Raw genomic sequence first — 57,671 nt, 5'->3', positions numbered from 1 at the left:
GTACCAAAATTGATGCTTCTGTTTGGAAAGGGATTTGGAAAATGGCAGTAGAGGGATATTCCTATACTGCATTTATGATTTTCATCTGTGCTGTTTTAATGCCTGTCTCTTTTGCAATTTTAGTCATTATGTTGCAGATTTCTAAATTACTCAAAATTAAGCCTCGTAATGTCTTATTATTTGTGGGTTATATTAAGCCTTGGGTGATGTTCGACGTCTATTTAGTTGCACTGGCTGTCACTATGTTTAAAGTGCGTGAATATGCCACATTAGAAGTGGATGTGTATTTAATTGCTTTTGTTTTTACTGCACTTTTAACCACTTTATTATTCATTAAAATTAATTTAGATGATTTATGGCATGATTTTTATCCCGATCAGAAACCGGTTACCAAAAGTGATAAACCGTTAGAGCTTTGTACCGCTTGCGATTACACTTTTTTAAAAGAAGATCAACAATACGATCACCGTCATCGAGCCATTTGCCCACGTTGTGCATCGCTTATTGAAATACCAGAGAGTGTAAAATTACAACGTGTTTGGGCGACATTAGTGGCGGGGATTATCATGCTTTTCCCTGCAAACTTGCTCCCAATATCTGGCGTTTATTTGACAGGAAGTTTGTCACAAGATACCTTGATGTCGGGTGTAATGTCATTTATAAGCATGGGCAGCTATTTTGTTGCTTTCGTGGTATTCTTCGCCAGTATTTTTGTGCCCGTAAGCAAAATCCTGATTATGTTGTATTTACTGGCAAGCGTGCATTTTAAATGGAGACATTCAATTAAATGGCAAATGCGGCTATTACATATCGTTCACTTTGTAGGACGTTGGTCAATGCTGGATCTTTTTGTGCTAGCCTTGATGATGTCTCTAGTAACACGCGGACAGATTATTAATTTTACTGTAGGCCCTGCGGCATTTTATTTCGGTGCAGCAGTGTTTTTAACTATGATTTCAACTTCTCAGTTTGATAGTCGATTAATTTGGAAAATTTATGACAGAAAACAATAAACCAGAATCTCAATCTATTGATGAGCAATCTAACAATGTAGAAGCGTTATTACGTAAGAATAAACGCATCTCACCGTTTTGGTTGTTACCTTTTATCGCATTATGTATTGGTGCCATTTTATTTTTCCAAATTGTACAAGAACGAGGAAAGACTATTACGATCACGTTCTCTAATGGGGCAGGGCTCGTTGCAGATAAAACCCCTATTCGCTATCAAGGTTTGCAAATTGGTGTCGTGAAGAAGGTTAACTTTACCGACAATATGCAAAAAGTGAAAGTTGAGGCAAATATTTATTCTGAAGCAACAGAAGTGTTAAAAGAGAATACCAAGTTCTGGCTTGTTCAGCCAAGTGTGTCTCTTGCAGGTATTTCAGGCTTAGATTCTTTGGTTTCAGGAAATTATATTACCCTACAACCAGGTGATGGTGATTCAGAAGATGAATTTATTGCAGAAGAGCAAGGCCCTATTGCACAAGTCAATCCTGGGGATTTATTAATTCATTTAATTTCAGATGATTTAGGATCAATTTCGATTGGTGCTTCTGTGTATTTCAAAAAAATGCCAGTCGGGAAAATTTATGATTACCGATTTAATAAAGACAATAAAGTTGAAATTGATGTAGTAATTGATAAAGCCTTCGCGCATTTTGTGAAGAAAGATTCACGTTTCTGGAATATTAGCGGTATTAACGCCAATATTAATTCATCTGGTATGAATGTGTCGGTTGAAAGTTTAAATGCGGTGGTGCAAGGTGCCGTATCATTCGACTCGCCATCAGATAGCCCGCAAGCGGTGACTAACAGCAACTATATCCTTTATTCTAATTTGCAAGCGGCTAAACGCGGGATTGAAGTTGAGGTGACTCTACCTGTTTCTGCTGGGTTACAAGCAGGACAAACTTCTGTTTATTATGGTGATGAGCAAGTTGGTTTGCTTTCGTCTTTAAGAACCGTCGAAAACAATGAAGATATTTTACAAGGGACATTATTAATTGAGCCAAGCCAGGCAAATCTCTTAAAAACCAATACACATATTGTATTAAAAAATCGTAAGTTAGATTTAGGCGATATTGCTAACCCACAGAAATTCTTCCGTGGTGATTATTTCGAAATTATTCCAGGAAGTGGGGAAAGCAAAACGCAATTCGAAGTCATTCGAGAAAATGAGTTATTACTCAAAGCACCAAATACCTTGGTTTTGACCTTAACGGCACCAGAGACTTATGGTATCGCGGAAGGACAATCGGTGTTTTATAACAATATTGCCATTGGGCAAATTGTGAAACAGCACTTGAATGTTGATGGTGTCAAATTTGAAGTGGCGATTGCATCAGAATATCGCAATCTTATTCATGAAAACACCCAGTTTGTCGCTGCCTCTAATTTTGATGTGAGTTTGGGTATTGATGGCTTACGTTTTGAATCTGCAACACCATCAAAATGGTTGCAAGGTGGCGTGCGTGTCTTAGCGAAAAAAGGAAGTGGCGCACCGCATTCTACCTATCCACTTTATAAGGATATTAGCAGTGCAGAAACAGGCGTTACGGGCAACTTAGTGAATCCAACGATTGTGTTACATTCCACTAATTTGCCAAGTATTAGCAAAGGTTCTGTGGTGCTTTATCGTCAGTTTGAAGTGGGTAAAATTATTAACGTAAGACCGAAAGCTAATAATTTTGATATTGATGTGTATATTTATCCGGCTTATCAAGATCTTCTGACAGATAAAAGCGTATTCTGGGTTGAAAGTGCGGCACAGATTGATATTACGCCGAAAGGCATTAGTATCCAGGCTTCACCGGTTGCGCGATCATTAAAAGGCGCAATTAGTTTTGATAATACGGGTTCAGGCAAAAATAAAACACTTTATCCAAGTGAATTGAGAGCTAAATCAGCGGGGCAAGTGATTACGTTAATAACAGATGATGCAACGGCTTTAAGTAAAGGAATGAGTTTGCGTTATCTTGGTATGAATGTTGGTGAAGTTGAGCAGATTGCCCTTGATCAAAAAACAAATCGTATCACAGCAAAAGCATTAATTAACCCAAGTTATATGGGGATGATTGCAAAAGAAGGTACGGTATTTAAAGTGATTTCCCCACAAATCTCAGCGGGTGGAATTGAAAATTTAGATAGCCTTTTACAGCCTTACATTGATATTGAATTAGGTAAAGGTCCATCAAAAACACAGTTTAATTTAGCGCAAACCGCACAACCTCGAAATAAATACAGTAATGGCGTGCCATTTATTTTGGAAACCAGTGATGCGATGAATTTAACGGAAGGATCACCTGTGCTTTATCGAGGTGTTGAAGTGGGAACCGTTCGTAAGTTTGAATTGAATTCTTTAGGTGATCGTGTATTGGTGCATATTGCGATTACACCGAAATATCAACATTTGGTACGTAAAAATTCAGAGTTCTGGGTTTCATCAGGTTATGATTTCAACCTTGGTTGGAAAGGGGCTGAATTTAATACCGGTAGTGTACAGCAATTGTTGAAAGGGGGCATTTCGTTCTCGACTCCATCGGGTACGATCGTTCAACCGCAAGCAACGGCAAATCAGCGCTTTATGTTGCAAGTGAAGAAACCAGCTGAAGCACCAACTTGGAATTCGGGTGCTTTACCGGCAAATCAATAAAACATAAAAAGAAATAACCGCACTTTTGAATAATCAAAGTGCGGTTATTTTTTTAGGTATTTTGAATAGTGTTATAGGTGTTATTGTCCCATATTTTTGACTGATTTTAAAAAGCCTTTGGCTGAAGTATAGACTTCATCTTTGCCCTGAGCATGTAAAATCATATCGGACATTTCACGGAACGCACCCTTCCCGCCGCCAAGTGAAAGTATATAATCCACAGCATTTTGCACATAAGGCGCAGAGTCTGCCACAGCAAAAGAAAGGCCACAGGTTGCAAAAGCAGGGAGATCGACGCTGTCATCACCAATATAGGCTGTTTGCTCTGCTGTAACTCCTGCTTGTTTCATGAGTTCCAAACAAGCACTTTCTTTCTCAAGCTTGCCTAAAAAGAACAATTTAATTCTGAGATCACTAATTCGCTTACGTAGAATCGCAGAATCTCTGCCCGATAATACGGCAACTTGAATACCTGCATCCATCAACATTTTGACACCAAGACCATCACGCACATGGAAACTTTTAATTGCTTCACCATTCGCATCGTAATGGAGTAGCCCGTCAGTTAATACGCCATCGACATCGGTGATGACCAATTTAATTTTCTTTAATTTTTCGTTAATCATTAGCTTGAGAACTCCACTAAACCCACAACATTATTTTCATCATTGACCACAACAAGAGAGTGAATTTTCTTCTCTTTCATCAAGTCTTCCGCTTTCGCTAAGAATTCATTTTCATGAATAGTTTTCGGTGAAGAGGTCATCAATTCTTTAGCGGTCTTGTTAAGGGTATCAGCACCATTAGCTGTTAATGCTCGACGCACATCACCATCGGTAATAATGCCTTTAAGTTGTTGGTTTTCCATCACTAATGCCACACCCATACGACCTTCATTCATAATGCTTAAGCAATCAGTGAAGCTGGTCTCTGGTGTGGTGATTGGCAGGCGAGTTTGCATTTGATCTTTTACTTTGCATAACAAACGACGACCAAGGCTACCACCTGGATGGAATTTCGCAAAATCAGCCGGTTGGAAATGGCGAGCAGTAATCAATGAAACCGCAAGGGCATCGCCTAAGGCTAAAGTCACTAACGCAGAAGTGGTTGGTGCGAGGTTATTTGGACAGACTTCGCGTTCTACGGTGATATCTAAAACATAATCCGCATGGCGAGCAAGCGTAGAGTTTTTATTGCTGGTTAAAGCAATAATTTTATTGCCGAAGTTTTTCAAACTTGGAATGAGTTTATTTACATCATCGGTTTCACCGCTATAAGAAATCAGCATCACGATGTCGATGGGTTTTAACATACCTAAATCGCCATGAAATGCCTCGGTTGGGTGAAGGAAGAAACTTGGTGTTCCTGTAGAAGCAAAAGTCGCCACCATTTTTTTGCCAATTAGCCCCGATTTACCAATACCACCGATGACCAAACGACCTTCGCAAGCAAGGATAAGATCCACAACTTGAGAAAACTCATCATCCAAGCGTTGGCTTAGTTGTGTGAGCGCTTGGCTTTCAACAGAAAGCGTTTCTCGTGCGATTTGTAAATAATTCATAGGAAATCCTTATGATAAAAGTGCGGTTGAAAATAACCGTGTTTTGCAGGGCTATTCTAACGGAAGTTATTAAAAATAAGAATGAAAATTTGACCGCTCTTTGAATTCCCCCTATACTACGCCGCGAGTTGGTTAGACAATCGCTGGTTTATTGAAGCCCTTAACCGTGTTCGCACGACCTAGTGGGACAAGTAAACGAGAGGAAAGTCCGAGCTACAAAGGGCAGAGTGCCGGATAACGTCCGGGCGGCGTGAGCCGACGACCAGTGCAACAGAGAGCAGACCGCCGTGAAAACGGTAAGGGTGAAAGGGTGTGGTAAGAGCACACCGTGCCGTTGGTAACAACGTGCAGCAAGGTAAACTCCACTCGTAGCAAGACCAAATAGGAACTCAATGGGTGGCCCGTCCAGAGTTCGGGTAGGTTGCTTGAGCGGCAGAGTAATTTGTCGCCTAGAGGAATGATTGTCCACGACAGAACTCGGCTTATCGACCAACTCAACAAATTCATCAAAAATGACCGCACTTTTGTTTTTTCAATTCTAATTTGAACGGAATGAATAAAAGTGCGGTCATTTTCTTTTGTGTTTTACCACAAGCTCATTTGTTCTAAATGGCTTTCTTCCGGTAACGTCACATGTAATCCTACAAGACGAATGGATTTCCCGTGGCTACGTTGCCAAATTTGTTCCAGTAATTGTTGAAAGCTTTCTAACGATAAAGTTAAGCCGGTTTTTTCTAAGGTAGTGACCTGAAAATCTTCAAACTTTAATTTCACCCCAATTTTACGAAATGCGGTTAAGGGGATATTCGGCGCGCTTCGTTCAATACGGCGAATAAGCTCGGCATAGAGATCATCCAACAGAGCTATACCTTGTTCGAGATGACGAATATTTTCGGATAAAGTGCGTTCCACGCCGATAGATTTTCGTTCTCGATGAGCTTGGATTTCACGATCATCAATGCCATGGCTAAAATCCCAAATTCGCTTGCCCATTTTACCGAAGATATTTAACAGAATAGATTGATCGAGTTTTTGCACATCTTCACAAGTTTCTAGCCCCATTTTCAATAAACGTTCAGAAGTGACTTTTCCCACACCCGGGATTTTCTTCAATGGTAGCGTTTTTACAAATTGCTCCACTTCATGAGGTTGAATCACAAATTGCCCATTAGGTTTATTCATATCGGAGGCAATTTTGGCGAGAAATTTAAGGGGGGCCACACCAGCAGAGGCGGTCAGTTTTAATTCATCAAAAATCGCTTGGCGAATTTCTTGTGCGATCCAAGTGGCGGATCCTGAACATTGTGTACAATCCGTAACATCTAAATAAGCCTCATCTAAGGAAAGTGGCTCAATGATAGAAGTATAGCGTTGAAAGATCTGATGAATTTGTGCGGATACCTGTTTATAAAGCGGCATATTAACTGGCACTAAAATCAGATTAGGGCATTTTTTGATAGCTTGTGCCGTCGGCATCGCACTGTGTAGTCCAAATTTTCGAGCTTCATAATTACAGGTGGTAAGCACACCACGTTGTCGAGAACTTCCCCCCACGGCGACAGGTTTGCCCTGTAGCGTTGGATTTTCACGGATTTCAACAGAGGCATAAAAGCAATCCATATCAATGTGAATAATTTTTCGGGTGGAATTCATGCGGTAAGTGCGGTCAAAATTAGGCGTGTTTTTAGTATATCGAAAAGAAAATAACTGTTCAACTATACAGTTATTAAAAAGCCCACATTACGTGGGCTAGATAAGAAAATTAACGATCTGAGAGAACGGTTTTATCACCAAACAGGATGACGCGTTCAATAGGATAAACATCAATTTTTTCTTGTTGGTTCATAAAGACTTTGCGTGCGTCTTCTGCCAATTGAACAAACGGAATTTGTAAATTAATATTGATGGATTTGCCTGGTTGTAATGGAGTTTCTAAATTGATTTGCATATCTTGGCTGTAAATAACTTTACGGTTATTCACATATACGCCCACCCATTGAATGTTTTTGATTGGTTTTTGACCAATGTTAGTGATTTCATGTTTGAATGCACTTAACGCTTGGCCATTTTCATCAACCACCATTTCACGATTACCAATATTGATGGCAAGGTATTTGTCGATGTTATCACTCGCTTTTACCGCTTGTTGTTGGGTTTGTGTTGCTTTTGCGGGTGTTGCTTCTTTTGCAATAACTTGTGTGTTAAATGCTAAACATAATGCACCTAATGAAAGTGCGGTCAGAGATTTTAATGTTTTCATTATTCGATTCCTTATAAAAAAGTGGCAAAATTTTACCCTAACTTCTTAGGTTAATAAATAGCTTCTTTTCCTTTCTTAGATTTTTTGATAAACTGCCGAACAATTTTGGGGCTGATTCTGGATTCGACGGGATTAGCGAAGCCCAAGGTGCACGTCGAGGTGCGGTAGGCCTCGTAAATAAACCGCAAAAAAATAGTCGCAAACGACGAACAATACGCTTTAGCAGCTTAATAACCTGCTCATAGCCTTCGCTCCCCAGCTTCCGCTCGTAAGACGGGGATAAAGCGGAGTCAAACCAAAACGAGATCGTGTGGAAGCCGCTGTTTGAGGATCGAAGCACTAAATTGAATCAAACTAGCTTAAGTTTAGCGTGTCTGTCCGCATGCTTAAGTGAAATTAAAGACGAGACTAAACGTGTAGTACTGAAGGTAGAGTAATTTCGGACGCGGGTTCAACTCCCGCCAGCTCCACCACAAAATAAACCTATCAAGTCCTATGAAAGACTTTAAAGCCTTGAAAATAATGACTTCAAGGCTTTTTTATTGCGCTTTTAACTTCTATCAAACTCTCGAACTTGAGTAGTAAGTTTAATAGTTGGCGCTTATTGATTGGTTAAATTGTTGCATTAGTAAAGTGCTTAGTAATCGGTAAATTATCAGCTAAAGGAGAAAAAATGAATATTTTATTATTAGACGGTGGAAAAGAGTTTGGCCATTCACATGGTGAGTTAAATCACACACTTCACAAAAAAGCGAAAGAAGTTTTGACCGCACTTGGACACAATGTAAAAGAAACCGTGATTGATGCCGGCTATGATGTTGAGGCAGAAATCGAAAAATTCTTGTGGATGGATGCCGTGATTTGGCAAATGCCAGGCTGGTGGATGCATGAACCTTGGACAGTAAAAAAATACATAGACGAAGTATTAACCGTCGGACACGGCAAGCTTTACCACAGTGATGGTCGCCATCGTGTCAATCCAACTGAAGGCTACGGCACAGGCGGCTTGTTACAAGGTAAAAAACACATGCTCTCGCTTACTTGGAATGCGCCGATTGAAGCATTCACCCGTGAAGGCGATTTCTTCGAAGGCAAAGGCGTAGATGCTGTGTACATGCCTTTCCACAAACTCAACGAGTTCATCGGTTTGACCCGTCTGCCGACATTCTTATGTAACGATGTGATTAAAAATCCACAAGTAGAACAATACTTAGCAGACTACCAAGCACATTTGGAAAAAGTATTCGGATAATTACAAAATATGAGTTTAGAAGGTGAGCATTTTGGCCCACCTTTTTTATTTTTATCTAATCAAATTTCCTAACGGGGAGAGGGAAGAGGAATAGACTGAGTTTAGAGCACACAAGCGGTCTAATTTTGAACTGAATTTGCAAAAACACCTAAAAATCTGACCGCACTTTAAAATAAAAAGATCTAAACATCCTCAATTTGAAACTGCTTACGCCAGCGATTAGGTGAAATCTTATGTTTTTTCAAGAAGTGCTGACGCAAGGCAGTATCGCTATGAAATCCACTTTGTTCTGCAATATCAGTAATAGATAAATCTGTGCTTTCCAAAAGCTCTCTTGCTCGTTGTAGTCTTGCTTCAATTAACCATTGATTTAATGACATTCCGGTTGCTTTACGAAAATGTCGGATGAAAGTGCTACGGCTCATTGACAAACGTTCTGCAAGGCTATCAGTCGAATGAAGCGCGGTCAGATTTTCATTTAAATAAGCAAGCAACGCATTGATATTATGATTAGGTGTGGAACGAGAAATAGGACGTTCGATAAATTGTGCTTGTCCGCCTTCACGATGAGGGGGGATAACCAGTATTCGGGCAATATGATTGGCAATTTTTACACCATATAATTTACGGACAATAGAAAGGCAACAATCCATGGAAGCTGCCGTTCCTGCTGAGGTAATCAGTCGATCTTGTTCCAAATAAATGGGATTTAAATCCCATTTCACCTGCGGAAAACGATTAGTAAAATCACTATATCCCAGCCAATGTGTGGTTGCTTTTTTGCCGTTAAGTAGGCCACTGCACGCCAACACATAGGCGCCATAACATAAACCCACTACTGTCGCGCCACGTTGATACGCTTGCCGTAATGCTGTTAATAAAGCCTCACTCGGCATCACTTGAGTATTATGCCATCCAGTCATTACAATAATATCAGCATTCTCCAACCATTCTAAACCTCCATCTAAATGTATGTGAAATAGCGAGTTTGTCAGGTTGTCCGAATCGCTAACGATCTTACACTCAAATAACGGCTTGCCGTTTAAATCCGACATAGAAAAAACGGAATATGCCATCGCAAAATGAATGGGCATCATTTGTTCATACACAATCAAAGCAACTGTGGGTTTATTCATTTTATTTCTCCTACTTTTATATGAGCATAGCACAAAAAAATGACCCGATTATTACGTTTATTGATTTTTTATCTATTTTTGCGCAATTTTGTTCTCACTATAATATGTTTATTCATTCAATAACGTATATAGAAAAGGAAAAACAATGAACTTAAAAACCTTAATTAGCGCTACAGCATTGGCTATTAGCGCAAATACTTTCGCTGTAGATCTTGCTTCTAAAAACACTGATAGCTACCAACATATTCGCAATGCTACTGGTCGCCTGAACTACGCAGGGAAAACTTTTTTAATTGATCCGATGCTTGCTGAAAAAGGACGTTATGCAGGCTTTGAAGGGACATTAAATAGCCATTTGCGTAATCCACTTGTGGAATTGCCGATGAAAGCAGAAGATACTTTCAAAGATGTTGATGCCATTATTTTGACTCATACACATGAAGATCATTGGGATGAAGTTGCACAAAAAATTTTACCTAAATCCATCAAAATTTTTGTGCAGCATGAACGGGATGGCGACTTACTCAAAGCGCAAGGTTTTACTAACATAACCAGTTTATCGCTAGAAAAACCGGTGGAGTTCGAAGGTATTATTTTAAATAAAACCGGCGGTTCTCACGGCACAACGGAAATGTACGCTGTACCACAATTAGCCGAGATTTTAGATGAGGCGATGGGCGTAACATTCCAAGCGAAAGACCATCCAACGGTTTATTTGGTTGGTGACACAGTTTGGACTGCCGAAGTAAACAAAGCCATTAATCGTTATAAACCTGATGTAATGATTATGAACACAGGTGATGCGCGTACCTTAGCTTTTCCGAATGATGGCATTATTATGGGGTTACAAGATGTTGCTCATGCTCGTAACATGCTACCAAATACAAAACTTATCACGGTGCACATGGATGCAGTAAATCATATGTCTGTTTACCGTAAGGATTTACGCCAATTTGTCCAAGCAAATAAGCTTGAAAATGTAGCAATTCCAGAAGATGGTGAAACAGTGAAGTTTTAAAAACAAGTGGTTGAGTTCTTAGGATAATTCACAAAAAACACCTAAAAATTTAACCGCACTTCGTTATATAAAAGCCGTCTGAATTTTCAGACGGCCTTTGATTATAGCCAGGCAAAGTCAGGCTATAAAAACCATACGCTATGCGTATGGAGACAAATAGCTTAAGCGATGAACAGAAAAAAATCCTCGCTATATAATGAACAAGACTGACAACCAAAATTCAACATATAGGAGGATTATTTACCCCTCGTAGCGTGCATCTTGATGCACGACCGAATCACGCACGGAACGTTATTTAACCCTTTCGGGCATTCACGATTTCGTGCAACAAGTTGCACGCTACAATTCTTAAACCGACAGAATGCCCGATTATTCACAGCGACCAAGGTGTATTGTATGGCACGGCGGAATGGGTAAAGATGTTGGAGGGTAAAGCGGTGCAAAGTATGAGTCGCCGAGGAAATTGCTACGATAATGCGGTGATTGAAAGTTTTTTTGCGATACTAAAATCAGAGTGCTTTTACTCTCGGACTTATCATTCAATTGCTGAATTACAGGCTGAAATTGAAGAATATTTAGTGTATTACAACCAAAAACGAATTAAACTTGCTTTCAAAGGGTTGAGCCCGGTGCAATACCGAGCTCAATATTTAAGTTAACTAACCTGTCTAACTTTTGGGGGGCAGATCAAAGTGCGGTCAAAACCACGATTAATAATTTGATTGATTTCCTTTTGAACCCTATTAAACATTCAATATCCTAGCCATTTTTACTAATATGCCTTACAATTTGGCACATAATTTATTACAATGCATTTGTTATGTTACGTCTAAATCTGAGATTTTTATATTTTCTGCTCTGCATAAGCTAAAGTGTAGAATTACAGGCTGCGCCAAGTATTCCAACATTTTTAACTGAAAATGGCTTAACTTATTGCACCCACGCTTCAGGTTTTTCATTTAATCCACAAACTGATGTTACTCGTCGCTTAGTCGAAAGCTATTTTGGCAAAATTTTAGATGAAACCGCTTGACTCACTAAGGAAAGGAAAAATGAACACTCGTCCCTTTTATTTCGGACTTATATTTATTGCGATTATCGCTATACTTGCTAACTATTTAGGAAACACTGATTTTTCCCATCATTATCATATCAGTGCTTTAATTATTGCCATTTTGCTGGGAATGGCAATCGGCAATACCATTTATCCGCAATTTTCAACACAAGTGGAAAAAGGCGTGTTATTTGCGAAAGGCACGCTTCTTCGCACTGGCATTGTGCTGTATGGTTTTCGCCTCACTTTTGGCGATATTGCTGATGTCGGATTAAATGCTGTCGTCACTGATGCAATCATGCTAATTTCAACCTTCTTTTTTACCGCACTTTTAGGCATTCGTTATCTAAAAATGGATAAACAATTGGTTTATCTCACTGGGGCAGGTTGCAGCATTTGCGGTGCAGCAGCAGTGATGGCGGCAGAGCCTGTTACCAAAGCAGAATCCCATAAAGTTTCAGTGGCAATTGCCGTAGTGGTCATTTTCGGGACTCTTGCTATTTTTACTTACCCCTTGTTCTACACGTGGTCACAACATTTAATTAACGCCCATCAATTTGGTATTTATGTTGGTTCTAGTGTACACGAAGTGGCTCAAGTTTATGCGATTGGGGAAAATATTGATCCTATCGTGGCGAATACTGCCGTCATTTCCAAAATGATCCGAGTGATGATGCTTGCACCATTTTTATTAATGCTTTCTTGGTTATTAACACGTAGTAATGGAGTATCAGAAAATACGTCACACAAAATTACAATTCCTTGGTTTGCTGTACTTTTTATTGGCGTTGCGATTTTTAATTCTTTTGATTTATTACCAAAAGAACTTGTAAACTTATTAGTTGAAATCGATTCTTTCTTATTAATTTCAGCGATGGCTGCGCTCGGCTTAACTACACAAGCAAGCGCAATCAAGAAAGCAGGATTAAAACCTCTGATTTTAGGAATACTAATTTATTTATGGCTAGTGGTTGGTGGATTTTTAGTGAATTATGGAATATCAAAATTAATATAAAATTCACTTAAGATTGACCGCACTTTGATCTGCACCCCAAAACCTGGACCCCACGATAGCGCGCGTTTCCTAACGCGTGCCTGAAAATCAATTTCGTTTGATTCAGATTTTTACTATTTTCATGAATAACTTCAATTTGCTTATTTTTTAGATAGATAAAACTACGCGTCAGAAGGGGAGGGCTATCTGGGGAGCCGTTGGTAAAGCCAACGTTCAGAATCCTTTTGATTTTATGACCGCACTTTTTTGTTATTAGAAGAAAATGAAGAACTTAAACAGGTAATCACTTTATCGCCAAATATCACTTTTCCGGTAAACTTTATTCGTGAGCTTGCCTCGGGATTTTGCTAACTCCAAAACCACAATAGATTGTAATGGCACAAGCGAGGACGCTTGCGCTATCAGGGGGACTTCGACGGTGATGGCTTATGTGGTGTTGGTTATCGTGTTTGTGTCACTGTTTGAATACCTGATTACCAAGCCTTTGGAAATTTTGTTTATGCCGTGGAGAAGGTGATGCTCTGTCTTGAAAACGTGCGTTTTGAAATTCTCCGTGACCCCATCGTGCACGATTTCAGTTTGAACCTGCAACATGGCGAAGTGAAAGCTTTGTTCGGGCCGAGCGGCTGTGGCAAGACGACGGTTTTGCGTTTGATTGCGGGCTTGGAAACGCCGAAATCGGGCACGATACGCAATACTTTCCGCAAAACGGGTTTTCTGTTTCAGGAAAACCGCCTGCCGGAAAACTTGACCGCGATGCAGAATATCGCTATTTTTATGGACAAACCCGATGAAGGCGAAATCATCGCGCTGGCGGCGAAAGTCGGGCTGACTGCGGGCGATTTGAACAAATATCCGACCGAATTGTCCGGCGGCATGGCGAAACGGGTAGCATTTTTGCGCCTGCAGCTGTGCGGCTGCGACCTTGCCTTGCTGGACGAGCCGTTCGTCGGTTTGGACCGCGATTTGCGCGATATTTTGGTCGCCATGCTGGTGGAAAAAATCGAGCGGCAGGGCATGGCGTGTATGCTGGTAACGCACGACCGCTTCGAAGTCGCACGCCTGAGCCATGAAATCATGCTGCTTTCCACTAAGGGCATGAACGTGCAAAACGTGATTACCCTGCCTACGCCGCTGTCTGAACGCGATTGGGCTTTTGAAGAAGCCGTGGTGGCAAGAGAGTTTCAGGGGATTCATTATTATGAGTGATAGGAATTTAAATTTCTGACAAACCTTGCGGTTCGTTGCCCTCTCCCTAGCCCTCTCCCACGGGGAAAGGGGATCAGGTTTCTCAAAATCAGAGAGCCGTAGAATTGGGAATCAGATGTCAGGTAAACCTGAAAATGTTCAGGCTCGACAGCCCAATTCCCTCTCCCCGTGGGAGAGGGCTAGGGAGAGGGTAAGCAAGCCGCAGGCTTGCCTCTTTAGCGAAAGATACGAATCTGTTATCCGAACGCGATTCGGTTTTTGAAAAAGCCGTGGTGCCAAGGGGGCAGGGGATTCATTATGAGGTGCTTTATGTTTTCGACTGTGATTACTGCTGCTGTTTTATATATTGCTACAGCAGTAGATTTGTTGGTAATACTATTAATATTTTTTGCTAGAGCAAATACTAGAAAAGAATATCGAGATATTTATATCGGACAATATTTAGGTTCTGTAATTTTAATATTAGTTAGTTTATTTCTAGCTTTTGTTTTGAATTATGTTCCGGAAAAATGGGTGTTGGGTTTATTAGGTTTAATACCGATTTACTTAGGTATTAAAGTTGCTATTTACGACGATTGTGAGGGCGAAAAAAGAGCTAAAAAAGAATTGGATGAAAAAGGGTTGTCAAAATTAGTCGGTATTGTTGCTTTGGTTACAGTTGCTAGTTGTGGTGCAGATAATATTGGACTTTTTGTTCCTTACTTTGTGACTTTAGATCTTGTCGACTTATTAGTTACTCTTCTTGTATTTTTAATATTGATTTTTGTTTTAGTATATACAGCACAAAGATTGGCTAATATTTCAGGTGTTGGTGAAATTGTAGAGAAGTTTAGTCGTTGGATAATGGCTGTTATTTATATTGGTTTAGGGTTATTTATTATTATTGAAAATAATACAATTCAAACAATAATATCAATAATATGAATGATACGGGCATTTGAGTATCTGACAAACCTTCGGCTTGCTTCTTCAATATAAGATACAACCCTGTCCGCCCAATAAATCCATATCCGAAAGCATCTTCATGCAGAATTAAGCCAAACCATGAATAAGTTTTTCACCCACCCCATGCGGCCGTTTTTCGTCGGTGCGGCGGTGCTTGCCATACTCGGCGCGTTGGTGTTTTTCATCAGCTCCGGTGCCGTCATTTTGAAATGAAACCAAATCAAAGCCAATTGAACCGTCATCTACTTGTGTATGGCCATCACGACCGCCGATTGCTGTTGCTGATGTTTTGTAGAAAATTTTCATAATGTTTTCCTCATTTAATATTGGTTAATATGTTTTGGCGTACCGCCGTTGAAAGTGAGTACATTATATTGAACGGCAATATGAAGTGTTATATGATTTATTCAAATTACTTGCCTATTCCTACAAAATCATATTCTCAACTGAAACGATAGAACGCTTATTACAAGTTATTCCACATAACGAACTCTATTCATCACCGATTAAAGGCTTATTTCTTCGCCATTCAGATCAACCATTTTGTTACGAAGGTATTATTCAAGAGCCGAGCATTTGCATCGTGTTAAGCGGAGAACGTGAAGTGCAGTTAGGCGAACAATGCTACCGATTTGATAATCAACATTTTATGTTTTGCCCAGTAAACATACCGATGCGTGGCGAGATTAAATGTGCAGAGCCGCAAAAGCCGTTTTTAGTGATGTCGATGAAAATTGATATTGAAAGCGTTAGCAAGATTTTATTAGCAAATCCAAACCTTGTAGATGATGTCCAACAGGGCGACTAAGGTTTTGCACAATGGCATCTGGATGAATCTCTCAAAAATGCTGTTGAACGTCTATTGCTCTTGCACGAAAATCCAAAAGATATTGAGTTTCTTGCACCGCTTATCCAACAAGAAATTTATTATCGACTCCTTATAGGCGAACAAGGTGGCAAATTTAAAGCCATGGTAAGCAATGGATCGCATACCAAAAAAATCGCCCAAGCCACCCATTATCTGCAACAACATTTTAGTGAAACCATCACTGTGGAAACCTTGGCAAATCTAAGTGGCATGTCATTATCTGGATTTCATAGTCATTTCAAGAAGATAACCAGCCTTTCACCGCTACAATATCAAAAATCATTACGTTTGATGGAAGCCAGACGATTGATCGCACAAGAAGGACGAGGTATTACCGAAGCCGCTTACCAAGTCGGCTACGAATCACCTAGCCAATTCAGCCGTGAATACAAACGGTATTTCGGGCATGCGCCCAAGGGGGATATTAAATAGATGGGGCTTAAAGATAGGTTTAAATACACCTAAAAATTTGACCGCACTTTATGATGAAAAAAGTCTGAAACGTTAATTTCAGACGGTTTTTTATTTACCAAGATTTTGTGAAAGACATTAAAAATGAGATAATTCTTAAACCTTTTAAGAGGAATTATTTATAAAGATATTTGGAGAAAGCATGGAACATAAACTTGAGGATATCATTGCGATTTTTAATCAATGTTTTGAAGAAGAATATAATACGCGATTGGTTAAAGGTGGGGATGAGCCGATTTACATTCCTGCAAATGATGAGGTGCCTTATAACGCGATTTACTTTGCGAGAGGCTTTTACAGCAGTGCATTACATGAAATTGCCCATTGGTTAGTGGCGGGGAAAGAGCGCCGTAAATTAGAAGATTTTGGCTATTGGTATGAGCCGGATGGCCGTTCTGAAGAACGTCAACGTGATTTTGAAAAGGTGGAAGTGAAGCCTCAAGCATTGGAATGGATTTTAGCCACTGCGGCGGGATTTCGTTATTTTGCCAGTGCGGATAATTTGAATGGCAATCCGGGAGATACGCAACCATTTAAGCAAGCGGTATATGAACAAGTAAAAACCTATGCAGAAAAAGGCTTACCAAAACGTGCCGAAACCTTGCGTCATGCCTTGGCTCAATTTTATGGCACAGAAGATCGAATTGATTTAGCGAAATTTGATGTTACTCGCATCTAAAGTGCGGTCATTTTTAGGCAGATTTTGCGTCTGTCAATTTTCCTTAAAATCGGCTAAAATAGGCCGATTTTATTTTTGGCTTTAACTTTATAAAAATATGAAAGATTCTATTATTGCAAAACTTGAAAGTTTAAAAGAACGTTATGAAGAATTAGAGGCATTGCTAGGCGATGCGTCGGTAATTTCGGATCAGGATAAATTCCGTGCGTATTCTAAAGAATATTCACAACTTGAAGATGTGGTGAAATGTTTTAATCGTTGGAATCAGCTTAATTCTAACATTGCTGAAGCGGAGTTGATGTTAGATGATCCTGAAATGAAAGAAATGGCAGAGATGGAAATTGAAGAATCCAAAGCCGAAATTGAAGAAGTGGAGCAACAACTTCAAATTCTTTTATTACCGAAAGATCCAAATGATGAATATAACTGCTATTTAGAAATTCGTGCGGGTACTGGTGGTGATGAAGCGGGTATCTTTGCCGGCGATTTATTCCGTATGTACAGCCGTTATGCTGAAAGTAAACGCTGGCGTGTTGAAATGCTCAGCGCAAATGAAAGCGAGCAGGGCGGTTATAAAGAAGTGATCGTTAAAGTAAGCGGTGATGGCGTGTATGGTCAGTTAAAGTTTGAATCAGGCGGCCACCGTGTACAACGTGTACCAAAAACAGAAAGCCAAGGTCGTATTCATACTTCTGCTTGTACTGTTGCGGTGATGCCTGAATTACCAGAATCAGAAATGCCGGAAATCAATCCTGCAGATTTACGTATTGATACCTACCGTTCATCTGGTGCGGGTGGTCAGCACGTTAATACAACAGACTCTGCGGTACGTATTACCCACATTCCAACAGGTATTGTGGTGGAATGTCAGGATGAGCGTTCACAACATAAAAACAAAGCCAAAGCAATGTCTGTCTTGGCTTCACGTATTGTACAAGCGGAGCAAGAGCGTCAAGCTGCAGAGCAAGCAGATACTCGCCGTAACTTATTAGGTTCAGGCGATCGTTCAGATAAAATTCGTACTTATAACTACCCACAAGGTCGTGTAACCGATCACCGTATCAACTTAACGCTCTATCGTTTAGATGAAGTGATGAACGGCAAAATTGACGAGCTTATTCAACCAATTATTACTGAATATCAAGCGGATCAATTAGCGGCGTTATCTGAGAATAATTAATGACCTATCAACAATGGCTTGCCGATGCTGCGCAAGCCTTAAATCAGGTAAATCCGACAGAGAATGGCAAAGTTGACGCGTTAGTGCTATTGCAACACGCAACGGACAAATCAAGAACGCAAATTTTAGCTTTCGACGAAACGGAAATTGATGAAAAAGTGCGGTTAAAATTGACCGCACTTTTAGATCGTCGTCTAAAAGGCGAACCTATCGCTTATATCCTCGGTGAAAAAGAATTCTGGTCCTTGCCTTTAAATGTGTCTGAAGGAACATTAATTCCTCGCCCCGATACCGAAATTCTCGTAGAAAAAGCATTACAAATTGCGTTAGAAAAACTGGAAGAAAATCCACCGCACTTTCGTATTCTCGATCTAGGTACCGGAACTGGTGCCATTGCGTTGGCGTTGGCTTCTGAGCTTTCTCCTATTTGTCAAAAAAAGCATATTCAATTAGATGTCATCGGTGTTGATTTGATGCCAGAAGTCGTCAAGTTAGCGCAATCCAATGCAGAAAAAAATCAGCTCAAGGTGCAATTTTTGCAGAGTCGTTGGTTTGAAAATGTTGAAGGGCAGTTTGATATTATCGTCAGTAATCCGCCTTATATTGATGAAACCGATGAACATCTTTTCCAAGGTGATGTGCGTTTCGAGCCTCGTTCGGCGTTGGTGGCGGGCGAAAACGGTTTAGCTGATTTACGTCATCTTATTGAGCATGCGCCAGGACATTTAAAAGATAACGGCTATTTATTGTTAGAGCACGGCTGGAAACAGGGTGAAGAAGTGCGGTCAATTTTCTGGCAAAATCATTGGCAAGGGGTTGCAACCATACGGGATTATGGCGACAATGAGCGCGTAACATTGGGATATTGGAAGCGGTAATGAAATACGATCAAAAAGCCTTATATGCTGAACTGACTCATTTTTATTTGAGCATTTGTGAGAAAGAGCAACTTGATGAGCCTCGCTTAAGAGGGCTTGTTGGAAGCTTGGTGCGCAAAGCTCGCCAAGCTATTCCTGAAGAATGGGATGATAAAGCTAAAATTCATCAACTCTTGCAGTTATTTTACGGTGATTGGGGCTTTCATTGCGATGCGGATAATTACTTCTATGCTCGCAATTTATATCTTCCGTATATTTTAGAAGAGCGTGAAGGCATGCCGGTGAGCCTTGGCGCCTTAATACTTTATTTGGCCGCAAGTTTAAAATTGCCGATTTATCCCGTGAATTTCCCGACGCAACTGATTTTACGTGCAGAAGTCGATGGTGAAGTGGCGTTTATTGATCCTTGGAGTGGAAAATACATTTCAGTGGATGAATTGAAAAAACTCTATGAAGGTGCCTTTGGTTTTGGGGCTCAAATTCAACCTGAAGACTTAGCTCGAGCAGATATTCCGATGCTTATCGCACGTTTCCGTCAGCTCGCCAAGAATGCCTTAATTCGTGAAGAACAAAACGATTTGGCGTTTAATTATATCCAATTCTTATTAGCAGGAAGAAAAGATCCTTATGATATTCGCGATCGCGGCTTAGTGTTGGCGCAAATGGGCGCTTATCCTTCAGCTATTGAGGATTTGGAATATTTTGTGGATCAATGTCCGAATGATCCCACTTCTTCTCTGTTAAAAACTCAACTTTTAGAACTGAAAGGCGAAGCATTGAAAGATGCCAAGTCCATCCATTAAAAAGGAAATATTATGCAAAATAAAATTGTAAAAATTGGCAATATTGATGTCGCAAATGACAAACCCTTTGTGCTTTTCGGCGGGATGAACGTGCTTGAAAGTCGCGATATGGCGATGCAAGTTTGCGAAGCTTATGTGAAAGTGACGGAAAAGTTGGGCGTTTCTTATGTTTTTAAGGCATCTTTCGATAAAGCTAACCGTTCTTCAATTCATTCTTACCGTGGTCCAGGCATGGAAGAAGGTTTAAAAATTTTCCAAGAGATAAAAGAAACCTTTGGCGTGAAAGTGATTACTGATGTGCACGAAATCTATCAATGCCAGCCTGTAGCTGATGTGGTGGATGTGATCCAATTGCCGGCATTTTTAGCGCGTCAAACAGATTTAGTCGAAGCGATGGCAAAAACGGGGGCAGTGATTAATGTGAAAAAACCACAATTCTTAAGCCCAGGTCAAATGGGCAATATTGTCGATAAATTTGAAGAATGTGGTAACGATAAAATCATCCTTTGTGATCGCGGTTCAAACTTTGGCTACGATAATTTAGTGGTGGATATGTTAGGCTTCGGCGTGATGAAAAAAGTGTCGAAAGGCAGCCCTGTCATTTTTGACGTGACCCATTCATTACAATGCCGTGATCCGTTTGGTGCCGCTTCAGGTGGTCGTCGTGAACAAGTGACCGAATTAGCGCGTTCGGGCTTAGCAATTGGCATTGCAGGCTTATTCTTAGAAGCGCACCCAAATCCTAATCAAGCAAAATGTGATGGCCCTTCTGCATTGCCACTTTCAGCATTAGAAGGTTTTGTCTCACAGATGAAAGCCATTGATGATTTAGTGAAGTCTTTCCCTGAATTAGATACGTCCATCTAATGGAGAAGTGCGGTTGAAAACAGCGTTGTTTTTGACCGCACTTTTATTCTGTAAAAGGAGATGACAATGAATATCGTATTTTTAGACAGCACGGCAATTCCAAAACATATTCCTATTCCTCGTCCAAGCTTTCCGCATAACTGGGTAGAGTATGAATATACTTCTGCAGAGCAAACTATTGAGCGAGCAAAAGACGCGGATATTATTATCACCAGTAAAGTGATTTTAAGCCGTGAGGTGTTGCAACAATTACCTAAATTAAAATTGATTGCTATCACCGCAACAGGCACCAATAACGTGGATTTAGACGCGGCAAAAGAATTGGGCGTGGCGGTTAAAAATGTGACGGGTTATTCTGCCACGACCGTACCTGAGCATGTGTTGGGCATGATTTTTGCGTTAAAACATAGCTTGGCTGGCTGGCAACGCGATCAAATCACCGGCAAATGGACTGAGAGTAAACAGTTCTGCTACTTTGATTATCCCATTACAGATGTTAAAGGTTCAACGTTAGGTGTGTTTGGAAAAGGCTGTTTAGGTACAGAAGTAGGGCGTTTAGGTGAGCTTTTAGGCATGAAAGTCCTTTATGCTGAACATCGAAATGCCACAACGTGCCGTGAAGGTTACACGCCTTTTGAAGAGGTGCTAAAACAAGCCGATATTCTGACATTGCATTGTGCATTGACTGAAACAACTAAAAATTTAATCAATCAAGAAACCTTGTCACTTTGTAAGAAAGGTGCGTATTTAATCAATACTGGTCGTGGTCCATTGATTGACGAGCAAGCAGTTTGTGACGCATTAAAATCAGGGCAGTTAGGTGGTGCCGCATTAGATGTGTTAGTGAAAGAACCACCAGAGAAAAACAATCCACTGATTGAATTAGCGAAAACGATGCCGAATTTAATTATCACACCTCATATTGCTTGGGCGAGTGATAGTGCGGTAACCACGCTAACGAAAAAAGTGACGCAAAATATCGAAGATTTCGTTCAACAATTAAATCAAAAATAATGAATTTACCTATTTCTTTATATGTCGCCCTGCGATATTGGCGTGCAAAAAGCGCCGATCGTTTTGGGCGACTTGTTGCTAATTTGGCAAGCTTTGGCATCGTACTAGGTGTGATGGCATTGATTATTGTGCTTTCTGTCATGAATGGATTAGAAGGCTATCAAAAACAACAGGTGCTTTCGACAATTCCGCATGCGATTGTTAGCCAAGAAGCGCCTATTTCAGCAGAAAAACCGCTTGAAAATACACCGCACTTTGTGCAAAAAGCTGTGCCAATTAATACGACAAATGTTGTGTTTCAAACAGCAAAAGGCGTGAGTGCAGGACAAGTAATTGGCATTCAGTCTTTTTCAGATGATCCTTTACTGGAAGGTTTCGATCCGAGCCAATTTAATCAACTTTTACCGCAAGGTGAGTTTAAGCTAATTATTGGCGATAATCTGGCGCAAAAATTAGGCTTAGCGGTGGGCGATAAAGTTCGCTTAATGATTACTGAAAATAGCCAATATACGCCATTTGGTCGTGTGCCGATGCAGCGTTTATTTACAGTGAGTGAGATTTACTATGATTATGGCGAAGCGTCAGGTTATGAAGTTTTTGCTAATTTAGCCGATATTGGTCGCCTAATGCGTATTCAACCAGGTGAGGCACAAGGCTATCGTTTATTCCTAGATGATCCTTTCCAAATCACAGAATTGCCAACCTATTTTGAAGAGAGTCATATCAGCGATTGGCGTGTCCAAAAAGGGGAGTTTTTCCAAGCAGTTCGTATGGAAAAAAATATGATGGGCTTGTTGATTAGCTTAATTATTGTTGTTGCGATTTCCAATATCGTGACCTCATTAAGTTTAATGGTGGTGGATAAACAAGGGGAAATTGCCATTTTGCAAACACAAGGTGTCACTAAATCACAAGTGCGTTCGATCTTTATTTATCAGGGGTTATTGGTGGGGCTAGTGGGCACGTTGATTGGTGCTGTACTGGGCGTATTAATTACCTTAAATCTTGGGGCAATTTTAAGTGCGATCAATCCGAACGGTGTTTTCTTGCCGACCTCGATTGAGCCTGTGCAAGTCATTATTGTGATTGCCTTTTCTTTATTGTTATCTTTATTATCAACCATTTATCCAGCTTATCGTGCGGCAAAAACTGAGCCGGCGGAAGCATTACGTTATGAGTAAAATATGAATAACTACTTATTAGAATGCCAAAATATTAATAAATTTTACCAAGAAGGCGAGAACCAGACCCAAGTATTAAAAGGCGTAAGCTTTGCCATGAAACCACAGGAATTAGTGGCGATTGTGGGAAGTTCTGGTTCGGGAAAAAGTACTTTATTACACACCTTAGGCGGCTTAGATCAGCCAAGTAGTGGGGAAGTCTTTATTAAAGGGCAATCATTGCAAAAAGCGTCTGAAAGTGAATTGGCTAAATTACGTAACCAAAATCTAGGGTTTGTGTATCAATTTCACCATTTAATGGCAGATTTTACCGCCTTGGAAAATGTGATGATGCCGATGTTAATTGGTCGTCAGAATAAAACAGAAGCAAAAGATCGTGCTGAAAAAATATTGGGTGCAGTAGGCTTAAGTCATCGCATTACTCATCGTCCATCTGCACTTTCGGGCGGTGAACGTCAACGTGTGGCGATTGCTCGTGCATTAGTGAATAATCCCGCTCTCGTCTTGGCCGATGAACCAACCGGGAACTTGGATCATAAAACCACAGAAAGTATTTTTGAATTAATTCAAACCTTGAATGCGGAGCAAAACATTGCGTTTTTATTGGTTACGCATGATATGTCCTTGGCGCAAAAATTGTCTCGTTGTTTAACTATGCAAGATGGCATTTTGAAGGAAGGTGCATAATGAATACGCCTTTTTTCATTAGTTGGCGTTATCAACGGGGTAAGCAAAAGAATCCGTTGGTGGCGTTAATTTCAAAATTCTCTGCTATCGGTATCGCCCTTGGTGTGGCGGTGTTGATCGTGGGGTTAAGTGCCATGAATGGTTTTGAGCGTGAATTGAATTCACGTATTTTGGCTGTGGTGCCGCATACGGAAATCACCGTTAATCCACATGCCAATGAAGCCACATTAAACCATTGGCAGAACCTTGCGGAACGTCTAAAAACAAACAAAAAAATTACCGCATTTTCACCTTTTGTGAGTTTTACAGCCTTAGTCGAAAATGGCAATAAACTTAAAGTCGTTCAAGTGAAAGGGGTCGATAAACAAGCTGAAGATCAAGTGAGTTCTCTTGGTAAGTTTGTGGAAGGTGATGGCTGGCAGAAATTCGCAGAAGAAGGCGGATTAGTGTTAGGCTCTGGTATTGCCAAAGAGTTAGATGTTAAAGCAGGCGATTGGGTGTCGTTATTAATCTCTCAACCGAATGGCGAAGATCAAATGGCTCAACCTAATCGTGAGCGTGTTCAAGTGACTGCTATTTTACGTTTAGATGGTCAGTTAGACCACAGTTATGCCTTATTAGCATTACCTCAAGCACAAGAGTTAATGGGGTATCAAGAAGATCAAATTACCGGTGTTGAATTAAAAGTGGATGATCCATTCAAAGTACAAGAAATGGATTATTCGATGCTGAATGATTATCCTCAACTGCTTTATATCCAAAACTGGGTGGCAAAATTTGGCTATATGTATCGTGATATTCAGCTTATCCGCACAGTGATGTATATCGCCATGGTGCTTGTTATTGGGGTAGCATGTTTTAATATCGTTTCTACCTTAATTATGGCGGTAAAAGATAAGCAAGGTGATATTGCGATTATGCGAACCCTGGGGGCAAATAATGGCTTTATTAAGCAGATCTTTATTTGGTATGGTTTGCTTGCAGGAATGAAAGGGTGTTTGATTGGTATCGTGTTAGGAGTCGTACTCGCACTGAATCTCACGCCGATTATTCAAGGCATCGAGGCATTACTTGGTAAAAAACTGTTATCAGATGGCATCTATTTCGTTGATTTCTTACCAAGCGAATTACATTGGTTCGATGTTGTATTAGTTCTCGTGGCGGCATTGGTATTGAGTTTACTCGCCAGTCTTTATCCAGCCAGTCGAGCCGCGAAGTTACAACCGGCTCAAGTGTTGAGCAATCACTAATAAAAAATCAGGGATTAAGTATTTAATCCCTGATTTTTTTATTGTTCAACCGTTAATCATTATTGGTTTTCTTTATCTGTTTTTAATAAGCCAGATGAACCTTCAGAATAATCACGCGGTGGCTCTTCAGATTTGCTTTCTGATGAGGCAGTCACCAATTGCTGGGTAAATAAACCTTTGTCGGCTGGTTTATTGCCAAGCAAGGTTTCAGATGAAACGGCATAGTGACGATAGAGTTTTTGATAATCACCAATTAAGGTTTTAAATAATTCAGCACTTTCCGCGAAATGTTTTTCAAGTTGTGCTTGTTTATCGCTTAATTGTGTTTTTACTTCTTTTAGTTCAGCTTCGGTTTGAACTTGTTTTTTGACTGAACCTTTTGTTAAACGTAACAGCAAATAGCCTAAGATTACGCCAACCACAAGCCCAATCACAGCAGCTTGCCATATTTCTGGTATCCATGATTGCATACATTACTCCTTCTTTTGAATTCAGTGTTTAGTGTAAAGGAAAACCGAAAAACTTTCTTTGCGGTTGATCACATTTTGGAAAAGCTGTGTTTACACAGCTGCAATAATAACGATTTCAACTTTCCAATCAGGATCTGCAAGTTTCGCTTCTACTGTTGCTCGGCTTGGTGGATTTTGACTATCGACCCATTCATCCCATGCTTGGTTGAGTTGAGCATAATCTGCCATATCTGCAAGGAAGATTTGCGTGGTAAGAATTTTGCTTTTTTCCGAACCAATTTCTGCCAATAATTTATCGATCAGTGAAAGGACTTCTTTGGTTTGTTCGTAAGCATTTTGCTTAACGGTTTTTTCCGGTACTTGACCAGCAAAATAGGCAGTATTGTTATGAATGACTACTTCAGAAAAGCGTTTGCTTGGTTGAATACGTTGAATCGACATAATGGCTCCTTTTTGATGAAGATAATTCCATTCTAAAGGCGGTTTTAGACTTTGTAAATCAAGAAATTGTGGGATAAAATAACTGAGAATTTTTATCAACTAAAGAGAACTATGAAACTCCTGATTTCGAATCAATATGGCGCCATTGTGATGGCACTATTGCCTTTTGTTTACGGTATGTTATTAGCTTCACCTGTTTGGGCGCATTTCTTTTTGCTGTTAGCTTGGTTCACCATGTATTTGCTGAGTTATCCAATGCTTAGTCTCTTTAAAGGCAAAAATATGGCGGAATATAAAAAGTGGACTATCATCTATGGTGTCGCAGCTTTTTTATTTGCGCTCCCCGCCATTTTTTATAACTGGCAAATTCTTTTCTTTATTGCAGCCATGTTTCCTTTTGTGTTGGTGAGTATCTATTACACCAAGAAAAAAGATGAACGTAACCTTCTCAATGATTTAGCGGGTATTGCGATTTTTGCCCTTGCAGGTATGGGATCCTATTATTTTTCTGACCGCACTTTTGATGAAAAAATCTGGTGGGTAGCATTGTATCCAAGCTTATTTTTTATTGGCACGACGCTTTACGTCAAATCAATGATGCGTGAACGCAAAAATCCGCTTTATCTCAAAGCCTCCATTATTTTCCACGTGCTTTGCGTACTCGGTTGCTTGTTTACCCAACACTATGTCTTGTCACTTGCTTTTGTGCTGGCGTTAATTCGTGCCATTTATTTACCCACCAAGAAACTTTCAGTGAAACAAGTCGGTCTAATAGAATTCGGAACATCCGCCATTTTTTTGATTATTTTATTGATAGCGACATTATAAGATGAAGACATTAGCCAAATTTTTACTCCTCGCCACGTTTACCTTAAGTAGTTCAGCATTTGCGATGAAAACTATTGATTTGGTCGATAAAGCGCAAATGACGGATCAGCAAAAAATGGATCTGGCACAAAAACTGGCAGAGAAACAAGATTGGAAAGCGGTTTTTGAAATTATGTATCCTTTAGCTTTGGAAGGTAATTTACAAGCACAAAGCAATTTAGGGATGCTTTATAATTTAGGCCGTGGAGTGGATGAAAATAAAGAGTTGGCTTATTGGTGGTTTAGCGAAGCTGCTGAACGAGGCAGCATTAAGGCTATCAATAATTTGGCAGTCATGTATTTCAACGGCAACAACTATGTGAAACAAAATACCGCTCAAGCGATTAAATTATTTGAAGCCAGTGCAACAAAAGATCCCGATGCTATGCTTACATTAGGGGAAATTTATACCAATCAGAAAGAATTTACCAAAGCCTTTGAATGGTTTCAAAAAGCCGCGAATGCGGGTAGTAATGAGGGGCGATTCCGTTTAGCTCGTTTGTATGAAGAAGGGATTGGAACACAAGTCAATATTGGCTTGGCCAAATTACTTTATTTGGAAATTATGAATACAGCGAAAAAGGATGAAATCAAAGAAATCGCCAGACAGCGATTACAACGTTTGAGCTTGTATTAAGAAAAAGTGCGGTTAATTTTAACCGCACTTTTTTATTTGACCTCCGCACCTTTCAACCAGCGTCTAACCCAACTGCGGTTTGGCATTAAGTTATGAATCAGCTCTTCACTCATCGGTAAGGGTTCGCCATAAATTAAGGAAGCCAGTGTTTCCCCTAAAAATGGTGCAGAGGTTAATCCTCGAGAGCCTAATGCACCGATTAAATAGAGATTAGAGTAGTTTTCAGCTTGCTCTATTGGCTGTTTACGGCGTCGTAAATTAAACAAATTCTGATATTGTACTTGCTGCGCTGAAAAATGAGGAACAGCGCCCATCATTGGCGTAAGATCTCGTACTGAACAACGCACACCGATTCGAGCAAGATTGCCCGATGTATCCACTTCTTTTGTCCAATCTTCAGGGATATTTTGCTGAATTTTTTGTTGGTTTTCTTGTTGTTCGGTTAGGCTAAATTCACGAGTCGCATTATCACGAACATGACTTGCGCCAATACAATGACTGGCTTTCGCTTGATCGACTGGCGTAAGGTAGCCGTCATAGCACAACACGGTTTTGAGTTTAAGCAAATTTGCGGATGTTGGAATTTGGCTCACTTGGCCGCGAACAGGATAGAGTGGCAGTTTTTGTGTTTGTTCAAAATCAGTAAGTTTATGCCCGTTTGCCAAAACAACTACTTCATGGTTGAACGTTTTATTTTCAGCTGTGGTGATTTGCCAACCATTTTCTGTTTGAGAAAGTGCGGTTACTTTTTGTGATATTTTAATCTGGACACCTTGTTTCTCTAAAAAGGCAAAAGCATGTTGAACTAACTGACGAGGTGCAAGCCAAGCGCCTTGAGGAATAAAACCGCCCCCAAAAGGTAACGGTAAGCCCACTTTTTTGCTTAATTCAGTTTGATTTAAGAACTGATATAAATCAGAAGGCAAATTCAGCGCAGCGATTTTATTTAATTTACTTTCAGCTTTGTCGTTGTAAGCACAAAGCGCAACACCGCAGAATTCGTGTTCAAATTCGATTTTTTGCTGAATTGCCCATTGTAGAAATTGGAGGCCATAGGCAAAAGCATGAATATAAAAACGAATATTACGCTCGTTATCATCGCTCAGTTGCGGATAAAATGCGCCTTGTTTATTGCCAGATGCATTGAGGGCAGTTTGCTCATCTTCGCAATAAATCGTAATTTTGGCGCCGCGTTTAAGCAGGGAGATTGCCGTACAAAGAGAGGCAATCCCACCACCAATAATGGCAATATCTTGCTCGTTTAGATTCGCGGATTGACTATGAAACCAGGGTAATGAAAGTGCGGTCAGTTTTTCATGCGTTTTTTGACCAGAAAGACATTCTCGTTTTTTACCAAAGCCTTTTCGTTTCGTAATATTAAAGCCTGCATTTTCTAAGCCTTTTCTGACCGCACTTGCTGCAGTAAAAGTCGCAAAGGTGCCTTGTGGCTTGGTAAAACGAAACATTTGCTGATAAAGCTGCTCGTTCCACATGTCTGGATTTTTACTTGGCGCAAAACCATCTAAAAACCACGCATCAATTTTATCATTCATATAATCGCCCAGTTGTGGCAGATTTTCAGCTACATCACCAAACCAAAGATCTAACGTGGTTTCATCAAAATGAAAACGATAGCAACCTTGAATGGGATTAAGCCAATGCTGTTGTAAATGCTGAGCAAGATGAGAAAATTGCGGATAGGCTAAATGAGCTTGTTGTAACGCATCAAGTGCCAAAGGGTATTTTTCAAAAGAGATAAAATAAAGGCGTTTTAAAGGCGAATTGGGGTACTTTTGACGAAATTCACCGAATAGCGTGGTCACCGCAAAGAAATTTAATCCTGTGCCAAACCCCGTTTCAGCAATAACAAAATGGGCTTCTTGATAATTAACCCAACGTTCCCACAACTGATTGCCTTCTAAAAACACATAATGGGTTTCCGCTAAACCATCCTGATTAGAAAAATACACATCATCAAATTTATCTGAAACAGGGGTATTCTCTTGGTTAAAATGAATTTTTGCATGCTGAATGGTGAACATGTGTTAGCCCTTTTTTGCCTTATCAAATTCTTTTATAATAGCACGGAAATTTTGAGACGGTTAAAACTTAACTGGTCGAACAAATGAATTATTGCTTGCAATATTTTCATTTCATAGTAAATTGCGTTCAGCTAACGACTGTAAGTTGAACTAAATTTCCCCTAAATCATAAGGAATAAAGAATGAAAAGAGCTGTAATTACTGGTTTTGGTATTATTTCAAGTATCGGTAACAACAAAGAAGAAGTTTTGGCTTCATTAAAAGCCGGTAAATCTGGTATTGAAGTCGTGCCTGAGTTTGTTGAAATGAAAATGCGTAGCCATGTTGCGGGCACAATCAAACTTGATCCAAGCGAGCACATCGATCGTAAAGTATATCGTTTTATGGGTGATGCGGCAGCTTATGCATACCTTTCTATGCGTGAAGCGATTGAAGATTCAGGTTTAACAGAAGATCAAGTTTCAAACGACCGTACAGGTCTTGTAATCGGTGCAGGTACTGGTTCAGCACACAACCAATTGGTGGCTTGTGATGCAGTGCGTGGTCCTCGCGGTGTGAAAGCAATTGGTCCTTACGCAGTAACTAAAACCATGGCTTCAAGCGTATCAGCTTGTTTAGCAACTCCTTACAAAATCCGTGGTGTGAACTACTCAATCAGTTCTGCTTGTGCAACGTCTGCACACTGTATCGGTCACGCAGTAGAATTAATTCAATTAGGTAAACAAGATGTGGTTTTCGCAGGTGGTGCGGAAGAATTATCTTGGGAATGTGCAACTGAATTCGATGCAATGGGTGCAGTTTCAACTAAATACAATGATACCCCAGAAAAAGCGTCTCGTGCTTACGATGCAAACCGTGATGGTTTCGTTATCGCAGGTGGTGGTGCAGTTGTAGTGGTTGAAGAATTAGAACACGCATTAGCACGTGGCGCAAAAATTTACGCTGAAATCGTGGGCTACGGTGCAACCTCTGATGGTTACGACATGGTCGCACCAAGTGGTGAAGGTGCTGAGCGTTGTATGAAACAAGCAATGGCAACTGTGGATACCCCAATTGATTACATCAACGTACACGGTACATCAACACCAGTTGGTGACGTGAAAGAATTAGGTGCGATCAAAAATGTATTTGGTGACAAAATCCCAGCGATTTCTTCAACCAAATCAATGACCGGTCACTCTTTAGGTGCTGCTGGTGCACACGAAGCAATCTATACCTTATTAATGCTACACAATGACTTCATTGCTCCAAGCATTAATATCGAAACATTAGATGAAGCGGCAGAAGGCTGCAATATCGTGACTGAAACAAAAGAAAATGCAGGTTTACAAACTGTGATGTCAAACAGCTTTGGTTTCGGTGGTACAAACGCAACTTTAGTTTTCAGACGTTATAACGGCTAATTAAAAATTCTTAAAATCTAACCGCACTTTGGGGCTTCCAAGTGCGGTTTTTTCTTATCATTGCTTCTTTTTTCCTCGCTCATAAAAGAAAACAACATTTAAAATGTGATCTAGTTCAAATTTTTGAATAAAAGAATAAAATTTTTTCATTTTTATAAAACTCTATACAAAATTTCGATTTTGTTTATTTTTAAATAATAATTTTTATTTAAAACTGTTTTTGTTTTATTTTTTAGATTTTAATGCTTTTAAATTGGTGTTTTTAGCGTTTTGTAACGCTAGACAAGTTGTGTTCTTTCGGTATGATGGTTCCATTGTTTTGACAACGAATCGTAGTAATAAAAGTGCGGTCAGTTTTAGGAGTAAAATATGAAGAAATTATCCGGTGCGGAAATGGTGGTTCAGTCTTTGCGTGACGAAGGCGTTGAGTATTTATTTGGTTATCCAGGCGGTGCCGTATTGGATATTTATGATGCAATCCATACCCTTGGTGGGATTGAACATATTTTAGTCCGTCATGAGCAAGCTGCGGTACATATGGCTGATGGTTATGCGCGTGCGACAGGTAAGGTAGGTTGCGTGTTAGTAACCTCAGGTCCAGGTGCAACCAATGCGATTACGGGTATTTTAACGGCTTATACTGATTCAGTGCCAATGGTGATCATTTCAGGTCAGGTCATGAGTAGCTTAATCGGTCGTGATGCATTCCAAGAATGTGATATGGTGGGGATTTCTCGCCCGGTAGTTAAACACAGCTTTATCGTTAAAAAAGCAGAAGATATTCCAGGTATCTTGAAAAAAGCTTTTTATATTGCTTCAACAGGCCGTCCAGGTCCCGTTGTCGTAGATATTCCAAAAGATACCGTAAACCCAACATTAAAATATCCTTACGAATATCCAAAATCAGTTGAGCTTCGTTCTTATAATCCAACAGTAAATGGTCACAAAGGTCAAATTAAGAAAGCGTTAAAAGCATTATTAGTGGCTAAAAAACCGGTTTTATTCGTCGGTGGTGGTGCAGTTGCTGCAGGCTGTCATGAAGAATTAACACAATTTGCACAACGTTTAAATTTACCGGTAACTTCATCGTTAATGGGTTTGGGTGTATATCCAAGTACCGATAAACAATTCTTAGGTATGCTTGGGATGCACGGAACTTACGAAGCCAATACAGCCATGCATGAAAGTGATTTAATTCTAGGTGTTGGTGTTCGTTTTGATGACCGAACCACTAACAACTTAGATAAATATTGCCCGAATGCAAAAGTGATTCAGATTGATATTGATCCAACTTCTATTTCTAAAAACGTTCCTGTAGCGATTCCAATTGTAGGTAACGCAAAAAATGTATTGGATGAGTTCTTAAGCTTATTAGGTGAAGAAATTGGTTCGCGTCCTCAAAACCAATTAGAAGATTGGTGGAAACAAATTGATGAATGGAAAGCGAAAAAATGCTTGGATTTCGACCGCACTTCAGGCGTAATTAAACCGCAACAAGTGATGGAAGCGGTATATCGTATTACAAAAGGCCAAGCTTATGTGGCATCGGATGTAGGCCAACATCAAATGTTTGCTGCATTACATTATCCATTTGATTTACCGCGTCGTTGGATCAATTCAGGTGGTGCAGGTACCATGGGCTTTGGTTTACCTGCTGCTTTAGGGGTGAAACTTGCGCATCCTGATGCAACTGTAGTTTGCGTAACGGGTGATGGCAGTATTCAAATGAATATCCAAGAGCTTTCAACAGCGACACAATATGGTATTCCTGTTGTGGTGATTTGTTTGAACAACCACTTCTTAGGCATGGTGAAACAATGGCAAGATTTGATTTACTCAGGCCGCCATTCTCAAACTTATATGAATTCTTTACCAGATTTCGTGAAGTTAGCGGAATCTTATGGGCATGTGGGAATTCAAATTTCAACACCAGATGAATTAGAAAGCAAATTACAAGAAGCCTTCAGCATTAAAAATAAATTGGTCTTTGTTGATATTAACGTTGATGAGACCGAACACGTTTACCCAATGCAAGTTCGAGGCGGGGCGATGAATGAGATGATTTTAAGCAAACCACAAGAGGAGAAAGAATAATGCGTAGAATTTTATCTGTTTTATTAGAAAATGAATCCGGTGCATTATCTCGTGTGGTCGGCTTATTTTCCCAACGTGCATTTAACATTGAAAGCTTAACTGTGGCACCAACCGATGATCCAACGCTTTCTCGTATGACGATTGAAGCGGTGGGGGATGAGCAAGTGCTCGAACAAATCGAAAAACAACTTCACAAATTAGTGGATGTGTTTAAAGTTATTAACTTGAGTGAACATGAGCACGTTGAGCGTGAAGTGTTGTTAGTGAAAGTACGTGCAACGGGTTCATCGCGTGATGAGTTAAAACGTTTAGCCGACATCTTCCGTGGGCAGATTGTGGATGTAACAACAAAATCCTACACGATTCAATTAACGGGTACAAAAGACAAATTAGATGCTTTTGTTGAGGCTGTGAAGGAAGAAAGTTCATTACTTGAAATTGTTCGTTCAGGGTTAATCAGTCTTTCTCGTGGTGAGAAGAATATTCTTTAATGATCTCGAAAGTGCGGTTAAAAATGACCGCACTTTTTTATGTAAAAAAGGAAGTCATAATGGACTTCCTTTTTGTTTGTTCTGAATGAATATCAAGCTTCCGATTTATTGGTTAATGCGATATATAAGCAAACTGCAAAGCCGGTAAGTAAAACATAAGGCGTAAAGGCTGCAACACCTGAAGGAGCTGCCGCTAAGCCAAAGTTATGTGCCACAGCTGCGCCCAGTAGCATACCGAGAACAAATAATGCCGAGTCATTGTTACCTTCCCCTATATTGACTAGTTGTTTGCCAGGACAACCACCGCCTAATGCAAAGCAAAGACCGCAAAGCGCCATAGAAAGGAAATTGTAGAGATAGTCATTATGCGCAATAGGTTGTTTTTCAAAGCCCAAATGGAATTGACCTAATAAGGCATTGGTTATTGCCGCAAAGACAATCAATGCAATCACGCCATTTAATAAATGCGCATCACGGAAGAGGACAAAGTTTCGGAATGCTCCAATTGTGCAAAAACGCGATTTTTGCATCAGCACACCGAGAAGTAATCCGCCAGCAAGTGACATCCAAATAGCCGCATGTTGTGCACCTGGGCCTTTTTCAGAGGTGTAAATCGCTAGATTTTCACCAAATTTAAATTGGGTTAAGGCTAAAACAAGCAAAATTACGGCAAAGATTGGACCAATTAAACCTGAAGATTGGCTTTGTTCCTTAGATTTACCTAATGAGAATCCTCGATTAGCGAAGAAAATGCCGCCTAATACACCGGCAAACAATCCTACGATACCTGCAATTGCAGTGAGATCACCGCCACCTAATCGTAAATAAGCACGCCATGGACAACCTAAGAAAATGAGTGCACCAAGCATCGCAAAAAAGCCTAAGCTAATACGAGCGAGTGGGGCAGAGCCACCACGAGGTTTAAATTCCTTAGATAAGAATGCACTGGCGAGTGCTCCTAAAACTAATCCAATGAGTTCTGGGCGAAGGTATTGCAATGGGGCGGCGTGGTGTAATCCAAGCGATCCGGCTGTATCGCGTAAGAAACAAGCCGCACAAAATCCCATATTACCAGGATTGCCATTGTAAGTGAGAAGTGGCGCAACGATACCAAGTGCAGCACCTGCAACCACAGGCCAAGTTAAAATTTTCATAATTAGACCCTTGTGATATCTGAAGTTAAATTGAATTGTGTGTTTTTAATAATAAAAACAAAGGTATTGTAGAAAGAGTTGAAAAATAAAGAAAGTTTATTTTCTTGAAATTGTGAGCAGGATCAAAGATTAGTTGATAATGAGAACAGCTTGTCTAATTCTTATAAAAATAAAAGTGCGGTTAAATTTAACCGCACTTAAGATATGTTATTCAGCAGGGTACCAATGCAAATGTTCAAAGGCTATCTGACATGTTTCGCCTTCTTTCGGGCCAGAATCTCGTCGTCCAATTTGAACACGAATATCTTGATCTCCAACTTGGATATTATAATCCGTCACTTCACCAAGATAAGAACGACGTTTTACAACACCTGGGATTCCACCTTGTTGAACAAATTCAATGTCGGATGGACGGCTTGCTAATATGGCTTTCCCTTGTGAAAGTAAGTCATTATTTGGCATTTCTGGAAGATTAAAAATACCATCAATTTTATCAATATGAATACCTTGTGATGACAGGTTTACATTTAATTGATTTGATAACCCGATAAAATTGAAGACAAACTTGTTAGCTGGGTTGTTATAAATGTTTAATGGGGTATCAATTTGTTGTACCGCCCCTTTCTTCATAACCATAATACGATCTGAAAGTGCCATTGCTTCAGATTGGTCATGCGTCACATAAATAATTGAGAACCCAAATTTTTTCTGTAATGCCTTAATTTCAAACCGCATTTCTTCGCGAAGATGTGGGTCTAAGCTTGATAATGGTTCGTCTAGTAACATGACGTCTGGGTTAATTGCTAATGCTCTAGCAAGTGCCACACGTTGTTTTCCGCCACCAGATAAATCATCAGGGCTTTTCTTGGCAACACTAAGTAAATTAGTGTGTCTTAACGCATCAGTTGTTCGTTTTTCAATTTCTTGGGCTGAAATATTTTTGAGTTTTAACGGAAAGGCAACGTTATCATATACCGTCATATGTGGCCATACCGCAAAGGCCTGAAAGACCATGCCAAAATTGCGTTTCTCTGGCGGGAGATAGAAATTGTTTTTCTTCGATGACAGTAATTTATCACCAACTTTAATTTCTCCTCCGTCTAAGTCTTCAAAGCCAGCGATCATTCTTAGGGTTGTTGTTTTTCCACAACCCGATGGCCCTAGCATAGAGAAACATTCGCCTTTTTCGATAGAAAGGTTAAGATCTTCAATGGCAATAACATCACCAAATTTTTTCATGACATGATTTAATTGAATATAGCTCATCTTTTACTCCTAACCTTCTATTTTTGAGTTTTCTTTTCAGCATAACGTTTAATAACGGTTTGACCTAACACAATGATTATTAGGGCGATACCTGCTAATGCCGCAGAATAAACGGTTTCACCGTCTTCATTTAGGGTATAAATTGCTACCCCGATGGTTCGTGTAGAAGGACCATATAACATAACAGAAACGGTCAATTCGCGTAGAGCCGGAAGGAAAATTAGGAAGAAGGCGGCAATCATCCCCGGTCTTACGAGTGGGATAACAATATCTTTTAAAGATTGCCACATACTTGCTCCACATGCTCGAGAAGCTTCAACTAATGAATCATGTACTTGCTCAAGTGCAGCAGAGTTAGCTTTGAGTGAGAAAGCCATATAACGTGCAATGTAAGCAATTAAAATAATCCAAACTGTATTGTAGAGATTGATACCAAATTTACCACTCCATGCAAGGATCACCCCAAGAGCAATTACAGAGCCAGGTACGGAGAATGGCAACATCCCTAAGAACTCAAGAATGCCTTTTCCGCGAACACGCATTTTAACGATAACATAAGAAATCATTACCCCTGCAAACATGGTAATCAATGCTGCTGCGAGACCGAGGGTTACACTATTGCGAATTGCATCTTTTGTTAACTGCCATTCAAATAAGATGAATTTATAGTTATCTAATGTGAGATTTTCCCATGTAATTGGTAATCCATAGGTTTTTAATCCGCCAACAAGGAAAATCGTGACTGTAGGTAATACGATTGTAAAGGCGATGTAGAGTAAGCAAATAACAAGCAACGGTTTTCTTAAACCACGAAGTTTTACTTCGATAGGTCTAAAGCTTTTACCTGCAATAATTTGGAATCGACCTTTATTTAAGATTTTGTTTTGTAACCAAATAATTAGTGCCGCAGTGAATACTAAAACAGTTGCAAGCACAGTACCGGTACGAATGGCTTCAAAACTACCCGCACTTTGGTGAATACGTTCATAAATGAGGGTTGGAATGTTGAAAATACCATTTTCTACGCCTAGTACGGCAACAGTACCAAAGTGAGCCATAGAATAGAGCATAATGAGTAATGCACCAGAAAGAATACTTGGCATAACGAGTGGAATGGTAATTTTACGTGTAATGGTAAAGAGGCTTGCGCCAGAGATTCTAGCTGATTCTTCTAATGTAGGATCCATGCGCTCCAATGCACCACAGACTTGGATAAAGACGAATGGGAAAAGATACATCGTTTCTACGGCCATAATACCGGCATAGCTATAGATATTAAAAATAGGCCCATCAAATCCTAAATCCATGAAGAATTGGTTAATGTAGCCAGAACGTGGTGAAAGTAACATTTTCCAAGCTAATGCCCCAATGAAAGAAGGAAGCATAAAAGGTACAAGGAACATCACTTTCATAAAACCTTTATAAGGTAGATCTGTTCGAGTCACTAACCAAGCAAAAAATGTACCAATAATCGTACTCATCACAGTTACGCCAGATGCGATAAAAAGTGAATTGAGTAATGCTTCATAGGTTTCTTCTTGCTTAAGAATATTCACCACATCAGTGATATTAAATTGCCCGTCAACCCAAAATGAATTGAGGAAAATAAGTAAAACAGGAACCGCAACAACGATCACTAAGATACCGATAGATAAGGCTAGAATAACGTTAGCAATATTGAATGGATGATTATTTTGAATAGTTGTAGCCATAATAAACCCCTCTAGATTTCTTTAGCAGAATCAAACCAAAGCAAATCATGAAAACTGATAAAGCAATTTTCACCTTCATTGAACATTAAATTATTACGTAATGCTTTATTAGTTGGGATTTCTGTTCGTAGTGTTACACCATCAATCTCTACCATATAATCCATTACCGCGCCAAGAAAGCTGGCTCTTGATATTTTTCCTAGTAAACCCTCATTGTTTTTGCTTAGTATGATATCGGAAGGTCGACATCCTAATTTCCCTGAGTTAGGCGGCAAGTTTTTCCAATTTAAAATTTGATTGCCTTCTCCAATGTAATGATGATTATTTTGGTATCTCACAGGAATGAAATTTGCGAGCCCCATAAATTTAAACACCATCTCATTTTCTGAACGCTCATAAATGTCCCATGGTGTGCCAATTTGTTGGATATCACCATGCTCATTCATAATGGCCAAACGATCTGATATTGCTAAGGCAATTTCTTGGTCATGTGTTACGTACAGAATAGTAATACCGAGTTTTTTCTGTAATTCTTTAATTTCAAAACGCATTTCTTCTCGAAGATTGGCATCTAGGTTATTGAGAGGTTCGTCTAAGAGCATTAAAGATGGTTTAGCAACTAATGCCCTTGCGAGAGCAACACGTTGTTGTTGCCCTCCTGATAATTGAGAAGGTAAACGTTCTTCTAAGCCAGTTAAATTGACTAATTCGACAACTTCCATCACTTGTTTATGGAGAGCTTGTTTTTCAATATTTTTTAATTTAAGAGGATAGGCGATATTGTCAAAGACAGTCATATGTGGCCAAACAGCATAATCTTGGAAGACCACACCTAGACCACGTTGATCTGGTGGAACATCCGTGTTTGTAGCGGGATCGGCAACAACCACATCGTCAATTAAAATACGGCCACTATCAGGCACATCAAATCCTGCAAGCAGGCGTAATAAGACAGTTTTTCCACAGCCGGATGGGCCAAGAAGTGTAAAACATTCTCCATCTTGTACAACTAAGGACAGATTTTTTAACACTTCATTTGAACCGAATTTTTTGGATACATTTTCAAATGTAATTGTTGCCATAATCACTACTCCTTACTGATTAACGACCTTGAAGAATTTGAGTGAAATGTTTAATTGTTTCTTCTTTTTCTGACATTAATTTTTCATAGTCAATAGGAATTGCTCTTGATACCGCATCCTCTAGAGATGGCATACCAAATTTAGCATCAAGTTCAATACCTTTTCTAACTGGTAATGTTCCTTCATTTGCAATGATTTTTTGTCCATCTTCAGAAAGTAAGAAGTCAATAAATTTTTGTGAAGCAGCAAGGTGTTCAGTACCTTTTAAGATCGCTGCAGGGCTAGGGATGACAAGCGTTTCTTTTGGATAAACCAATTTTAATTGCGCGCCTTTTTTGATTTTATCGTTGGTAATATAGTCAACAGCGAGGGAGGCTAATAAATCACCAGATGCGGTATCGTCGATAACTTGTCCTGCGCCTTTACCCACTTTTGCTTTATTGGATTTTAATTTTTCAAAGAATTCCCAACCAAATTTATCTTTTAATAAAGAAACACTCATATATGACGTACCCGATAATGCAGGGTTTGCAATACCAAACGCACCTTTATATTCAGGTTTTAAGATATCAGCCCATTCAGCAGGCGGGTTATCTTTAACGAAACGCGTATTGTAGGCGATTGCTAGTGTGCCGAGGCGGATTGGAGTAAAAGAACCATCGAAATTAGGGATAGGATTAACGATATTGTTTGTTTCAGGGGAAACATAAGCTTCGAGCATGCCGTTCTTTTTCATTTGGAAGAAGTCAGGTACTTCACTTGTCCAAATTACATCAGCCATAATTTTCCCGGATTCTTTTTCCGTTGCAATTTTAGCCATCAATTTTCCGGCACCAGCAGACTGATAATCCATTTCAACATCTGGATATTTTTCAGTAAACTTAGCTTTTAATGCTCCAATTAATGATTCCTTCATTGATGTGTACACAATTAATTTTTCTTGTGCTGCAGCAATATTACTAAGTGACATACCTAGTCCAATAGCAATCAATGTTAAAGACATTTTTTTATTCATAATGAAACCTCACTGAGATAGGGATAAAATCAGTAAATGAGATCAAACTACGATCGACATTTATACCAAAACATCTAACCTACAAAATACGCTTAAATATTTGAATATAAAAGTCTAAATTTAAATAATTTTCAGATTTGTGATAGAGATCACTTAATAATGTCTAAATCCATCTTCCCAAATGCAATTCCACAATATCAACTAAATGTCGAAGAAATGTAGTGTCTTGGTCGTTGTGGAAACGGTCAGTGTCTCGAGATTTGAAGAGTAAAAGTGCGGTTGGTTTTTGGGGTGTTCCACCTAAACGGCAAATCGCCACAGAGCCGATAGGGAGTTCTTCAGGAAGGAACATGAGGGCTTTTTCTTTATTGGAGAGATCGCCTAAATAGAATTGGCGTAAACCCATACGCTCTAGTCGAATGAGTTCAAAAGCTTTTCGGTCTAGCCAATATTGTTCAGGAATGCTGTCCTTTTTTTGCCAGCTGTCAGTGAAAAGTAAGATTTTGGCACCTTCTAGCTCATAACCTTTTGCCCAGTCATCTAACTTTTCATCGATGACGATAAAGTCTTCTGTTTGAAATAGTTTTTTCTGCAAAGGCAAAAGAGCAAAGAAGATATCTGCTTCTTGATGAGCAAGTTGATGAAATTTTTCGAGGAGTTGAGTAAGCGTTTTGATTTGTTTTCGTTGCTGAGCAAGTTGTGCTTCGACTAACGAAATTGTCCCTTCTTCATGGCTATGTGGAATGGTAAGCTGTTGAAGTAATTCCGGGCGATGAGTAAAAAAATCAGGGTGATTTTTTAGGTAGTCAGCAATATCTTGTTCAGTCATCAAAAACTCCTTAAAAAATAACCGCACTTGGTTGTACCAACGTGCGGTTTATTTTTATGCTGTTTTAGGCCGCAAATGGATCGCGTAAAATCATTGTTTGAACACGATCTGGACCCGTTGAAAGGATAGCTACCGGCACACCAGTTACTTCTTCGATACGTTTGATGTAATCACGGCAAGTTTGCGGTAATTTATTTACATCAGTCACACCGAAGGTGTTTTCTTTCCAACCAGGTAAGGTTTCGTAAATTGGCTCTACGCCTTCCCAATCTTTTGCTGCTAATGGCGCATATTCAACGATTTCACCATTTGGCATTTTGTAAGCGGTACAGATTTTCACTTCATCAAAGCCATCTAATACGTCTAATTTGGTCATGCAGAAACCAGAAATTGAGTTAAGTTGAATCGCACGGCGAATCGCTACAGCATCGAACCAACCACAACGACGTGGACGACCAGTTACTGCACCAAATTCGTTACCTTTACGGGCAATTTCAGCACCAGTTTCATCGAATAATTCTGTGGTGAATGGACCGCCACCAACACGTGTACAGTAAGCTTTGATGATACCTAACACATAATCAAGGTTACGAGGACCGAAACCAGAACCTGTCGCTACGCCGCCTGCTGTGGTGTTCGAACTGGTTACATACGGATAGGTGCCGTGGTCGATATCAAGCATGGTGCCTTGTGCACCTTCGAATAGGATGTTGTCGCCATTTTTACGAGCAGTATCTAAAATAGTTGTGATATCTGCTACCATGCCAGTAATAATATCAGCTACCGCGAACACATCGTCTAATGTTTTTTGATAATCAACAGGTTCTACTTTGTAGTAGTTCACCAATTGGAAATTATAGTATTCAAGGATATTTTTTAATTTTTCAGCAAAGGCTTCGCGATTGAATAAATCGCCCACACGTAAACCACGACGAGCTACTTTATCTTCATAAGCTGGGCCGATACCACGACCGGTTGTACCAATGGCTTTTTTACCTAATGCGGCTTCACGCGCGTGATCCATGGCAACGTGATAAGGTAGGATTAATGGACAAGCTTCTGAAATTAATAAACGTTCACGTACTTTTACGCCACGGCTTTCTAATTCGCCCATTTCTTGCATTAATGCGGCAGGAGAAAGCACTACGCCGTTACCGATTAAACAGGTCACGTTATCACGTAAAATACCTGATGGAATTAAGCGTAATACGGTTTTTTCACCATTAATAATTAAAGTGTGACCTGCGTTGTGACCACCTTGGTAACGCACCACATATTTAACGCGATCTGTTAATAAATCAACGATCTTGCCTTTCCCTTCATCGCCCCACTGAGCGCCAAGAACAACAACACTTTTTCCCATAATTTCCGCCTTAAGTTTGCGTAAGTTTATAAATCAGACAAACGATTACTTTACTCTTTTTTGGTCGTAATCTCAAATTTTAAACGTAAAAAAGTGCGGTTATTTTTAACCGCACTTTCAGTAAATTTTTTATTCAAACAATGATTTGTGTAATGAACGAACCACGTCATCTGCTTTGTCACTCATCGCGAGCATACAAATGTTATTGGTGCTTGCGCCATAGCTAATCATGCGAATGTTATAGCCTTCAAGAGTGTCAAAAATACGTTTTGCCACACCTGAAGCGAGGTGTAAATCATTTCCAATTAATGCGACAAGCGATAAGCCAGTATCCACTTTCACGGTACAATATTGGCTTAATTCTTCTAGTAATTCCGGAGAAAGTAATTCTACACCAGATGACGCTGAGCCAGTTTTATCTAAGGTTAATGCAATGCTTACCTCAGAGGTTGTGATCGTATCCACTGAAATTTTATATTTCGCTAAGATAGTGAATACATTCGCCAGGAAGCCCTGTGCATGTAGCATACTGAGACTTGAAAGCGTTAGTAGGGTTTGATCGCGACGTAATGCAATTGCACGGAATGTTGGGCGAGGTTGCGGATCACGTGTTACCCAAGTACCGCCAGCTTCTGGTGCTTTACTTGAACCTACATAAACAGGGATATTACTGCGCACAGCAGGAAGCAATGTCGCAGGGTGTAATACTTTCGCCCCAAAGGTTGCCATTTCAGCTGCTTCAGCAAAGCTCATGGTATCAATACGTTGTGCATTTGGTACGATACGTGGATCGGTCGTATAAATACCCGCCACATCCGTCCAAATTAAGACATCTTTTGCGTTTAATACTTCTGCTAAAAGTGCCGCAGAGTAGTCGCTACCACCACGGCCTAAAGTAGTCGTTTTACCGCCTGGTTCACGACCGATAAAGCCTTGAGTGATGACTAATTCACCGCGGTCGATTAATGGTTTCAATAAATTATCGCAGTTCGCTTGAGTTTGTGCATCATCTGGTGCCGCTTTACCAAAGTTATCATTAGTTGCCACTAAAGTACGTACATCAACCCAAGTCGCAGAAGCTTTTAATTCTCTTAATACTTCAATGAAAATTTGCGTTGACATCATTTCACCGTGGCTAATGAGCTCATCAGTTAAAGCGAGTGATGTTGCAAGACTAGCCGCTTCAGAAAGTGCGGTAATATTTTCTAAGTATTTTTCAATGATAGGGCGAACACGGCTGTCGTCTTTTAATTCATTTAAAATGTTTTCTTGAATTTGGCGGACTTCACCAATTAATTTTGCGCGCTCTTCAGCTTCGACACCATTGGCTAAGGCAACTAATAAGTTTGTTACACCAGCAGATGCTGAAAGCACGACAACGCGAGTATTAGGATCTGCAATGACAATTTTGGCACAAGCTTGCATAGCGGAATAGTTCGCGACGGATGTACCACCAAATTTTGCTACCGATAAATGAGACATAAGATAATCCTCTAAAATGAAAAAAGTAAGATGTTGTATTTTATGATGGCTATTAGAAATAGCGATTTAAATAAAAATTGTCAAATAAATATGATAAAAAATCGTATAAAAATCTTTTTATTTAGATCTTTTTTGATTAAACAGGGTAAAAATTAAAGAATCATTAACTATTCAGCAGGCATTGGCAGTGGTTCTGGCGTGCCAAGAAAATAAGGTTTTACCCCGATAATTAAGTCTAATACGGCTTTCACGCGAGCAAACATTTCGCGGACACGCGTCCCAAAATAAACTTCAGGCTGTTTTGCGGTGAAACAAATGGCATCAATATCGTAATGTTTAGCAATAAGCAGAGCACGTTCACAATGGAATTTTTGACTGATGATCGTAAAAGAGGGAACTTGGAAAACTTTATTTGCTCTCACAACAGAGTCTAAGGTGCGGAATCCTGCAAAATCTTTAAACATGACGCTTTCAGACACGCCCATTTTACGTAGGTCTAAAAACATGGTGCGAGGCTCGTTATATTGAAGCGTGCGGTTATCGCCACTTAGCAATAAATAATCAACTTTATTTTGATCGATTAAGTATTTTGATGCTTCTAAACGGTAGTCGTAATATTTGTTGGTTTTGCCTTTGGCAACATATTTAGATGTACCAAGTACTAGTGCATAGTGGCGATGAGGGAGCGTTTCAACGTCTTCATAAACGCGATCCTGTACATAGAAACTAATAGCACGATCAATGGTGAAGCAACCAATCAAGACGAGTAAACCTAACCCCAAAGCGTAGCCGAGGAGTTTTTTCAGCGGAAGGCGAGAGAGCCATGAAAGTGCGGTCATTTTTAACCGCATTTTGGATAGTTGCATATGGCTAACATACTGAAAAATCAAAATAATTTCAAGTGTAATTTGTTTACCAAATTGATAAGGAAATATTTGGACGTCTAAACGTCTAAAACTTCTTGACAAAAAACATGAGCTGTTGATAATTGTTAAATCATCAACGTAAAAGGTTATCATTTTAATGGCTGTGCAAAATGTCGTGCTTTTTCAAGACAATCCCCTCCAATTAACATTGGGTGGGCAGCTTTCGCCTATCAATGTCGCGTATCAAACTTACGGGACTTTAAATGCAGATAAAAGCAATGCTGTATTGATTTGTCATGCCTTAACGGGAGATGCAGAACCTTATTTTGATGAACCGAATAAAGATGGTTGGTGGCAAAATTTTATGGGGGATGGCCTCGCATTTGACACATCTAAATATTTTTTCATTTGTTCAAATGTATTAGGAGGTTGTAAAGGAACAACGGGACCAAGCTCAATTAATCCCACTACGGGAAAACCTTATGGTAGTCAGTTCCCCAATATTATTGTTCAAGATATTATCAAAGTACAAAAAGCGTTACTTGACTATCTCGGTATAACACATCTAAAAGCGATAGTGGGCGGCTCTTTTGGCGGTATGCAAGCTACACAATGGGCAATTGATTATCCGGATTTTATGGATAATATTGTGAATCTTTGCTCTTCAATTTTCTTCAGTGCGGAAGCTATTGGGTTTAATCATGTGATGCGTCAGGCTGTCATTAATGATCCGAATTTTAATAATGGTGATTATTATGAAGGGACACCGCCTAATCAAGGTCTTTCTATTGCTCGTATGTTGGGAATGTTGACCTATCGGACCGATGTACAGTTAGCCAAGGCATTTGGGCGAGCGACTAAATCTGAAGGACAATTTTGGGGTGATCACTTTCAAGTGGAATCCTATTTGAGTTATCAAGGTAGAAAATTCTTAGAGCGTTTTGATGCTAACACCTATTTGCATTTATTGCGTGCTCTCGATCTGTATGATCCTAGCGTAGGGTATACGGATGTCAAAGAAGCGTTATCTCGAATTAAAGCCTGCTATACATTGGTTTCAGTGACAACAGATCAACTATTTAAATCCATTGATTTGCATAAAAGTAAACAGCTTTTAGAGCAAGCTGGCGTGGATTTAAGATTCTACGAATTCCCATCGGATTATGGTCACGATGCGTTTTTAGTGGACTATACAGCGTTTGAAAATAAAATCCGAAGTGGATTAGAAGGCGAGTTTGAATAACATGAATAGAAAAGGCGGAAATCTCCGCCTTTTTTGATCTTTATAGATGGCTCACAAAACGTGATAAATCTTTTGGTTTACAGTCTCTTTCTAATTTTTCAGCTGCGGTACCAATTTGTAATAAGGCAACGATCTTATCATTTTTGTCACAACCAAATGCTTCACGTAATTCACGTCCCTCAACGAGAGGACCAGTTGCCCAAAAACTTTCAAAACCCAATGCATTGCCTGCAAGTTGAATCGCATAAGTTGCTGCACCTGCAGTAAGCATTTGTTCCCAACCTGGTACTTTTTTAACTTCATGATTAATTTTAGCTATCACTGCAATGACCATTGGCGCACGGCGTGCAAAGTTTTCTGCTTTTTTTAATCGTTCTTCACCTAAATCAAATTCAGTCACCGCCGCTTTGAGTAAGCTTTCCAATTCACTTAAACCTGTGCCTTGGATTACCACGAAATGATAAGGTTCAAGTTTACCATGATCAGGGGCATGTAAAGCCGCTTGAAACATCTGTTCTAATTGCACTTGGCTAGGGGCTGGTGCCATTAATTTTTTATTCGATTTGCGTTGTGTTAAAAGGGTTAATGCATCCATAGTATTTTCCTTCTTCTAGTTAAGTGCGGTTGATTATAGCATAGTTTTTCATAGGACTTTATGATAGGCTACGCACAATTTTTATTTCTGTTTTAAAGGTTTAATTTCGCATGAATGTCATCTTAAGCGTATTGAAATTTTGTTGTAAAGCGCTCAATTTTATCCGAAATCTTGTGATGAATTTTGTGTTCTTACTGTTTGTTTTAGCGTTGATTGTGCTTGTCAGTCTTTTTAGTGATGGTAAGAAAAGCCAAGTTTTATCAGGCGATCAAGGCGCATTATATTTAAATTTAACAGGCTATCTTGCAGATAACACGGAAGATATGCTGAGTTGGCAAGAGGAATTTCAACGTTTAAATAATGAAAAGGTCTCTTATAAATATTCCACTTTTGATGTGGTACAAAGTATTTTATCTGCAAAAGATGATGAACGCATTCGTGGTTTAGTACTGAATTTAAATGACTTTGAAGGGGGCGATCTTCCCTCATTAGAATATGTAGGAAAAGCGATTCAAAGTTTCAAAGAGTCAGAAAAGCCAGTTATTGCTTATGCTGATAATTACACGCAGGCACAATATTTCCTTGCGAGTTTTGCGGATGACATTTATCTCAATCCGATTGGGCAAGTCGGTATTCAAGGTTTGCGTCAGGAAAACCTTTACTTTAAATCCATGCTCGAAAAACTTGAAATCACACCTCATATTTTCCGTGTAGGGACTTATAAGTCCGCGGTAGAACCATTCTTGCGTGATGATATGTCGCCAGAAGCAAAAGCGAATATGCAAAAATGGCTTGGCGGCATGTGGCAAAACTATATGCAAACACTAATGGTTAATCGTCATATTACCGCCAATGATGTATTACCCAATGCACAAAAATACATTAGTGATTTAAAAGCGTTAAAAGGTGATGAAACGGCTTATGTGAAAAAACGTCAGTTAGTGACACAGTTTGCGACAAGATTGGATTTAGATAAAAAATTGACCGCACTTTTTGGTCAAGGTGAAGAGGGCAAAGCCAAATTAGTCGATTTTGAAGATTATTTATCTGATTTAGGTGATCGTTTCTCTGTGGATCCAAATGAAAAAAATATTGTTGCGGTAGTGAATGTCGAAGGGACAATTATTGATGGTGAAAGCGATGAAGAATCAGCTGGCGGTGATACCATCGCGAAGTTATTGAGACAAGCCTACAATAACGAGAAAGTGAAGGCGGTTGTTCTCCGTGTTAATTCTCCGGGCGGTAGCGCTTTTGCATCAGAAATTATTCGTCAGGAAACTGAAAATCTTCAAAAAGCAGGTAAGCCTGTTGTGGTATCTATGGGCGGTATGGCTGCATCTGGTGGTTATTGGATTTCATCTACTGCAGATTATATTGTGGCAGATAAAAATACGATTACGGGTTCCATTGGGATCTTTGCATTATTCCCAACCTTTGAAAACACGATTAAAAAAATGGGAATGAGTAGCGATGGGGTAGCGACAACAGATCTCGCGGAAACATCAGCTTTAAGCCCTCTAAATAAAAATACTCAAGATATCTATCAACTTGGTATTGAAAATGGTTATGACCGCTTCTTAGATGTCGTAAGCCGTGGTCGTCAGTTATCAAAAGATAAAGTAGATAAAATTGCTCAAGGCCAAGTTTGGTTAGGGCAAGATGCACATAAAAATGGTTTGGTGGATGAATTAGGTGATATAGATGTAGCCATTGAGAAAGCTGGTGCCCTAGTAAACCAAAATCCGGATAAATATATGGATAGCTTTAGTGTGCAATGGTTAGTTGATGAAGATGATAGCTTCTTAGCAAAATTAGATCGCAAGCTTAAGCAAAAAGGGCAAGTATTATTGACAAATTGGTTGGGATTGCCACAGGAAGTACATCAAGTGAAAAAACAACTGAATGTGTTAACCAAATTTAATGATCCAAAAGGGCAGTATTTGTATTGTTTAAATTGTGGTTCGGTTAAGTAAAACAGTAAAACAGTAAAATATAAAAAGGGCGGAATATAATTTCCGCCCTTATTTTTTTACCCAAATAGCTTATTTTTCATTTTTGATATTAGAGAAAATATTCGCCAAAATTGGACCCGATACATTGTGCCAGAAACTAAATAAAGCACTTGGTACTGCGGCAATTGGGTTGAAATGAGCGGCTGCCAGTGCAGCACCTAAACCGGAGTTTTGCATACCCACTTCAATTGCTACTGCTTTACTATCCGCCGTATTAAGTTTAAATAATTTTGCCGCAAAGTAGCCAATTAAATAGCCTAAGCAGTTATGTAAAACCACCACGCTGAAAATTAATAGGCCAGATTCTACAATCTTATCTTTACTTACTGCTACGACGGCTGCAAGGATTAATACAATAGAAATAACAGAGACTAATGGCATAGTTTGGCTTGCTTGTTCCACTTGTTTTTTGAAGAGTGCACGAACAACTAAACCTAAGAAAATTGGGAACAACACCATTTTTAATACAGACATAAACATTGCACCTGCATCAATATCTAACCATTGGCTTGCTAATACATAGAAAATAGCAGGGGTTAATACTGGTGAAAGTAAGGTTGAGATTGTGGTACAAGCAACAGAAAGCGCGGTATTACCTTTCGCTAAATAAGTCATTACGTTTGATGACGTACCACCTGGGCAAGAACCCACAAGAATTACACCAACCGCTAAATCAGCTGGCAAATCAAAGGCTTTTGCTAATCCAAATGCAATAGCAGGCATGATAATGAATTGACCCGCTACACCAATGAATACAGATTTCGGGTGTTTAGCCACTTCACTGAAATCAGCGAAAGTTAAGGTAATCCCCATGCCAAACATCACCAAACCTAAAAGGTAAGGAATGTAGGGTGCAAAAATTTTGAATTGCTCTGGGAAGAGAAAGGCGAGAAGAGCAAAAACAATCGCCCATAGTGCGAAAGTTTTGCTCACAAAGTTAGTGAGTTTTAATAACGCTTGCATAGTTGCTTTCCTATTTTGTTAAAAAGAATGAAAAGAGCGGTCAATTTTAAAGACGTTTTTTTGAGATGTCTATGCCTAACTTATTTTAAAGAGAATTAGGAAGTCGTTGTTTGCCAAGCATTTTCATCAAGTAATTGACCAAAATGGCTTTCTACAAGCAGGCGAGTAATATTATTTTGAGGATTAGAAAAGATCTCTCTTGGTGTACCAGATTCGATAATTTCACCATCATCCATCACCAAAACTTGATCGGCAATATGTTTGATAATGCCTAAATTTTGTCCAACATAAATATAGGAAATCCCTAAATGTTCTTGTAAATCTAAAATCAGATTAAGCAATTGAATACGCACAGAGGCATCTAATGTACTCAATGCATCATCAATAATAATGATCTCGGGTTGAAGAATTAGAGCGCGAGCTAAGGCGATCCGCTGTTTTTGACTGACCGAAAGATGTTTAATTTTCAGATTCGTGTAATCAGGATAAAGCCCCACCAGAGATAGTGTTTCAAAGATCTTTTCATTGCGAGTCTCTTCATCCCAATCGGTAATTAATCGTAGTGGTGCATCTAAGGCTTGTCCAATATTTAAACGCGGGTTAAACGCTGAATTCGCATCTTGGAAAACCATTCGAATATGCTGTGCACGATAGTGAAAATCTTCAAATTGTAATGGTAAACCATTAAATAAGATTTTCCCTGATGTAGGAGAGGTAATTCCTGCAATCATTTTCACTAATGTTGATTTACCCGAACCATTTTTACCGATAATCGCAAGCGTTTCTTTACGGTTAAGCGTAAAGCTGACGTCTTTTACCGCATAAAACTGCTCGAAACCAAAAAGTTTTGCAGGGTCATCAAAGGTTTTACTGAGATTTTCCACTTGTAATAATGGCATTATTCGTTTCCTTTTGATTCGGTATTGAGCGTAAGTGGTGAAGTTGCAATTTTATCTTTAAACTGCCGTTCTCGAAGATTAATCGGATGATGGCAGGAAAACTCATGCTGTTTAATGCGATATCGGCTTGGTTTTTGAATACATTCACGCTGAGCAAAAGGGCAGCGTGGCCCTAAACGGCAACCAATCGGCATTTGTTCCAAAATCGGCACCGTGCCTTCTAATGTGCCTAATTTGCTTTTAAAACCTAAAGGGCGACTAAAATCGGGAACAGAGTAAAGCAATGCTTGTGTATAAGGATGATGAGGCATTTCTAATATTTGGTCGGTCGGCCCAGACTCTGTATTTTGCCCACAATAAAGAACGGAAATGCTATCACACCATTCACTGATACTTTTAAGATCGTTACTGGCTAATAAAATTGTTGTACCTTGGTTTTGGTTCATACTTGAAAGCAAACGGAAAATTTGCAATGCCGTAATGGATTCCAAAGAATTAGTGGGTTCATCTGCAATTAAGAGACGAGGTTGATTTGCTACAGCTACGGCAATCATCACTTTTTGACCTTCACCTTCAGTGAGTTCATTTGGATAACTCGCCATAATATCTTGGTGGTCTTTAATCCCTACACGGTGCAGTAATTCAATCGCACGACGTTTTTTCCAACCAAACCATTGCCACCAACGACCTTTAAAGGTCCAGTTTGGAATACTTTGAATAAGCTGTTTACCAATTTTTCGACTTGGATCAAGACAACTTAATGGGTTTTGAAAGATCATTGAAATTTCTTTTCCAACGATTTTTCGACGTTGATTCGGTGTCAGTTTAAGCAATTCAATATCATTAAAACGAAAACGGTCAGCGGTGACAATCCAGTTGTCTTTAATGGAATTACTGATTACTTTAGCGATTAAACTTTTACCTGAACCTGATTCACCGACGAGTCCTAGAATTTCCCCTTCATTAAGCGAAAGATTGACGCCGTCCACAATTTTCATGCGACCGTTTGGTGTTTGAATTTCAATATTAAGATTGCGAATATCTAACAGCGCCATGGGTTACTCGTAATATTTATTGATTGCTTTACACAATCCGTTAGTAAAAATAATGCTTAATAAAATGGTGAAAATAATAGCAAAGCCCGGTAATAAAACTGTCCAAGGGGCAAGATAAATCAGCTCTAACGAATCTTTAATCATTGCGCCCCATTCTGGCATTGGACGTTGTGCACCTAGAGAAATAAAGCTGAGTGCTGTAATATCTAAAATAGCAACTACAAAAGCGCGAGAAATTTCTTGCGTATAGACGACACTAATATTCGGTAAGATTGTCGTTTTTAATAATTCCCAGTTTGAAATACCATCTAATTTCAGTAAGAGAACGTAATCTTTCTTTAGTTCTTGCTGAATCGCTTGATAAATCGCATGGACAAAATACGGCAAAATAGCCAACATAGTGGCAAACATGGCGTTTATTAAGCTTGGTTCCATTAATGTAGAAATGATAATGGCAATCAGCAAAATAGGGATAGATAAAAACGCATCAAAAAAATGACCTAAAAAACGAGATTTAATCCCTTCTGACATACCGGCAAGAATACCTAATGCGCCACCAATAATTGCCACAGCAATGACCACTAAAAGAGAGGAACCGAGAGTATATTGTGTTCCCATAATTAATCGACTGAGTACATCACGGCCAAGATCATCTGTACCAAAGAAAAAAGCAATACGACCTTTTTCTACCCAAGATGGCGGCATGAGTTCTTCTCCGACAAACTCCATGCTTTCGCTATAAGGCATAATGAGTTTAGGAAAAAGTGCGGTCAAAATCAGAAGACAAAATAAATAGAAACAGAATAATGCCACGCGATTTTGACGGAAAAGCAACCAAATCTGAAAGAAGGAGGTGCTTTCGCGAAATTCATCAGGTTCTCTATCTTGCATACCAGCCCTTCTTATTCAATGGATCTAACACAAACATGAGCAACTTGGCGAACGTGTCAATAATAATGATACAAATACCAATTACAACTACACCGGCAGAAATACTGTTGTAATCTTGTTGGGTTACGGCATCAATCAACCAACGTCCAATTCCTGGCCAGCCTAATACTGTCTCAACCAACATACATTGCGTTAATACTAAGGTAAATACACGCGTAAGTTGTGGAATTAATAATGGAAAAGTATTGCGGAAAACATAACGTCTTAAAATTGTCCATTTTGACCAGCCACGTGTCGCTGCCGCTTTAGCATATTCTTGTTGAAGTAAATAATCTGCCCGTTGCTGAATGATGCGGATAAATTCCATGGTCGGCAGAATACAAAGCACTAATGTAGGCAAGGCTAGATGTTGTAAAACATTTTGTACGATTTTAGTTCGGTAAGGCACATCCACAAACCACACATCAATAATAGGGAAACCCGTGATAGGTTTGATTTCATAGAGTAAATTATATTGCCCAATGGCTGCGATCTCCCAGCTTTGAATCGCTGCTACATAAAGCAAAATTGGTGCAAACCAGAAAATCGGAATAGACAAACCAACATTGGATATACTCTGCAATGTACGTGAAAAAACACGTTGATTATAGACCGCACTTAATACGCCGAGAGGAATACCTAAGATACAAGCCAATAAAAGTGCGGTAAAACAGAGTTCTAATGTAGGTGGTAATACCGTAAAAATTAAATCTTTTAAGGATTCTCCACCGTTATAGGTAATCCCTAAATCGCCCTGTAACAATGATGTAAGGTAATGATAATAAGCACTATAAATGTTATTTGTGACAAGATCTGCATTGAGTGGATCTCGCATTAAAATCACAAAACTTAATACGGACAGAATCAATAATAAAATGGTTACCCAAATCACATGACGGATCGCTGAAACGAGCATTATTTATTCTCCTTATTTTTCATGAAATACAAGGTAGAAAAATTGATGCTACCAAATGGGGTCATCTCAATTCCTTTAACATTGCCGCGAGCGACCAAAAGTCGTTTGACGTTTGCAATTGGCACAATAGGCAATTCGTTTAAAATGAGGTCTTGTGCATTGTTATATGCTTTAGAGCGCTCATATAAATGATTGGTCGCCAGCGCACGATTCATCATCTTATCGAATTCAGGATTACACCAATTTGATAAATTCGTGATTTCATTTTGCGTATCACAACTTAAAATCGGACGCATAAAACCGTCAGGATCAAGGTTTCCAGCAAGCCAACCCGTTAAGATTAAATCGTAATCTTCTGTGCCTTTGCGTAATTGTTCGATTAAATATGTACGTGTGACTGACCGCACTTTAACATCCACTCCCGCTTTGGCTAAATCCCATTTAATGAACTCCGCCATTTTAATTGGGGCTGGGTTATACACTTGCTCTTCATTCATCACCCACATATTTAACGTGAGTTTTTTATCGCGTAATGTTTTCTCTGCTTCAGCTGGCTGGTAATCATAAGGAAAATCAGGCGTATTAATTGCAGAAGCCCAAGAAATCTCAGGAATAATGTTATTCGCCACTGTTGCTGTGTTGTGGTAAATATTTCGTACAATTCTAAAACGGTTCAAGCTTTGCGAAATAGCTTGGCGAATGGTTTTATCCTGCATTAATGGTTTTTGGAAATTAAAAGCCAAATAGGCCAAGTTCATTCCATCCGTAGATTGCAGATAATAACGGTCGTCCTTTTCACTTAACAAGCCGAGCTGACTGACTTCAGGATAAGAGGCGATTTGACATTCATTATTAAAGAATTTAATTAAACGTCCCGTGCGATCCGCAGAAAGATCCACAATGATATTTTTAATTTTGGCTTCTTTTTTCCAATAATCCTCATTGCGAACCAAGCGAACATATTGGTTATACACGTAATCTTTTACTTGATAAGGTCCCGTGCCAACAGGGTGCGTATCCAATTGGGTGAGATTATCATCCGCACTTAATTGATACGCATATTCTTGCGAGAAAATAATAGAGTATTGGCTAGCAAGATGCGACAGAATTGAGGCATCGGGTTCAAACAGGTCAATTTTGACCTGATAAGGATTGGTTGCCGTGATGCTTTTAATTTTTTGGTTTAATTTAATACTTTCAAAATACGGAAAGTGTACCTTCTTGGCCTGTTCGTGAAAGATTTTATATTGCGGATTTTTGTAGGTAACTACATCATCTGAGAGTGTTGGCAAGTAAGTATCATGACCTAAAACGCGATTAATCGAAAAGACCACATCTTCTGCATTAAAGTCACGCGTAGGCGTAAACCAAGGAGTGTGATGGAATTTCACCCCTTTACGAAGATTAATGAGGATTTGTTTACCATCAGATGAAAGAGAATAGGATTGTGCTAACACCGGAACAAGCGCTGCACTATGATCTTTAATATCAAACAATTTGTTATAAATTTGTTCCGTCACCACATTCATACTGGTGCCAGCGTCAGCAGTTTGCGGGTTAAAGGAAAAACCCGATGCATTCGTGCAGTATGTTAAGCCGTTTTCTGTCAACATTTTGGGTATGCTTGGCGCGGCTTGTGCCAGATTAATTTGGCTCAACCCACACAATAAAAAACAAAAAGTGACATTTCGACGTAACATAGCTTTATTATTAAAGACCGTTTTGTGATAAATTGAGTGAATTGTAAAATATCTTGGCAAAAATGGCTAGTTATTGGATTTTTAGGATATGTTTAAATCAATTAATCGGGAAATTAATCAAATAATCAATCGTGGATTTGACCGCACTTTACGTTTAGCTGTGACAGGGCTAAGTCGAAGCGGTAAAACAGCCTTTATTACAAGCTTGATTAATCAATTGTTACATATTAATCAAGAGGGAAATGCACATCTTCCTTTATTTGAGGCTGCTCGAAATCAATCTATTTTAGCGGTAAAACGTGTTCCTCAGCAGGATTTAAGTATTCCACGTTTTGATTATGAAGCGAATCTCAATGATTTAATGAATAATCCTCCACAATGGTGCCAATCTACTCGAGGCGTGAGTGAAACACGCCTTGCTATTCGTTTTGAACGCCAATCAGGCTTACTTCGCCATTTTAAAGAACGTGGCACATTATACTTGGATATTTTTGATTACCCTGGTGAATGGCTATTGGATTTACCTTTGCTGAATTTAGATTTTCAACAATGGTCACTTGAACAAGCCAAAATTACATCAGGTATTCGCCAGCAGTTTGCTCAAGATTGGTTGGATAAACTGAAAAAACTCGACCTAAGTGTGGTCGTCAATGAAGATGTTTTAGCGCAGATTGCAAAATCTTATACCGATTATTTGCTTGCCTGCAAAGCAGAAGGAATGCAATTTATTCAACCAGGTCGATTCGTCTTGCCTGGAGAATTAGAAGGTGCGCCTGTTTTACAATTTTTTCCGTTATTGCACTTGTCGGAAGAACAATGGTTAAAACTGAAAAAAGAGGCGAAATCCAATAGCTATTTTGCCGTGTTAAATAAGCGGTATGATTATTATCGTAATAAGGTGGTGAAAGGCTTTTATGAAAATTATTTTTCTACTTTTGATCGCCAAGTAATTTTAGCAGATTGCTTAACGCCACTGAATCATAGCCAACAAGCCTTTATCGATATGCAAACAGGGCTTAATCAGCTTTTCAAAAATTTCCATTATGGAAAACGCAATTTACTTAATCGCTTGTTTTCCCCGAATATTGATAAGCTTATGTTTGTGGCAACAAAAGCCGATCATATCACGACAGATCAAATTCAAAATTTAATTAGCCTAATGCGCCAATTGGTGCAAGAAGGTGGTCGTCATGTTGAATTTGAAGGAATTGATACAGAATACACAGCCATTGCTGCGATTCGAGCGACAAAACAAGTTTTAGTTAATCAAAACGGTAAACAAATTAAAGCTATTCAAGGAGTACGTTCTGTAGATAAGCAACTTATTACGCTTTATCCGGGATCTGTACCAAGCAAACTACCTAGTGCAGAGTTCTGGTCAAAACAATCTTTTGATTTTGATTCCTTTGAACCTCAAGTTTTACAGCAAGGTGAAAGCATCCCACATTTAAGAATGGATGCAGTTTTACAGTTTTTATTGGCGGACAGGTTTGATTGATAGAAAAATCAAATCAATTTAATTGTCAAATACTTAATATAAACCACTATTTTTTTATTGGTATTTAGGTAGAATCAATTTGAGTCTTTCTAAAGTAAAGGAGCTTATGATGAAAATGAAAACTCTCTTAGCATTAGCAATCAGCGGGATTTGTGCTGCTGGCGTGGCAAATGCACATGACCATATGGCAAAACCAGCAGGTCCTTCAATCGAAGTAAAAGTACAACAATTAGATCCTGCAAATGGTAACAAAGATGTAGGGACTGTAACTATTACTGAATCAAATTATGGTTTAGTGTTTACACCAAATCTACAAGGTTTAGCTGAAGGTTTACATGGTTTCCACATTCATGAAAATCCAAGCTGTGATCCAAAAGAAAAAGACGGTAAATTAACAGCAGGTTTAGCGGCTGGCGGTCACTGGGATCCTAAAGGTGCAAAACAACACGGTTATCCATGGCAAGATGATGCTCACTTAGGTGACTTACCGGCTTTAACTGTATTACATGATGGTACAGCAACTAACCCTGTTTTAGCGCCACGTCTTAAAAAATTAGATGAAGTTCGTGGTCATTCTATTATGATTCACGCTGGTGGCGATAACCACTCAGATCATCCAGCTCCACTTGGCGGTGGCGGCCCACGTATGGCATGTGGCGTGATTAAATAAGTCGATTATTTAAAGATAAAAAAGTGCGGTCAATTTTGACCGCACTTTGTGTTTAAACTCAATGCAACATCATATCTAGCTATTAGCAGTGGCTTGGAACATAGCTAAAGTAGTAATATATTTAATAATGAGCCTATGTATCAGGAGGAGTATTGAAAACTAAGCTATTACTTCAATATCTTATATTTTGGGTAATTATATTTATTATTTGTTTTACATCTTTTACATTCATATATAGTTTATTTGAAATTATTCTAAAGCTTGATGATTATTCTTTTTCTGATTTTAAGAAAACAGCATTTTTTTGGTTAAATATGTCTGCTGCAATGGCAACTTTAGTTTTGATAATTGAAGCTAGAAATAAGCGATGATAATTTCGTCAATATTTCAACAAGTACGAGTTCAAAAGTATTGGATAGATTGATATTTGAGTAGAATGTATCTTAAATGTCCAGATATAAGGTGAGGTCAATTTTAATGAGTTTTAAAACTTCACAAAATTAACCGCACTTTTATTTTTATCGTTTTACTTAACCACTTCCGCCGTATATTCCAATTTATGAATCGCATTAATCAATTGCTCATCAGAAACTTTCGGATCTTCTACAACAGTCACAGTTCTATCTTTAATGGAGGCTTTAGTGGAAATCACGCCATCAATATTACGTAATTCTTTATTCACCAAATAAGCACAAAGCTGGCAGTTCATTTCATTCACTTTTAACACAACTTGCTTTGTTTCTTCCGCTTGTGCGATAGAGAAGGTGAATAGTGAAAGAAAAAGTGCGGTCGTTAATTTCTTCATTTTTTGTTCCTAATTAGAAAGCTCTAAAATCCACGGTAAAATGGTTGGATAAGTTAAGAAAAAGAACATGACGATAAATACAATCCAATACAAAACAATGAGCTTTTTACGGGAAATGTATTTGCTGCAAATGATTTTTTTGGAAAACATCAACAACCAAAAGCCGTAGGCAAAGGCGCATAATGAAAC

At 39.3% G+C, this 57,671-nt stretch carries 53 protein-coding genes, 2 other RNA genes and 2 pseudogenes (2 of these 57 running past the window's edge); 30 read left to right on the top strand and 27 right to left on the bottom strand.

The window, feature by feature from the left end; translation table 11 throughout:
* Both HMPREF3279_RS02720 and HMPREF3279_RS02715 read left to right on the top strand, forming a co-directional pair.
* Window positions 1-1,013, top strand: the 3' portion of a protein-coding gene (locus tag HMPREF3279_RS02720) for a paraquat-inducible protein A (protein ID WP_032822728.1). 241 nt of this gene lie to the left of the window's left edge; the window shows 1,013 of its 1,254 coding nt (coding positions 242-1,254); the start codon falls outside the window, past its left edge; its stop codon occupies window positions 1,011-1,013.
* Window positions 997-3,654, top strand: a complete 2,658-nt coding sequence (locus tag HMPREF3279_RS02715; protein ID WP_070867993.1) for a PqiB family protein — start codon at window positions 997-999, stop codon at window positions 3,652-3,654. Before HMPREF3279_RS02720 ends, HMPREF3279_RS02715 begins: the two co-directional genes overlap by 17 nt.
* Before the next feature lie 80 nt (window positions 3,655-3,734).
* Here HMPREF3279_RS02715 and HMPREF3279_RS02710 read toward each other — a convergent pair whose 3' ends face one another.
* Window positions 3,735-4,280 carry a KdsC family phosphatase gene (locus HMPREF3279_RS02710; RefSeq protein ID WP_070867992.1) on the bottom strand — a complete coding sequence of 182 codons (546 nt, stop codon included), beginning with the start codon at window positions 4,278-4,280 and terminating at the stop codon, window positions 3,735-3,737.
* On the bottom strand, window positions 4,280-5,215 hold the full coding sequence (locus HMPREF3279_RS02705) for a KpsF/GutQ family sugar isomerase (RefSeq protein WP_070592279.1): 936 nt from the start codon (window positions 5,213-5,215) through the stop codon (window positions 4,280-4,282). Before HMPREF3279_RS02705 ends, HMPREF3279_RS02710 begins: the two co-directional genes overlap by 1 nt.
* Before the next feature lie 124 nt (window positions 5,216-5,339).
* On the opposite strand from HMPREF3279_RS02705, the gene rnpB reads away from it, so the two are divergent.
* An RNA gene (gene rnpB / locus HMPREF3279_RS02700) (RNase P RNA component class A) lies at window positions 5,340-5,716 on the top strand.
* A gap of 84 nt (window positions 5,717-5,800) precedes the next feature.
* On the opposite strand, the gene dinB is transcribed toward rnpB, so the two are convergent.
* A complete protein-coding gene (gene dinB, locus HMPREF3279_RS02695; RefSeq protein ID WP_049367445.1) occupies window positions 5,801-6,868 on the bottom strand; it encodes a DNA polymerase IV in 1,068 nt (355 codons plus the stop codon).
* Between the two features lie 109 nt (window positions 6,869-6,977).
* Window positions 6,978-7,475: a hypothetical protein gene (locus tag HMPREF3279_RS02690; RefSeq protein ID WP_049367446.1), complete on the bottom strand. Its 498-nt coding sequence runs from the start codon at window positions 7,473-7,475 to the stop codon at window positions 6,978-6,980.
* A gap of 107 nt (window positions 7,476-7,582) precedes the next feature.
* On the opposite strand from HMPREF3279_RS02690, the gene ssrA reads away from it, so the two are divergent.
* Both ssrA and HMPREF3279_RS02680 read left to right on the top strand, forming a co-directional pair.
* Window positions 7,583-7,948, top strand: a transfer-messenger RNA (tmRNA) gene (gene ssrA / locus HMPREF3279_RS02685).
* 200 nt (window positions 7,949-8,148) lie between these two features.
* Entirely contained in the window at window positions 8,149-8,727 is a 579-nt protein-coding gene (locus tag HMPREF3279_RS02680) for an NAD(P)H-dependent oxidoreductase (RefSeq protein WP_049367484.1), read from the top strand.
* A gap of 182 nt (window positions 8,728-8,909) precedes the next feature.
* On the opposite strand, the gene HMPREF3279_RS02675 is transcribed toward HMPREF3279_RS02680, so the two are convergent.
* Window positions 8,910-9,863: a GlxA family transcriptional regulator gene (locus tag HMPREF3279_RS02675; RefSeq protein WP_070867991.1), complete on the bottom strand. Its 954-nt coding sequence runs from the start codon at window positions 9,861-9,863 to the stop codon at window positions 8,910-8,912.
* 145 nt (window positions 9,864-10,008) lie between these two features.
* Here HMPREF3279_RS02675 and HMPREF3279_RS02670 point away from each other — a divergent pair, with 145 nt between their 5' ends.
* The 6 genes and pseudogenes from HMPREF3279_RS02670 to HMPREF3279_RS02650 all read left to right on the top strand — a co-directional run bounded on the left by HMPREF3279_RS02670 (window position 10,009) and on the right by HMPREF3279_RS02650 (window position 15,083).
* Entirely contained in the window at window positions 10,009-10,881 is an 873-nt protein-coding gene (locus HMPREF3279_RS02670) for an MBL fold metallo-hydrolase (RefSeq protein WP_070867990.1), read from the top strand.
* A gap of 332 nt (window positions 10,882-11,213) precedes the next feature.
* Window positions 11,214-11,540: an IS3 family transposase gene (locus HMPREF3279_RS02665; RefSeq protein ID WP_133253120.1), complete on the top strand. Its 327-nt coding sequence runs from the start codon at window positions 11,214-11,216 to the stop codon at window positions 11,538-11,540.
* Window positions 11,541-11,933: 393 nt separating this feature from the next.
* Complete coding sequence (locus HMPREF3279_RS02660; RefSeq protein WP_070867989.1) at window positions 11,934-12,950, top strand: YeiH family protein; 1,017 nt, start codon at window positions 11,934-11,936, stop codon at window positions 12,948-12,950.
* Window positions 12,951-13,338: 388 nt separating this feature from the next.
* Window positions 13,339-13,467, top strand: a pseudogene (locus HMPREF3279_RS09990) (ABC transporter permease); the annotation flags it as partial.
* Window positions 13,467-14,159, top strand: coding sequence for an ATP-binding cassette domain-containing protein (locus HMPREF3279_RS02655; RefSeq protein WP_180365021.1), 693 nt, complete (start codon window positions 13,467-13,469; stop codon window positions 14,157-14,159). The pseudogene HMPREF3279_RS09990 and the gene HMPREF3279_RS02655, both read left to right, overlap by 1 nt.
* A gap of 309 nt (window positions 14,160-14,468) precedes the next feature.
* Entirely contained in the window at window positions 14,469-15,083 is a 615-nt protein-coding gene (locus tag HMPREF3279_RS02650; protein ID WP_003766668.1) for a CadD family cadmium resistance transporter, read from the top strand.
* Between the two features lie 108 nt (window positions 15,084-15,191).
* On the opposite strand, the gene HMPREF3279_RS02645 is transcribed toward HMPREF3279_RS02650, so the two are convergent.
* On the bottom strand, window positions 15,192-15,410 hold the full coding sequence (locus HMPREF3279_RS02645; protein WP_049372470.1) for a hypothetical protein: 219 nt from the start codon (window positions 15,408-15,410) through the stop codon (window positions 15,192-15,194).
* 85 nt (window positions 15,411-15,495) lie between these two features.
* Here HMPREF3279_RS02645 and HMPREF3279_RS02640 point away from each other — a divergent pair.
* From HMPREF3279_RS02640 to lolE, 10 genes and pseudogenes are all read left to right on the top strand, one after another.
* Window positions 15,496-16,404: pseudogene (locus HMPREF3279_RS02640) on the top strand (AraC family transcriptional regulator N-terminal domain-containing protein).
* 181 nt (window positions 16,405-16,585) lie between these two features.
* Complete coding sequence (locus HMPREF3279_RS02635) at window positions 16,586-17,122, top strand: elongation factor P hydroxylase (protein ID WP_049371211.1); 537 nt, start codon at window positions 16,586-16,588, stop codon at window positions 17,120-17,122.
* Between the two features lie 97 nt (window positions 17,123-17,219).
* Window positions 17,220-18,302: a peptide chain release factor 1 gene (gene prfA / locus HMPREF3279_RS02630; protein WP_005695856.1), complete on the top strand. Its 1,083-nt coding sequence runs from the start codon at window positions 17,220-17,222 to the stop codon at window positions 18,300-18,302.
* Entirely contained in the window at window positions 18,302-19,180 is an 879-nt protein-coding gene (gene prmC / locus HMPREF3279_RS02625) for a peptide chain release factor N(5)-glutamine methyltransferase (RefSeq protein ID WP_070867987.1), read from the top strand. Before prfA ends, prmC begins: the two co-directional genes overlap by 1 nt.
* Complete coding sequence (locus HMPREF3279_RS02620) at window positions 19,180-19,983, top strand: SirB1 family protein (RefSeq protein WP_070867986.1); 804 nt, start codon at window positions 19,180-19,182, stop codon at window positions 19,981-19,983. The genes prmC and HMPREF3279_RS02620 overlap by 1 nt, the downstream gene beginning before the upstream one ends.
* 12 nt (window positions 19,984-19,995) lie before the next feature.
* The gene (gene kdsA, locus HMPREF3279_RS02615) at window positions 19,996-20,850 is read left to right on the top strand and encodes a 3-deoxy-8-phosphooctulonate synthase (RefSeq protein WP_070867985.1); all 855 of its coding nucleotides are present in this window, start codon (window positions 19,996-19,998) and stop codon (window positions 20,848-20,850) included.
* A gap of 66 nt (window positions 20,851-20,916) precedes the next feature.
* The gene (locus HMPREF3279_RS02610) at window positions 20,917-21,864 is read left to right on the top strand and encodes a 2-hydroxyacid dehydrogenase (RefSeq protein ID WP_070867984.1); all 948 of its coding nucleotides are present in this window, start codon (window positions 20,917-20,919) and stop codon (window positions 21,862-21,864) included.
* On the top strand, window positions 21,864-23,045 hold the full coding sequence (locus tag HMPREF3279_RS02605; RefSeq protein ID WP_049367494.1) for a lipoprotein-releasing ABC transporter permease subunit: 1,182 nt from the start codon (window positions 21,864-21,866) through the stop codon (window positions 23,043-23,045). Before HMPREF3279_RS02610 ends, HMPREF3279_RS02605 begins: the two co-directional genes overlap by 1 nt.
* A 3-nt stretch (window positions 23,046-23,048) precedes the next feature.
* Window positions 23,049-23,732 carry a lipoprotein-releasing ABC transporter ATP-binding protein LolD gene (lolD, locus tag HMPREF3279_RS02600; protein WP_014065207.1) on the top strand — a complete coding sequence of 228 codons (684 nt, stop codon included), beginning with the start codon at window positions 23,049-23,051 and terminating at the stop codon, window positions 23,730-23,732.
* Complete coding sequence (gene lolE, locus HMPREF3279_RS02595; RefSeq protein WP_070867983.1) at window positions 23,732-24,982, top strand: lipoprotein-releasing ABC transporter permease subunit LolE; 1,251 nt, start codon at window positions 23,732-23,734, stop codon at window positions 24,980-24,982. The genes lolD and lolE overlap by 1 nt, the downstream gene beginning before the upstream one ends.
* A 59-nt stretch (window positions 24,983-25,041) precedes the next feature.
* Here the strand turns inward: lolE and HMPREF3279_RS02590 are convergent, their stop codons facing one another.
* Together HMPREF3279_RS02590 and HMPREF3279_RS02585 are read right to left on the bottom strand one after the other, a co-directional pair.
* Window positions 25,042-25,452: a Z-ring associated ZapG family protein gene (locus HMPREF3279_RS02590; RefSeq protein WP_014065209.1), complete on the bottom strand. Its 411-nt coding sequence runs from the start codon at window positions 25,450-25,452 to the stop codon at window positions 25,042-25,044.
* A gap of 90 nt (window positions 25,453-25,542) precedes the next feature.
* Window positions 25,543-25,893: a RidA family protein gene (locus tag HMPREF3279_RS02585; RefSeq protein WP_005698531.1), complete on the bottom strand. Its 351-nt coding sequence runs from the start codon at window positions 25,891-25,893 to the stop codon at window positions 25,543-25,545.
* A gap of 111 nt (window positions 25,894-26,004) precedes the next feature.
* Between HMPREF3279_RS02585 and HMPREF3279_RS02580 the strand changes: the two genes are divergently transcribed.
* Window positions 26,005-26,721, top strand: a complete 717-nt coding sequence (locus HMPREF3279_RS02580; protein WP_070867982.1) for a YwiC-like family protein — start codon at window positions 26,005-26,007, stop codon at window positions 26,719-26,721.
* A gap of 64 nt (window positions 26,722-26,785) precedes the next feature.
* Window positions 26,786-27,397 (top strand): tetratricopeptide repeat protein, encoded by a 612-nt coding sequence (locus HMPREF3279_RS02575; protein ID WP_257282668.1) that lies wholly within the window; start codon window positions 26,786-26,788, stop codon window positions 27,395-27,397.
* A 32-nt stretch (window positions 27,398-27,429) separates the two neighbouring features.
* Here HMPREF3279_RS02575 and mnmC read toward each other — a convergent pair whose 3' ends face one another.
* The gene (mnmC, locus tag HMPREF3279_RS02570) at window positions 27,430-29,439 is read right to left on the bottom strand and encodes a bifunctional tRNA (5-methylaminomethyl-2-thiouridine)(34)-methyltransferase MnmC2/FAD-dependent 5-carboxymethylaminomethyl-2-thiouridine(34) oxidoreductase MnmC1 (RefSeq protein WP_070867981.1); all 2,010 of its coding nucleotides are present in this window, start codon (window positions 29,437-29,439) and stop codon (window positions 27,430-27,432) included.
* A gap of 182 nt (window positions 29,440-29,621) precedes the next feature.
* Here mnmC and fabB point away from each other — a divergent pair, with 182 nt between their 5' ends.
* From fabB to ilvN, 3 genes are all read left to right on the top strand, one after another.
* Window positions 29,622-30,842: a beta-ketoacyl-ACP synthase I gene (fabB, locus tag HMPREF3279_RS02565; RefSeq protein ID WP_049365920.1), complete on the top strand. Its 1,221-nt coding sequence runs from the start codon at window positions 29,622-29,624 to the stop codon at window positions 30,840-30,842.
* Window positions 30,843-31,211: 369 nt separating this feature from the next.
* A complete protein-coding gene (locus HMPREF3279_RS02560; RefSeq protein ID WP_070867980.1) occupies window positions 31,212-32,936 on the top strand; it encodes an acetolactate synthase 3 large subunit in 1,725 nt (574 codons plus the stop codon).
* On the top strand, window positions 32,936-33,427 hold the full coding sequence (gene ilvN / locus HMPREF3279_RS02555; RefSeq protein ID WP_070867979.1) for an acetolactate synthase small subunit: 492 nt from the start codon (window positions 32,936-32,938) through the stop codon (window positions 33,425-33,427). The genes HMPREF3279_RS02560 and ilvN overlap by 1 nt, the downstream gene beginning before the upstream one ends.
* 92 nt (window positions 33,428-33,519) lie before the next feature.
* On the opposite strand, the gene yedE is transcribed toward ilvN, so the two are convergent.
* From yedE to HMPREF3279_RS02510, 9 genes are all read right to left on the bottom strand, one after another.
* Window positions 33,520-34,581 (bottom strand): YedE family putative selenium transporter, encoded by a 1,062-nt coding sequence (gene yedE / locus HMPREF3279_RS02550; protein ID WP_070867978.1) that lies wholly within the window; start codon window positions 34,579-34,581, stop codon window positions 33,520-33,522.
* A 207-nt stretch (window positions 34,582-34,788) separates the two neighbouring features.
* Window positions 34,789-35,847, bottom strand: coding sequence for an ABC transporter ATP-binding protein (locus HMPREF3279_RS02545; RefSeq protein ID WP_070775457.1), 1,059 nt, complete (start codon window positions 35,845-35,847; stop codon window positions 34,789-34,791).
* 17 nt (window positions 35,848-35,864) lie between these two features.
* A complete protein-coding gene (locus HMPREF3279_RS02540; protein ID WP_014065220.1) occupies window positions 35,865-37,559 on the bottom strand; it encodes an ABC transporter permease in 1,695 nt (564 codons plus the stop codon).
* Window positions 37,560-37,570: 11 nt separating this feature from the next.
* Window positions 37,571-38,641, bottom strand: coding sequence for an ABC transporter ATP-binding protein (locus HMPREF3279_RS02535; RefSeq protein WP_070867977.1), 1,071 nt, complete (start codon window positions 38,639-38,641; stop codon window positions 37,571-37,573).
* Between the two features lie 19 nt (window positions 38,642-38,660).
* Window positions 38,661-39,656 carry an ABC transporter substrate-binding protein gene (locus HMPREF3279_RS02530; protein ID WP_070867976.1) on the bottom strand — a complete coding sequence of 332 codons (996 nt, stop codon included), beginning with the start codon at window positions 39,654-39,656 and terminating at the stop codon, window positions 38,661-38,663.
* A 163-nt stretch (window positions 39,657-39,819) separates the two neighbouring features.
* A complete protein-coding gene (locus HMPREF3279_RS02525) occupies window positions 39,820-40,485 on the bottom strand; it encodes a DUF484 family protein (protein WP_070867975.1) in 666 nt (221 codons plus the stop codon).
* Window positions 40,486-40,549: 64 nt separating this feature from the next.
* The gene (purA, locus tag HMPREF3279_RS02520; RefSeq protein WP_005695883.1) at window positions 40,550-41,848 is read right to left on the bottom strand and encodes an adenylosuccinate synthase; all 1,299 of its coding nucleotides are present in this window, start codon (window positions 41,846-41,848) and stop codon (window positions 40,550-40,552) included.
* A gap of 129 nt (window positions 41,849-41,977) precedes the next feature.
* Complete coding sequence (gene lysC / locus HMPREF3279_RS02515) at window positions 41,978-43,330, bottom strand: lysine-sensitive aspartokinase 3 (protein ID WP_070867974.1); 1,353 nt, start codon at window positions 43,328-43,330, stop codon at window positions 41,978-41,980.
* A gap of 167 nt (window positions 43,331-43,497) precedes the next feature.
* A complete protein-coding gene (locus HMPREF3279_RS02510; RefSeq protein WP_049365910.1) occupies window positions 43,498-44,196 on the bottom strand; it encodes a SanA/YdcF family protein in 699 nt (232 codons plus the stop codon).
* Between the two features lie 157 nt (window positions 44,197-44,353).
* Between HMPREF3279_RS02510 and HMPREF3279_RS02505 the strand changes: the two genes are divergently transcribed.
* Window positions 44,354-45,439: a homoserine O-acetyltransferase MetX gene (locus HMPREF3279_RS02505; protein WP_070867973.1), complete on the top strand. Its 1,086-nt coding sequence runs from the start codon at window positions 44,354-44,356 to the stop codon at window positions 45,437-45,439.
* A 40-nt stretch (window positions 45,440-45,479) separates the two neighbouring features.
* Here HMPREF3279_RS02505 and HMPREF3279_RS02500 read toward each other — a convergent pair whose 3' ends face one another.
* A complete protein-coding gene (locus HMPREF3279_RS02500) occupies window positions 45,480-46,034 on the bottom strand; it encodes a nitroreductase family protein (RefSeq protein ID WP_070867972.1) in 555 nt (184 codons plus the stop codon).
* Between the two features lie 110 nt (window positions 46,035-46,144).
* Here HMPREF3279_RS02500 and sppA point away from each other — a divergent pair, with 110 nt between their 5' ends.
* Window positions 46,145-48,007 (top strand): signal peptide peptidase SppA, encoded by a 1,863-nt coding sequence (gene sppA / locus HMPREF3279_RS02495; protein ID WP_070867971.1) that lies wholly within the window; start codon window positions 46,145-46,147, stop codon window positions 48,005-48,007.
* Between the two features lie 69 nt (window positions 48,008-48,076).
* Here sppA and HMPREF3279_RS02490 read toward each other — a convergent pair whose 3' ends face one another.
* From HMPREF3279_RS02490 to HMPREF3279_RS02465, 6 genes are all read right to left on the bottom strand, one after another.
* A complete protein-coding gene (locus HMPREF3279_RS02490) occupies window positions 48,077-49,009 on the bottom strand; it encodes a bile acid:sodium symporter family protein (RefSeq protein ID WP_049365906.1) in 933 nt (310 codons plus the stop codon).
* 95 nt (window positions 49,010-49,104) lie between these two features.
* Complete coding sequence (locus tag HMPREF3279_RS02485) at window positions 49,105-49,908, bottom strand: peptide ABC transporter ATP-binding protein (protein ID WP_049367512.1); 804 nt, start codon at window positions 49,906-49,908, stop codon at window positions 49,105-49,107.
* The gene (locus HMPREF3279_RS02480; RefSeq protein WP_049367513.1) at window positions 49,908-50,963 is read right to left on the bottom strand and encodes a peptide ABC transporter ATP-binding protein; all 1,056 of its coding nucleotides are present in this window, start codon (window positions 50,961-50,963) and stop codon (window positions 49,908-49,910) included. Before HMPREF3279_RS02480 ends, HMPREF3279_RS02485 begins: the two co-directional genes overlap by 1 nt.
* A 3-nt stretch (window positions 50,964-50,966) precedes the next feature.
* Window positions 50,967-51,854 carry an ABC transporter permease subunit gene (locus tag HMPREF3279_RS02475; RefSeq protein WP_049367514.1) on the bottom strand — a complete coding sequence of 296 codons (888 nt, stop codon included), beginning with the start codon at window positions 51,852-51,854 and terminating at the stop codon, window positions 50,967-50,969.
* On the bottom strand, window positions 51,844-52,809 hold the full coding sequence (locus tag HMPREF3279_RS02470) for an ABC transporter permease (RefSeq protein WP_070867970.1): 966 nt from the start codon (window positions 52,807-52,809) through the stop codon (window positions 51,844-51,846). Before HMPREF3279_RS02470 ends, HMPREF3279_RS02475 begins: the two co-directional genes overlap by 11 nt.
* Complete coding sequence (locus HMPREF3279_RS02465) at window positions 52,809-54,509, bottom strand: ABC transporter substrate-binding protein (protein ID WP_070867969.1); 1,701 nt, start codon at window positions 54,507-54,509, stop codon at window positions 52,809-52,811. The genes HMPREF3279_RS02470 and HMPREF3279_RS02465 overlap by 1 nt, the downstream gene beginning before the upstream one ends.
* Before the next feature lie 88 nt (window positions 54,510-54,597).
* On the opposite strand from HMPREF3279_RS02465, the gene HMPREF3279_RS02460 reads away from it, so the two are divergent.
* Together HMPREF3279_RS02460 and sodC are read left to right on the top strand one after the other, a co-directional pair.
* Window positions 54,598-56,007: a YcjX family GTP-binding protein gene (locus HMPREF3279_RS02460; RefSeq protein ID WP_070592245.1), complete on the top strand. Its 1,410-nt coding sequence runs from the start codon at window positions 54,598-54,600 to the stop codon at window positions 56,005-56,007.
* Between the two features lie 109 nt (window positions 56,008-56,116).
* Complete coding sequence (sodC, locus tag HMPREF3279_RS02455; protein ID WP_005695896.1) at window positions 56,117-56,677, top strand: superoxide dismutase family protein; 561 nt, start codon at window positions 56,117-56,119, stop codon at window positions 56,675-56,677.
* Between the two features lie 526 nt (window positions 56,678-57,203).
* Here sodC and HMPREF3279_RS02445 read toward each other — a convergent pair.
* Together HMPREF3279_RS02445 and HMPREF3279_RS02440 are read right to left on the bottom strand one after the other, a co-directional pair.
* The gene (locus HMPREF3279_RS02445) at window positions 57,204-57,482 is read right to left on the bottom strand and encodes a heavy-metal-associated domain-containing protein (RefSeq protein ID WP_070867967.1); all 279 of its coding nucleotides are present in this window, start codon (window positions 57,480-57,482) and stop codon (window positions 57,204-57,206) included.
* A 9-nt stretch (window positions 57,483-57,491) separates the two neighbouring features.
* Window positions 57,492-57,671: the final stretch of a mercuric transporter MerT family protein gene (locus HMPREF3279_RS02440; protein ID WP_070592243.1), read on the bottom strand. 183 nt of this gene lie beyond the right edge of the window; only the last 180 of its 363 coding nucleotides appear in the window; its start codon lies beyond the right edge, outside the window — the gene reads right to left on this strand; it ends in the stop codon at window positions 57,492-57,494.

Origin of the sequence: Haemophilus sp. HMSC71H05 (genome assembly GCF_001838635.1) — a bacterium.
Classification (GTDB): domain Bacteria; phylum Pseudomonadota; class Gammaproteobacteria; order Enterobacterales; family Pasteurellaceae; genus Haemophilus_D; species Haemophilus_D parainfluenzae_R.
This window is presented reverse-complemented; position numbering and strand designations above follow the sequence as displayed.

Coding starts and splice junctions, on each gene's coding strand:
- HMPREF3279_RS02690 (WP_049367446.1), bottom strand. CDS start 7,475: ATGAAAACATTAAAATCTCTGACCGCACTTTCATTAGGTGCATTATGT.
- HMPREF3279_RS02635 (WP_049371211.1), top strand. CDS start 16,586: ATGGAACATAAACTTGAGGATATCATTGCGATTTTTAATCAATGTTTT.
- HMPREF3279_RS02675 (WP_070867991.1), bottom strand. CDS start 9,863: ATGAATAAACCCACAGTTGCTTTGATTGTGTATGAACAAATGATGCCC.
- HMPREF3279_RS02620 (WP_070867986.1), top strand. CDS start 19,180: ATGAAATACGATCAAAAAGCCTTATATGCTGAACTGACTCATTTTTAT.
- HMPREF3279_RS02655 (WP_180365021.1), top strand. CDS start 13,467: ATGCTCTGTCTTGAAAACGTGCGTTTTGAAATTCTCCGTGACCCCATC.
- prfA (WP_005695856.1), top strand. CDS start 17,220: ATGAAAGATTCTATTATTGCAAAACTTGAAAGTTTAAAAGAACGTTAT.
- HMPREF3279_RS02710 (WP_070867992.1), bottom strand. CDS start 4,280: ATGATTAACGAAAAATTAAAGAAAATTAAATTGGTCATCACCGATGTC.
- kdsA (WP_070867985.1), top strand. CDS start 19,996: ATGCAAAATAAAATTGTAAAAATTGGCAATATTGATGTCGCAAATGAC.
- sodC (WP_005695896.1), top strand. CDS start 56,117: ATGAAAATGAAAACTCTCTTAGCATTAGCAATCAGCGGGATTTGTGCT.
- HMPREF3279_RS02490 (WP_049365906.1), bottom strand. CDS start 49,009: ATGCAAGCGTTATTAAAACTCACTAACTTTGTGAGCAAAACTTTCGCA.
- HMPREF3279_RS02535 (WP_070867977.1), bottom strand. CDS start 38,641: ATGGCAACAATTACATTTGAAAATGTATCCAAAAAATTCGGTTCAAAT.
- HMPREF3279_RS02530 (WP_070867976.1), bottom strand. CDS start 39,656: ATGAATAAAAAAATGTCTTTAACATTGATTGCTATTGGACTAGGTATG.
- HMPREF3279_RS02590 (WP_014065209.1), bottom strand. CDS start 25,452: ATGCAATCATGGATACCAGAAATATGGCAAGCTGCTGTGATTGGGCTT.
- prmC (WP_070867987.1), top strand. CDS start 18,302: ATGACCTATCAACAATGGCTTGCCGATGCTGCGCAAGCCTTAAATCAG.
- HMPREF3279_RS02575 (WP_257282668.1), top strand. CDS start 26,786: ATGAAAACTATTGATTTGGTCGATAAAGCGCAAATGACGGATCAGCAA.
- yedE (WP_070867978.1), bottom strand. CDS start 34,581: ATGAAAATTTTAACTTGGCCTGTGGTTGCAGGTGCTGCACTTGGTATC.
- lolE (WP_070867983.1), top strand. CDS start 23,732: ATGAATACGCCTTTTTTCATTAGTTGGCGTTATCAACGGGGTAAGCAA.
- dinB (WP_049367445.1), bottom strand. CDS start 6,868: ATGAATTCCACCCGAAAAATTATTCACATTGATATGGATTGCTTTTAT.
- HMPREF3279_RS02460 (WP_070592245.1), top strand. CDS start 54,598: ATGTTTAAATCAATTAATCGGGAAATTAATCAAATAATCAATCGTGGA.
- sppA (WP_070867971.1), top strand. CDS start 46,145: ATGAATGTCATCTTAAGCGTATTGAAATTTTGTTGTAAAGCGCTCAAT.
- HMPREF3279_RS02650 (WP_003766668.1), top strand. CDS start 14,469: ATGTTTTCGACTGTGATTACTGCTGCTGTTTTATATATTGCTACAGCA.
- lolD (WP_014065207.1), top strand. CDS start 23,049: ATGAATAACTACTTATTAGAATGCCAAAATATTAATAAATTTTACCAA.
- HMPREF3279_RS02705 (WP_070592279.1), bottom strand. CDS start 5,215: ATGAATTATTTACAAATCGCACGAGAAACGCTTTCTGTTGAAAGCCAA.
- HMPREF3279_RS02680 (WP_049367484.1), top strand. CDS start 8,149: ATGAATATTTTATTATTAGACGGTGGAAAAGAGTTTGGCCATTCACAT.
- HMPREF3279_RS02660 (WP_070867989.1), top strand. CDS start 11,934: ATGAACACTCGTCCCTTTTATTTCGGACTTATATTTATTGCGATTATC.
- HMPREF3279_RS02670 (WP_070867990.1), top strand. CDS start 10,009: ATGAACTTAAAAACCTTAATTAGCGCTACAGCATTGGCTATTAGCGCA.
- HMPREF3279_RS02585 (WP_005698531.1), bottom strand. CDS start 25,893: ATGTCGATTCAACGTATTCAACCAAGCAAACGCTTTTCTGAAGTAGTC.
- HMPREF3279_RS02505 (WP_070867973.1), top strand. CDS start 44,354: ATGGCTGTGCAAAATGTCGTGCTTTTTCAAGACAATCCCCTCCAATTA.
- HMPREF3279_RS02525 (WP_070867975.1), bottom strand. CDS start 40,485: ATGACTGAACAAGATATTGCTGACTACCTAAAAAATCACCCTGATTTT.
- ilvN (WP_070867979.1), top strand. CDS start 32,936: ATGCGTAGAATTTTATCTGTTTTATTAGAAAATGAATCCGGTGCATTA.
- HMPREF3279_RS02545 (WP_070775457.1), bottom strand. CDS start 35,847: ATGAGCTATATTCAATTAAATCATGTCATGAAAAAATTTGGTGATGTT.
- HMPREF3279_RS02610 (WP_070867984.1), top strand. CDS start 20,917: ATGAATATCGTATTTTTAGACAGCACGGCAATTCCAAAACATATTCCT.
- HMPREF3279_RS02605 (WP_049367494.1), top strand. CDS start 21,864: ATGAATTTACCTATTTCTTTATATGTCGCCCTGCGATATTGGCGTGCA.
- HMPREF3279_RS02540 (WP_014065220.1), bottom strand. CDS start 37,559: ATGGCTACAACTATTCAAAATAATCATCCATTCAATATTGCTAACGTT.
- lysC (WP_070867974.1), bottom strand. CDS start 43,330: ATGTCTCATTTATCGGTAGCAAAATTTGGTGGTACATCCGTCGCGAAC.
- HMPREF3279_RS02715 (WP_070867993.1), top strand. CDS start 997: ATGACAGAAAACAATAAACCAGAATCTCAATCTATTGATGAGCAATCT.
- HMPREF3279_RS02645 (WP_049372470.1), bottom strand. CDS start 15,410: ATGAAAATTTTCTACAAAACATCAGCAACAGCAATCGGCGGTCGTGAT.
- HMPREF3279_RS02510 (WP_049365910.1), bottom strand. CDS start 44,196: ATGCAACTATCCAAAATGCGGTTAAAAATGACCGCACTTTCATGGCTC.
- HMPREF3279_RS02580 (WP_070867982.1), top strand. CDS start 26,005: ATGAAACTCCTGATTTCGAATCAATATGGCGCCATTGTGATGGCACTA.
- HMPREF3279_RS02485 (WP_049367512.1), bottom strand. CDS start 49,908: ATGCCATTATTACAAGTGGAAAATCTCAGTAAAACCTTTGATGACCCT.
- HMPREF3279_RS02445 (WP_070867967.1), bottom strand. CDS start 57,482: ATGAAGAAATTAACGACCGCACTTTTTCTTTCACTATTCACCTTCTCT.
- HMPREF3279_RS02480 (WP_049367513.1), bottom strand. CDS start 50,963: ATGGCGCTGTTAGATATTCGCAATCTTAATATTGAAATTCAAACACCA.
- HMPREF3279_RS02475 (WP_049367514.1), bottom strand. CDS start 51,854: ATGCAAGATAGAGAACCTGATGAATTTCGCGAAAGCACCTCCTTCTTT.
- mnmC (WP_070867981.1), bottom strand. CDS start 29,439: ATGTTCACCATTCAGCATGCAAAAATTCATTTTAACCAAGAGAATACC.
- purA (WP_005695883.1), bottom strand. CDS start 41,848: ATGGGAAAAAGTGTTGTTGTTCTTGGCGCTCAGTGGGGCGATGAAGGG.
- fabB (WP_049365920.1), top strand. CDS start 29,622: ATGAAAAGAGCTGTAATTACTGGTTTTGGTATTATTTCAAGTATCGGT.
- HMPREF3279_RS02500 (WP_070867972.1), bottom strand. CDS start 46,034: ATGGATGCATTAACCCTTTTAACACAACGCAAATCGAATAAAAAATTA.
- HMPREF3279_RS02470 (WP_070867970.1), bottom strand. CDS start 52,809: ATGCTCGTTTCAGCGATCCGTCATGTGATTTGGGTAACCATTTTATTA.
- HMPREF3279_RS02465 (WP_070867969.1), bottom strand. CDS start 54,509: ATGTTACGTCGAAATGTCACTTTTTGTTTTTTATTGTGTGGGTTGAGC.
- HMPREF3279_RS02560 (WP_070867980.1), top strand. CDS start 31,212: ATGAAGAAATTATCCGGTGCGGAAATGGTGGTTCAGTCTTTGCGTGAC.